Consider the following 55710-nt stretch of genomic DNA (forward strand, 5'->3'; position numbering starts at 1 on the left):
GGCGATGACGGTCCCGCGGCGCGGCGCGCCGTCACGGCGGCGGCCGCGCCACACGAAGCGGGTTTCGCGCGGCGGTGTGCGCATGCTCAGGCCACCGGTGTCGCGGCGACGGCTTCCGCGATGCTCGTCGTGCCGTCGCGGACGCGCGCGAAGGCCGCGTCGCGCAGATTGCGCACGCCTTCGGCCGCCGCGCATTGAGCGAGTTCGCCGACGCTCGCCCGCGCGACGATGCGTTCCGCCAGCGCGGGCGATACCGGCATCGTCTGATGCAGGCCGATGCGGCCTCGATAGCCGATACCGTGACACGCGGAACAGCCGCGCGCGACGAACGGCCGCCATCCGGCAGCCAGGGCCGCCGGGTCGCAGCCGGCTTCACGCAGCACGCGCGCAGGTGCGTCCGAGTGCATGCGGCACGCGACGCACAAGCGCCGGACGAGGCGCTGCGCGGTGACGAGGTGCAGCGCGGCCGCGAGGTTGTACGGCGCGACGCCGATGTCGAGCAGCCTCGCGACGGCGGCCGGCGCGTCGTTCGTGTGCAGCGTCGACAGCACGAGATGGCCGGTCTGCGCGGCCTTGATCGCGACGTCGGCCGTCTCCGCATCGCGAATCTCGCCGACCATGATGATGTCCGGATCCTGTCGCAGCAGCGCGCGCAGCGCCGTCGCGAACGTGAGCCCCGCCTTTTCGGCGACACCGACCTGGCTGATCCCGTCGAGCTGGATCTCGGCGGGATCCTCGACCGTGCAGACGTTGTGCGCGTCGCGATCGAGCATCTGCAGCGCGCAGTAGAGCGACAGCGTCTTGCCGCTGCCGGTCGGGCCCGTGACGAGCACGAGGCCGTGCGGTGCGCGTATCGCGGCTTCCATCGCTGCTGCCTGCTGCGCGTCGAAGCCGAGGCGGGCGAGCGTCAGATCGGGCGGCAGCGTTTCGAGGCGACGCAGCACGAGCTTTTCGCCGAACAGCGTGGGCAGCGAACTGACGCGGTAGTCGCCGCGCGTGCAACCGTCGATCGCGATGCGCAGCCTGCCGTCCTGCGGCAGCCGCCGCTCGGCGATGTCCATGCGCGCGAGGACCTTGATCCGCGTGACGAGCGCGTCGCGCAGGTGTAACGGCGGCCGCGCATGTTCGTGCAGCACGCCGTCGATGCGCAGGCGGATGCGCCAGCCGGCTTCGAACGGTTCGACGTGGATGTCGGATGCGTCGCGCACGCGTGCCGCGTGAAGCGTGTCGGTCAGCAGCCGTACGGCCGGTGCGTCGTCGAGCTGGGCCGCGTCGAGCGCGTGTGGTGCGGCGGCGGGCGACGCATCGGAGTGGGCGGGCGGCGGCTGCGTGCGCAGCGGCGCCCCGGGAGGAGGGAAATGCATGTGAGCCGGCGCGTCGGCCGCCTGTTGAACGTGACCTGCAGATGGTCGCGCATTGCGGGCGGTGCCGGCAGTCGGCCGTTCGGCTAGCGTAATGCGGTGCGTGCGGTGCGCGTGCCGCGCGGCTTGAAGAGCTTGACGGTGCGCACGGCCTGGTCGTCGCTGCGCATCACCTCGAGCATCACGTCGCCGATTTTCAGGCACACGTCGTCTTCCGGAATTTCCTCGAGGGTTTCGAGAATCAGCCCGTTCAGCGTCTTTGGCCCGTCGGTCGGCAGCTTCAGGTGCAGCCAGCGGTTCAGTTCGCGCAGCGGCATGCCGGCCGTGACGATGCATTCGCCGTTCTCGTCCCAGCCGCCCGCGCGTTCGCTGCGCGGCATCGACGTCGTGAATTCGCCGATCAGCTCCTCGATGATGTCTTCGGGCGTGACGAGCCCTTCGAGCTCGCCGTATTCGTTGACGACGAGCGCGGTACGCTGCCGGGTCTCCTGGAAATACTGGAGTTGCTGAACCACCGGCGTGCCCGACGGCACGTAGTACGGCTCGGCGAGCAGCGAGCGCAGCGTTTCGCGGTCGAACTCCTGGTTGTGCAGCGCGGTCAGCGTCTTGCGCACGTGCAGCACGCCGAGCACCTTGTCGATGTCGCCTTCGTAGACGACAAGCCGGTTGTGATAGCAGGTTTCGAGCTGGTGCAGGACGTCGTCGAGCGGCGCATAGAAGTTGAGCGATTCGATCTGGCGGCGCGGCACCATCACGTCGTCGACCGTGATGTTCTCGAGGTCGAACAGGTTGAGCAGGATGCTGCGGTGCTTGGTCGGCATGAAGCTGCTCGACTCGAGCACGATGGCCCGCAGTTCGTCGGCCGACATCCGCTGGTCGCGACCTTTCTTCGTGTTGATGCGCAGCACCCACAGCACGCCGTTCGCGAGAGCGTTGACGAACCAGACGACCGGCTTGAACACGCGCATCAGCGGCGCGATCACGAGGCTCGCGGGCAGGGCGATGCGTTCGGGGAAGGTCGCGCCGACGATCTTCGGCGCGATCTCCGCGAACACGATGATCAGGAACGCGACGATGCCGGTCGCGATCGACAGCGCGAGATTGTTGCGGCCGAACGTATGGAGCGCGAGCGACGTCGTCAGGACCGGGATGATCGTGTTGAACAGGTTGTTGCCGATCAGGATCACGCTGAGCAGCAGGTCAGTACGCGTGAGAAGCCCCTGGGTGGTCTTCGCGCCGAGTGCGCCCTGGCCGGCGAGATGCTTCAGCCGATGGCGATTGAGCGCCATCATCGCGGTCTCGGAAATGGAGAAGAAGCTGGAACAGAGGAGAAGCAGGAAGACGGCGCCGATTTGCGCCCATAAGGGAATTTGGTCCACGCGTCGGAAAGGGCAGTGAAGGACAGGAATGGAGGGAATATAGCAGAGGCCGGCGACCGCGATGTGTCGTGCGCGACACGATGGGCCCGCAACGGCCGGACGAAAAAAAACCGTGCACGCAGTGCACGGTTTTTTTACAAATCTGGTCGGGGTGAGAGGATTCGAACCTCCGGCCTCTACGTCCCGAACGCCCTTTCGCTTCAGATATCCGTACCCCGGGTTGAGGGTGATTTATTTTAAATCAATGACTTATGCGAATCAACCCTTATTTGACGGGGCGGGGCTTGGTGGCAATCAGGCGAAATTTGCCACTTATTTGCCACCAGTTTTTTCGAGCACGGCAATGAATCAGAATTGCCACCGATTTGCCCCGAAAGGGCGAGCGTTTGGCTCCGGAGGCAGCTAGCCTCGAAACCACAACAGGGCGCGCGACCATACGAGATGCCAAAAACACTTTTCCATGGCTAACCTGTAAAGTACAGTGTAAAGTGTCAACCCGCCTGTCAAGTCAAACGTTGAGGATGTCATGGGAAAGAAACTGAACAATGCGCCGGTCTACTACACCGTGGCTCAGGTCCAGTTCAACCCCGTCTTGGATTTGGACGCGTATATTCCCGGGATTCAAGCCAAGATGCGCGAGCGACACTACCCGGACTACAAGCCGGAGGTCGTCCAGCGTCTGGTGCTGCCCTTCGGCGGCGGGGAGTCCGGTCAAGTTGCGGCGCCGACCGTCACGCCTCAGTCGAGGTACCAGTTCGGTGATATCTCGGGCAACACGCGGTTCGTGTTAGAGACGAACGCCTTGTCGTTTCAGACCACGGCTTATGAAACATTCGAGGGTTTCTCAGAAGCGCTATTGGCGGGTTTGGGCGTTGTGCATGACGCCCTCCGCCTCGACTTTATCGAGCGAATCGGGCTGCGCTACCTGGATGCTGTACGGCCGTCAGGAGAAAAGGAGTCGCTCCGAGACTTCCTCGTGCCGGAGGTTCTTGGTTTGTCCCTGCGAGGGGATGTCCAGCACCAGCACTCGGTCAGTGAAACTGTCGTCGCGACACCTGCAGGCCAGCTTGTCTCGCGCGTACTCATTCGGCATGGGCAAGTCGGTCTGCCGCTTGAACTAACCGCACTCGCCCCCAAAATCGACCCGCGATTCACGCAGTGGGCCGGTTTGCACGCCATAATCGACACCGATGCTTCTACGACTCGCCGAGAAGCATTCGACTTGGGCAATGTTGAGACGCAGCTGAAAGCCCTTCACGACGAAATCGATAAGTGCTTCAAAGCCATCGTGACCGAGCACGCGTTGGCCGCTTGGGCCTGAGGGAGGAATCATGAGCAGCGCAACGACTTACGGAGGATGGGTAACGGACCATCCGACAGCAACCGGCGACACTTCGAACGTTGTTCGGCTGGTGGGATGGTTCGTAGCGGCGGGCGCAGCGCTGTCGGTAATTGGCACGGGCGGTCACTTGTCACCCGAACACCTACAGCGAGGCGGACAGCACGCCCTGTATGCGACTCCCGCCGTCGAAGTAGCGATGGTCGACGATGTCCGGACGCCAGCCGAAGACCTAGCACGGATTCGTGAAGTTTTGCATCCGGCAGTGTCGGACCTTGCCGCGACTCTCGGTGTGTCCCGTCAGTCGGTCTACAACTGGCTCAATGGCGAGCATGTCGCGGAGGAAAACGCTGCCAGGCTTCAGGACCTCGCTCAGGCGGCCGATGTACTGGACCACGAGGGCATCGCCGTCAATGCCGCGTTGCTAAAGCGGAAGTTCGCGAACGGCCGGACGCTGATGCAAGTCGCTCAGGCAGGCGAGTCAGCGCGCGACGCGGCGTTGGTGCTGGTGCAGATTCACAAACGCGAGGCTGCTCAACGCGAGCGTATGAGCGCTCGGTTTTCCAACCGAGCGAAGACGTCAGCTACTGCCGACTTCGACCTCCCTCCGTCTAACGACCAGGCGTAAAGGTGCGAAGTGGTGGAGTGGAATCGTGATACACCATGGCGCCAAGGATTTCTGCTCGGCAACGACGCCATAGATGCGCTGGGGCTTCGCCATGCGGTAAGTCCCGACGAGACGATTGTCGTCGTTGCAACCCACGACTGTGACCTCGCACAGGACCCGCAATTCGAGCCGGTCGTCGAGGTCGTCGTGGGATGTTTGGCCGCGAAGGACGGCAACTGCACCCACGCCAAAAACGCGCGCAAGCTTCACATTGAATTCGTAGGCGATGCTGCCTTCTGGGCGGAGTTCGAGGCGACGGCCAAGGTTCGTATCGACAAGCTCAAGCTAAATGAATACTCGCCCCGGTCCGACGTCCGACTCCGTTCCGAGGACCACGCAGTCTTGCAGATGTGGCTGGCCAGTCGATACCGGCGCTCCGCCTTTGCGGATGAATTCGAGCGCCGATTGACCAAGGAAACCAAGCTGGCGGAGAAAATCGCAAAGGCGGTCAAGCCGCATGGGGAATTGATTATCGGCGTCTTCTTCGATGTGGATGAAGGCGCGGAAGTCACTCGGAACGGTCCGGACGATACTTATAAGCTCGACATCACTATCCTGCATCAGGCGGACCCCGATTTCGTCGCCGCGGAAACCGCTGCAAGAGCTGCTGCTGATGCCATCGAGAAGGCGTTCAAGGAAAAGCTCTTCGCTCCATCAAAGAAATGGCAGCAAATCGAGCTCCGCTTTTGCGAGCCGATGTCCGAGTCGGTGCTGAACTATCAGATGTTCAAACAGCTGAAGCGTTGGAGGCTAGAACACATGAGCCTTGCCGCCGACCCTCAACAGCCCGTGTTGGCCGAATAGCAAGAAGTGACACCGAAAGCCATGTTGCGAACAGCGCCGGCCACCGACTGGCCGCGAGTCGCGCGCGCACTCTCAAGAATTGCAATGCGAATGCCGTTATTTGAGGCCTGCCTCGGAGCAGGCTATAAAGCCCTGGAAACGCGAGGCGACGACGCGATTTGAACCCTCGGGGACGTGCCATTCTGGATACCTCAGACGCGGTCGAGTGCATCGTCTATGGCAATAACTTGCACGACCTGTTACCGCGGCGCGCACTACCGAGCTGCAACAGGACAGGACCAGCACGTTAGAAACTAATTGAAGTACGGAATCGTGGCGGAATATGGTTCATCTTAAACTGGTTGCAGGTACAGCCGTATCCCCTTCGCCAGAGGCAGCAACGGCAAAATCGGCCACTGAAAGAACATACTTGGGGGAGGTCCTCGACGCTGAGTTAGAAGCCAAGGCGCGAGAAATCATCTACGGCCTCAAGCCCGGTTTAGATGACATGTCCGTGTCGGAACTACTGGCCGAGCTGAACCGGCCTCTCCCTGGCAACGACTTCATCCCGGAGATACAGAGGCGCGGTGTTGTCCGCACGGCTCTGCTCCGCGTTGGCATCCATGCTCATTCCGCTCTGCCTGAAATGGAACTTGACGTCGACGTGTTCGGATTGGTCGTTAACATAAGGCGCTTGATGAAGGGCAGTCCAGAACTCAAACCGTTAAAAAACGTGCTTGACGGCTTGACCTTATGAGGCTGGAGTTCGAGGCTTCATGTCGGCGTGGACGCTTGGCCAGAAGGCCAACCTGCGGACGCGCGAAAACGACATGGTAATACTCCTCGCGTCGACTGTGGGCGACCGCTAACATGGCGCCGCTGGGATGCAAGGCTCTCCGCCAAGACAGACGTCGGACGTATGCGCGGGAGAGACTGGCGCCGTCACGCGGGGGATTTCAGCTATCGACCTTATTTCACCGAAATCTGCGCGCCCAATAACTCGGATTTAGCCGAAGTAAGGCGGCTTGGTATTCACACAAACGTCCAGGTAGCTCGAAGGTATACTGAACGCAGTCATGTGACTGCTTACAGGAGCGTGACACTTGGACCAACTCCTTTCTGCCAAACCCTTGGCCGCTGTGCTCGGCGACGAGATGCAGACAACCTATAACCGCTCCTCCGGCGACGGCAACCTGCCTCGCTATATGAAGCGGGGCATTCTGCTGCGGTTCCGCTCATCCGACGTCGAGGCTTGGCTCACCAGCCAGCAGCCCTCTCCTGGTCAGCAGACCGTAGTGACTGTCACCCCGGCCCCTAGGCGCCGCGGCAGGCGGACCAAGGCCGAGCAGGTCGCCACACGTCGTTCACACTGAGTCGAAAGTTCAAAATCCCACCCGGGCTGCAACCAGGGTGGGATGCCAAATCGCGTCTATGCCTACTGAACGCTCGAGTATAGGCGCGGGACACGTTTCAACCCGCCGCATTCAGCACGCGGAGGACATATTTTTTCGACCGAGGACAGCTATCTGGCTGAAGCGGCACACACACGAGGTGTGCCATGTGTTCTGTTTCGCCGACGGCAGCGAGCCGTCATTCTCGTTCTGCGGCATCCGCGACCCGCTTCGCTGAGCTTGTCAAAAGAAAGACCGAAACAAGTGCGACGCGGTCTGCAAAGAAGCGGAAAACTGACGCCCGAAGGAAGCTGCGCGTAGTTCACCGTGAACATCGCCGCCAGGCAAGAGTTGCGGGCCTGCGTTCGGTGGCGGTGGCGCTGACGTTCGCGGACAACGGCAAGTTCTGCGCGAAGCTTATCAGCAGATTTATCGCGTGCGTACGCCAGGCCCTGAAACGCCGCGGGCACCGGCTGCCATACACGTGGGTGCTCGAAAGCGAAGGCCGCCTCCACTACCACCTAATGTTGTGGCTACCCAGAAGCTTTGTCATCGACAAGCAGCAACTGGCGCGGTGGTGGCCATGGGGCACGACGTCGGTCGCCTCATGCAGGGTGGTCGAAGGATATGCTCGCTACATGGCCAAGTTCGACTGCATGGACCGCATCCCGAAAGCCGGCAAGCTCTTTGGGTCCGGAGGGCTGGACGAAAGCGGGAAGGCTGCGGTACTGCGCGCTGGCCTGCCTCGATGGCTTCAGGCGATTCTGCCGCGCGGCGGCAGCGCCCGCCGTTTTCCGGGCTACGGGTGGACGAACACCGAAACGGGCGAAATCTACGTCTCCCCTTATCGCTGGACACCTCGGGGCTGGGCAATTCGAAATTCGGCGCCTAGCTGATTGCGCCGAATCAACCAAGTGCCCTCGAAGGCCGAAGTCTCGATGACCAGCTCATCGTCGGCCTATCCACGCCAGTCATCATGGCCCGTTCCTTCGTCAACTTCTCGAAGCGCGACCGATGTTGAGAGAAAAGTCGGCCGAAAAGATTGCGGTAGAGCCTAGCGGTTCACTCCTCGCCGAGCGTATCGCCGTGACTCTCTTGGATTGATGGAGTAGGCGCCTGAGGGTCGCGCATTGACTTGCCGCTTGGCCAGTACCGGAATTTCTCAGGAAAGGGATTGGGTAGGAGCGAGCGGAGCGTTTCGCGGTGTTCCTTGCCGATGCGGGACTCGTCGGCGTACCGGCGAAGGGACACGCGGTCGCGATAATCGTTGTAAAGCTGAAGCAGCATCTCCCTGTGACCATTGTCATATAGCCAGTACGCTTCGCAGTTCGTATGGAAGTTCATGCATTCCCGCGCATAACCGGCTGCCTTTTCGCGATTTTCGTTTTCTTCTGCCCAGGCAAAAAATTCTTCTTTCTCGCAATCAAGGTAACTCTGCCCAGAGTGGCGGTCGTGCCACTCGAGCACGTTTGCGATGAAGCCGTCGCCCTTTGGGTTCCGGGTGACCACCTGCCCGGGGTGAGCCTTTGCCCATCGCCGGGCTTCTTCGCCGGTCGAGAAGTACAGGGTTTTCATCCGCTTAACCCAGTCGTTGGGCATCTCGTAAAACGAATCAATAAAACCGTCGGACATGCCGGCTTCCCCGAACATGCGCTCCCAATCACCCATGTTGTCACTGTCCGTAATGAGATATAGGGGATTGTAAGTGGCTTGCAGTGAAGCGGGAAGCCAACTGAACGGGCGCGATGGCTGCCGGCTGCATACGACGAAGTACCTATCTGCCGTCGTCGCGACATCTTGCTCCATCACGTTCTCGACGCGCGACTAATGCAGGGAAAGTCGCAGTCGAGCGGATTGGAGTAGGCCATTCAATCCTCATCGAGCTATACGTCCGTGCAGGAGGCGTCGCTCCGCAGCGCCAGCTTGCGCGAGCGCCCGTTCTTCGTTTCCGGCAGGAAGGCAGTCTGCGACTCGAGGTCGATGTTGGACCACGTGAGCGTCAGCGTTTCACTGCGCCGTGCGCCCGTCATGAGCTGGAACTGCACGAAGGTTTCGAGCAGGGCAACGTGCTGGTAGGTCGCTTCCGCCTCCAGCATGTAGAGCTGGCGGGCGTTCTTGATAACCTGCTTGCGACGGTACACCGTGCGGGCATCGTTCGCTTCCTGACGCTCGGCTGCCATCAGTTGCTCCAGACGCCGGTCAATGGACTGTTGGCGGTCTTCTTCCTGGGCCGCGGCAAGCAGGCGGCTTTCTTCATCCCCCTTCAGACGCCGGTCGCGTTCGTTGTAGTAGGTGGGACGACGGACACCATCCATCGGGCTCTTGGCGACATGGATGCGCCAGGTGTCGATGGCAATACGGCACACTGCCGAAAAGATGTCGATTTCCCGGTCCGCCGTAGGTGACGCGACCACCTGGCAGCGCTCGTCGATATAGTCCTTGAAGTCATCCGGCACGATGGTGGCAAAAGGCTTGCGGATGAACTTGCAGGTTTCCGACGACTGTCTCATCCGCGCGCCGGTCGGCTTGCGCAACTTCGCCTTGGCGACCGTAGGGTGCAGATTCGGGTGGCTGGCCACAATTTTGGCCAGGTCCTGCCGCTCGAGCCCGGCGTCCTCCAGCCATCCATTAATCTTGTACGCCTCAACCTCGAAGCTCTTGTGCCGGGGCACTTCTTCTCGCAGGTAGCGAATCAGGAGGTCGGCAAGCGTCGTCTTCTGCGCTTGGGCGTAATTGATGAACAGGCCCTGTCGTTGCTCACTTTCGAGGCGTTGCTTGATGTCGTTGGCCTCGGCTTCGCTGCAGGCCACCAGAGTCTGGTTCCTGTTGGACACGCTGCGCGTGCGAACGACGAAGTAGTTATCGAGGCGGGACAGCTTCGGCTTGAGCCCCTGGATTTTCAGGGATTCACAGTAGGCGTCGGCCTTTTTCCTGGCGCTGTGGGCGAAGGTCTGCGTGAGGTCGTCGCGATGCTTGACCGTAATCTTATAGTTCGAGCGGTTCTCGATGGACGCCATGGTCCGTACTCCAGTGGTTGCGGAGCACGGTATACCTTGGGCGAGGGACCATGATTGGCGGCCGGAGTATGTTAAGAGCGAAAAGTCCCCGCAAGCGCAGGCACTTCTCGTTCGCAACTTTCTTTCCGGTGGCAAACGGGTGGTGATTGCCACTGATTTGCCACTAGCGGCCAGCACAAACAAAAACAGCGGGCATCTAGCCCGCTGTTTCTTAAGGAAAATCTGGTCGGGGTGAGAGGATTCGAACCTCCGGCCTCTACGTCCCGAACGTAGCGCTCTACCAGGCTAAGCTACACCCCGATTTTTGCTCTTCGGACTTCGCCGTCTTCGTGAAGATCGTTGCGTCGTCACAAGCAAGAACGTAACTATAACGATGTTTTTTCTAAAAGGGAATACTTTGCTGAAGAAAATTTTCGAGACAACGCATCGCCGCGGTTCGCGACGTGTTTACGACTGCCGCGACGTCGAGTACGAGCACAGCGCGAGCAGGCTCTCCTTATAGATCGAATCGGGGAATGCGGCGATCGCTGCCGCTGCCGCCTGCGCTTCCTGGCGTGCGCATTCGAGCGTGTGATCCAGCGCGCCCGAACGCGTGATCGCTTCGAAAATCGTGTCGAAGCGATCGGTGCCGCCCTGTTCGATCGCCTCGCGTGCAAGCGCCGACTGTTCCGGCGTGCCGCGTTCGATCAAGTAGATGAGCGGCAGCGTCGGTTTGCCTTCGCGCAGGTCGTCGCCGGCATTCTTGCCCATTGCCTCGACGGTGCCCGCGTAGTCGAGCCAGTCGTCCATGATCTGGAACGCGGTGCCGATCCGGCGGCCGTATTCGGCGGCGGCGGCTTCGGTCGGCGCATCGGCGCCGGCGAGCACCGCGCCCAGGCGCGCCGACGCCTCGAACAGCTTGGCCGTCTTGTAGCGGATCACCTGCATGTAGCGCGTTTCGTCGACGTCCGCGTCGTGCATGTTGAGGAGCTGCAGCACCTCGCCTTCGGAAATGATCGTCGTCGCTTCGGACAGGATCTCCATCACGCGCATCTTGCCGACGCCGACCATCATTTCGAACGAGCGCGAATAGAGGTAATCGCCTACCAGCACGCTCGCCGCGTTGCCGAACAGCGCGTTGGCGGTCTGGCGGCCGCGGCGCAGCTCGGATTCGTCGACGACGTCGTCATGCAGCAGGGTGGCCGTATGAATGAACTCGACGACGGCGGCCAGCACGTGCCGCTGGTGCGACGTCTCGCCGAGCGCGCCGGCGACGAGCAGCAGCAACGCCGGACGCAGCCGCTTGCCGCCCGCGCCGATGATGTACTCGGCGATCTGGTTGATCAGCAGCACGTCGGACGCGAGGCTTTGCCGGATAACGCGATTCACCTGCTCCATGTCGCTGGTGATCGGAGCGAGCAGGTGGGCGGCGCTGAGGGTGGGGGAGGCGGTGGACGACGACATGATGATGGAATTGGGTGATGCCGCGGATTATAAGTCGAATCCGAGATCTCCCGGTCTGTCGGACGCGCCGCAGCAGCGATTTTGGCCGTCCGTCCGAGGCTGGCGTACGGCAATCGTCGATCAGTTTTGACTTGGGTGCTAACCCCATGTATAATCACGTGTTTTCCGCGCGTGGTGTGCGGAAAAATTGGATCCAGAGTGAGGTTCTCAATGTACGCGGTCATAAAAACCGGCGGCAAGCAGTACAAGGTTGCCGTTGGCGAAAAACTCAAAGTAGAACAGATACCGGCTGACATTGACGCTGAAATCACGCTCGACCAGGTTCTCGCAGTGGGCGAAGGCGAATCGATTAAGTTCGGTACGCCGCTGGTCAGTGGGGCTTCCGTCAAGGCCACCGTTGTGTCGCACGGTCGTCACGCCAAGGTCACCATCTTCAAGATGCGTCGCCGGAAGCACTACCAAAAGCACGGCGGCCACCGCCAGAACTACACTGAGCTGCGCATCGACGCGATCAACGCGTAAGCGCCTCGGTTAAGGAGCAATCAGATGGCACACAAAAAGGCAGGCGGCTCTTCCCGGAACGGCCGCGACTCCGAGTCGAAACGTCTCGGCGTGAAGGTGTACGGCGGCCAGGCAATCAATGCCGGCGGCATCATCGTGCGTCAGCGCGGCACGCGCATGCACGCAGGCGAGAACGTCGGCATGGGCAAGGATCACACCCTGTTCGCGCTGGTCGACGGTCACGTGAAGTTCGCGACGAAGGGCGCGGACAAGAAGCATCTGGTCATCGTTGTCCCGGCGGCTGCCTAAGTTCAGGCACCCACGGGCTTCGAGCCGAAAGGCCCCGCAGTCTTCGCGGGGCCTTTTTTATTTGGCCGCCGGGCGCATGTGCGTTCCGGCGACCGTCGTGCAACCGGCGTACGATCGGCCGAAAGGCAGATTGTTCAAGCGCGCCGGCGCGCGGCACAATAGCGGAAATACTGGGCGGAGTGACGAATGAAGTTCATTGACGAAGCACGAATCGAAGTCATCGCCGGCGACGGAGGCGATGGCAGCGCGTCGATGCGCCGCGAGAAATTCGTCCCGTTCGGCGGGCCGGACGGCGGCGACGGCGGCCGGGGCGGTAGCGTCTACGCGATCGCCGACCGCAACATCAACACGCTGATCGACTACCGTTACGCGAAGAAGCACCTGGCGCGCAACGGCGAAAACGGTCGCGGCTCGGATTGCTACGGCAAGGGCGGCGACGACGTCACGCTGCGCATGCCGGTCGGCACGATCATCAGCGACATGGATACCGGCGAGCTGATCGCCGACCTGACCGAGCATGACCAGCAGGTGATGCTCGCCCAGGGTGGCGCCGGCGGCCTCGGCAACCTGCATTTCAAGTCGAGCACGAACCGCGCGCCGCGTCAGAAGACGGACGGCAAGCCCGGCGAGCGGCGCATGCTGAAGCTCGAGCTGAAGGTGCTCGCCGATGTCGGCCTGCTCGGCATGCCGAACGCGGGCAAGTCGACGTTCATCTCGTCGGTGTCGAACGCGAGGCCGAAGATCGCCGACTACCCGTTCACGACGCTCGCGCCGAATCTCGGCGTGGTGCGCGTCGGCCCGAGCAAGAGCTTCGTGATCGCCGACATCCCGGGGCTGATCGAGGGTGCAGCCGAAGGCGCGGGCCTCGGGCATCAGTTCCTGCGTCACCTGCAGCGCACCGGCGTGCTGCTGCATCTTGTCGATCTCGCTCCGTTCGACGAAAGCGTCGATCCGGTCGCGGAAGCGACCGCGATCGTCGGCGAGTTGCGCAAGTACGATGAGGCGCTCTACGAGAAGCCGCGCTGGCTCGTGCTCAACAAGCTCGACATGGTGCCGGAAGACGAGCGCGAGGCGCGCGTCGCGGATTTCCTCGACCGCTTCGGTTGGGACGGCCCCGTGTTCGAGATTTCGGCGCTGACGGGGCAGGGCTGCGAAGCGCTGTGCTACGCAATCTACGATTACCTGTCCGAGAATTCGGATGCGCATCGCGCGGCGGAGGCGGAAGATCTCGCGGCGGACGTGCGTTTCCGCGACGCGCCGCCCGCGAACGGCGGTGCAACGCCGGGCGACGACGCCTGAGCGGTTCCGGAACGCGCCGGGCGTGCCGCCCGGCGTCGGCGTTCAATCGCGCCCGGCCGGGCAGGCATCAGATACAGGAGACAGTGCAGGATGCGTTCGATCATCGCGGATTCGAAGCGATTGGTGGTGAAGGTGGGCTCCAGCCTCGTGACCAACGACGGCAAGGGGCTCGATCATGATGCAATCGGCCGCTGGGCCGCCCAGATCGCCGCGCTGCGCGCTCAGGGCAAGGAAGTCGTGCTCGTCAGTTCGGGCGCGATTGCCGAAGGGATGCAGCGGCTCGGCTGGAGCAAGCGGCCGCGCGAAATCGACGAGCTGCAGGCCGCCGCCGCAGTCGGCCAGATGGGGCTCGCGCAGGTCTATGAGAGCCGTTTCACCGAACACGACATCCGCACCGCGCAGATCCTGCTCACGCACGCCGACCTGGCGGATCGCGAGCGTTACCTGAATGCGCGTTCGACGCTGCTCACGCTGCTGCGGCTCGGCGTCGTACCGATCATCAACGAGAACGACACGGTCGTTACCGACGAAATCAAGTTCGGCGACAACGACACGCTCGGCGCGCTCGTCGCGAACCTGATCGAAGGCGATGCGCTGATCATCCTGACCGACCAGTCGGGGCTGTTCACCGCCGATCCGCGCAAGGATCCGAACGCGACGCTCGTCGCCGAGGCTAATGCCGGTGCGCCGGAACTCGAGGCGATGGCGGGCGGTGCGGGCTCGAGCCTCGGCCGCGGCGGGATGCTGACGAAGATTCTCGCGGCGAAGCGTGCGGCGCACAGCGGCGCGAACACCGTGATCGCGAGCGGTCGGGAGTCCGACGTGCTCGTGCGTCTGGCGGCCGGCGAGGCGATCGGCACGCAACTGATCGCACGTACCGCGCGGATGGCGGCGCGCAAGCAATGGATGGCCGATCACCTGCAGGTGCGCGGCCATGTCGTGATCGATGCCGGCGCGGTCGAGAAACTGACGGCCGGCGGCAAGAGCCTGCTGCCGATCGGCGTGACCGGCGTGCAGGGGGCGTTCGCGCGCGGCGAGGTGATCGCGTGTGTCGGCCCCGACGGGCGCGAAGTGGCGCGTGGGCTCACGAACTACAGCAGCGCGGAAACGAAGCTGATTCAGCGCAAGCCGAGCGGCGAGATAGAGACCGTGCTCGGCTACATGCTGGAGCCTGAACTGATCCATCGCGACAACCTCGTGCTGGTGTGACTGTCCGCTCCGAATCCGGTAGCCAAATAAAAAGCCCGCGTGATGCGGGCTTTTTGCATGGTGCGGGACGGAGCAGGCGGCTCGTGCCGCGTACCGTCAGCGCAGTTGGCTCATCGCGGTGCGGTGAAACCGGATGTTCTCCAGAATCTGTTTGGTCGAGCCTTGCGGCATCTTGTTCGCGCAGAAGTAGTCCTGATAGAGCGACGAGTGGTACGCGTTCAGTTCGCCGTTCTCGATGCGCCGCCAGTCGTTCTCGACCGTGCGGTCCCAGCCGTCGTGTTCCGCATTCAGGCCGGCGTACTGCCGCCATTCGTAGGTGTCGCAGCGGATGCCTTCGTAGTTCACATTGCGCGCGCCGGCCGGGCTCGTGATGACGACGGCGTAGCGCACGACGCCATCGGTGCCGACCGCGAGCGACTTCGCATCGACGAAGAACTTGAGCGGCGTGTTCTGCGATACGTTGAACGGCAGCAGGTCGCCTGTCTGCGGCAGCGGCGGCAGCGTGTCGACCGCGTTTTCCTTCCAGGTGCCCTGGCGGTCCAGCAGATACACGAACTCGCTGTCATCCTTGTTGGTCGGCGTCTTCGAATTCGCGCAACCGGCCAGCATGGCCGCTGCGGCAATCGATGCGAGCGCGAGAGCAATCGCTTTCAATATGCATTCCTCGTAAAAAAAGGGCGCGACACCAAGGTCGCGCCCGGTCATGCAGTCCGACTCGTCATTTGCCGACGATCACGTGGGGCGGCATCTCGTCGAGCGTGCCCGCTTCCACTTCGATCTCCGAACAGACTACCGATGTGTCGACAATCGTCAACGTCTGCTGGGCCTGTGCGCCGATGACGCGCGGATAGCGCGACAGACGCGGCCCGCGCGGCTTTTCGGCTCGCTGCGCCGGGCGGCGCAGGAAGCGCGACAGTTCCGTCAGCGCCAACTGATAGACATCCCGCTTGAACTCGATCACCGCATCGAGCGGCACCCAGTACTCGTTCCAGCGCCACGCATCGAACTCCGGGTGATCGGTCGCGCGCAAGCAAATGTCGCAATCGCGTCCAACCATCCGCAGCAGGAACCAGATCTGCTTCTGGCCGCGGTAATGACCGCGTACTTCGCGTTTGATGAACTTGTCAGGCACCTCGTAACGCAACCAGTCGCGAGTGCGGCCGATTATCTTGACGTGTTCCGGATGCAGGCCCGTTTCCTCGTGCAGTTCCCGGTACATCGCCTGCATGGGGGTCTCGCCGTACTTGATCCCACCTTGAGGAAACTGCCAGGAGTGCTCGCGGAGCCGCTTGCCCCAAAACACCTCGTTGCGCGCGTTCAAGAGGATGATGCCGACGTTCGGGCGAAAGCCTTCACGATCCAGCATACAACCACCTTCGAATCCTTTAAAATTGCTTTGATTATAAACAGATAACGGGCGCTGCGCACCGTGACGGAGCGAATCCGCGCGGGGCACACCGGCTGAATTGTCCCTGATTAGTCTGCTACGTCATCTGCGCCATCGTCGTTCGTCGCGCGCAGCTTTTTCACCTTGAAACTTTTTCGGGCGCCCCGCCTGGGGGCGCCGTTTTTGGAACCGTCCGCATGAAAGCTTCCCGTTTCTTTATCGGCACCCTGAAAGAAGCACCCGCCGACGCAGAGATCGTCAGCCACAAGCTGATGGTACGCGCCGGCATGATCCGTCGCGTCGCCGGCGGCATCTATAACTACCTGCCGGTCGGCCTGCGTTCGATTCGCAAGGTCGAGGCGATCGTGCGCGAGGAAATGAACCGGGCGGGCGCCATCGAGCTGCTGATGCCGGCCGTGCAGCCGGCCGAGCTGTGGCAGGAATCGGGCCGCTGGGAACAGTACGGCCCCGAGCTGCTGCGCTTCAAGGACCGCAAGGACAACGATTTCGTGATCGGGCCGACGCACGAGGAAGTCGTCACCGACATCGCGCGCAACCAGATCAAGAGCTACCGGCAGATGCCGGTGAACTTCTACCAGATCCAGACGAAGTTCCGCGACGAGATCCGTCCGCGCTTCGGCGTGATGCGTGGCCGCGAATTCATCATGAAGGACGCGTATTCGTTCGACAAGGATGCGGCGGGCCTGAACGAGTCGTATCGCAAGATGTACGACGCGTACGTGCGCATCTTCACGCGCCTCGGCCTCGAGTTCCGTGCGGTCGCGGCGGACAGCGGCTCGATCGGCGGCAACTTCTCGCACGAGTTCCACGTGATCGCCGACACCGGCGAGGACGCGATCGCCTACTGCCCGACGTCCGAGTTCGCGGCGAACATCGAGGCGGCCGAAGCGCTGCCGCTGATTGCCGAGCGCGCGGCGCCGGCCGAAGCGATGGAAAAGGTCGCGACGCCGGGCAAGGCGAAGTGCGAAGCCGTCGCCGAACTGCTGGCCATCCCGCTCGAGCGCACGATCAAGTCGATCGTGCTCGCGACCGACAACGAAGGCGCCGAGCCGACCATCTGGCTCGTGATGCTGCGCGGCGACCACGACCTGAACGAGATCAAGGTGTCGAAGCTGCCGGGCCTGAAGAACCACCGCTTCGCGACCGAGCAGGAAATCGTCGAGTGGTTCGGCACGCCGCCGGGCTACCTCGGCCCGGTCGGCACGAAGAAGCCCGTGAAGGTGATCGCGGACCGCACGGTCGCGAACATGAGCGATTTCGTCGTCGGCGCGAACGAGGTCGACTATCACATCGCGGGCGTGAACTGGGGCCGCGACTTGCCGGAGCCGGACGTCGCCGACGTGCGCAACGTGCAGAAGGGCGACCCGTCGCCGGACGGCAACGGCGTGATCGACATCTGCCGCGGCATCGAGGTCGGCCACGTGTTCCAGCTCGGCACGAAGTACTCGGAAGCGCTGGGCGCGACGTTCCTCGACGAGTCGGGCAAGCCGCAGCCGATGCTGATGGGCTGCTACGGCGTCGGCGTCACGCGCATTCTCGGCGCGGCGATCGAACAGAACTTCGACGACCGCGGCATCATCTGGCCGGAGTCGATCGCGCCGTTCGAGGTCGTGCTGTGCCCGATGGGCTATGACCGCAGCGAAATGGTGCGCGAGACCGCCGACAAGCTGTACGCGGAACTCGTCGCGGCCGGCATCGACGTGATCCTCGACGACCGCGGCGAGCGCCCGGGCGTGATGTTCGCCGACTGGGAGCTGATCGGCGTGCCGCATCGCCTCGTGATCGGCGAGCGCGGCCTGAAGGAGGGCAAGATCGAGTACCAGGGCCGCCGCGACGCCGAAGCGACGCTGCTGCCGGCCGACGCGGCCGCGGCGACGGTCGTGGAGAAGATCCGCGCCGCGCTCGCGCACTAAGCACGGCGACCGGGGGACACGATGGAATACACGTTCCTGTCGGCCACCGTGCTCCTGGTGCTGATCACCGATCCGCTCGGCAATATCCCGCTGTTCATTACGGCGATGCGGGACGTGCCGCGCGAGCGGCGCGTGAAGCTGATCCTGCGTGAAGTGGGGATCGCGTTCGTGATCCTGCTGTTCTTCATGGTGGTCGGCGACCGCTTCCTGCGGATGATGAGCCTCACCGACCTGTCGCTGCGGCTCGGCGGCGGGATCGTGCTGTTCCTGATCGCACTGCGGATGATCTTCCCGCATCCGGACGGCGCGCTCGGCAGCGATCCGCGCGCGGGCGGCGAACCGTTCATCGTGCCGCTCGCGATTCCGGCACTCGCCGGGCCGTCGGCGCTCGCGACGGTGATGCTGCTGACGTCGCAGGCGCCGGGCAAGATGTTCGAGTGGGTCGGCGCGCTGACGGTCACGATGCTCGTCTGTGCGATCACGCTGGTATTGGCCGAACGGATCCAGCAGTGGCTCGGCGAGCGGACGGTCGCGGCGTTCGAGCGGCTGATGGGCCTCGTGCTTGTCGCGATTTCGGTCGAGATGCTGCTGGCCGGCATCCGCGCGTTCGTGCACCAGCTGTAGGGCGGCGCGCGCACGAAAAAAAGCGGCGCTCCGGGGAACCGGAGCGCCGCTTTCTATTTATATGGCGGGCGGGGCGGCGATCAGACGTTCGTGGTCAGCGCGCGGATCGTCGGCAGGTTGCGCCAGTAGCCCTTCGCATCCATCCCGCAGCCGAACACGTAGCGGTCCGGCACCGAGAAGCCGCAGAAGTCGGGGTGCAGCGGTTTGGCCTTCGCGAGCGTCTTCTCGCACAGCACGGCCGACATGAAACGCTGAGCGCCCATGTCGAGGATGCGGTCGCGGATCGCGGCCATCGTTTCGCCTTCGTCGAGGATGTCGTCGAGCACGAGCACGATCCGGTCCTTCACCGACTCGCGCGGCGCGACGCGCCAGTGCATCTCCGGGCTGCCCTGCGTCGTGTTGCGGTAGCGGGTCAGGTGGATGTAGTCGAATTCGAGCGGGAAATCGAGATGCGGCAGCAGCATCCCGGTAAACACCGCGGCGCCGCCCATCACCGAGAGAACGAGCGGGAACGCATCGCCGATCTCGGCGCGGATCGCGTCGGCCATCCGGGCGATCGACGCATTGACGGCGTCGGCCGAGACGATCTCTTCGGAGTGGTCGAAAATGTGGAGGGCTTCTTCGCGGTTCATGTGTTGTGGCGGGCAGTCGGTATACAAATAAGGATGAAGCAGAACGGACGGCGCGCGCTACAGCAAAAACCCGCGCGCCGGCCGACGGGCGGAATCAGCGCATGCCGGGCATCATGCCCTTCAGGCCGCGCATCATCTTCTGCATGTTGCCGCCCTTCAGCTTCTTCATCATCGTACGCATCTGGTCGTACTGGTTCAGCATCCGGTTGACTTCCTGCACCGGCACGCCCGCGCCGGCCGCAATGCGGCGCTTGCGCGTCGCCTTGATGATTTCGGGTTTCGCGCGCTCGGCGGGCGTCATCGAGCTGATGATCCCTTCCATCCGGCGGATCTGCTTTTCGGCCTGGCCCATGTCGGCGCCGGCCGCCGCCTGCTGGAATTGCGCGGGCAGCTTGTCCATCAGCGACGACAGGCCGCCCATGTTCTTCATCTGCGAGATCTGCGCGCGGAAATCGTTCAGGTCGAAGTCGCCGCCTTTCTTGACCTTGTCGGCGAGCTTCTGCGCGGCCTGCACGTCGACGCCGCGCTGCGCTTCCTCGACGAGCGCGAGGATGTCGCCCATGCCGAGGATCCGGTTCGCCATCCGGTCGGGGTGGAACACCTCGAGGCCGTCGAGTTTTTCGGCGACACCGACGAACTTGATCGGCTTGCCCGTGATGTGGCGCACCGACAGCGCGGCGCCGCCGCGCGAATCGCCGTCGAGCTTGGTCAGCACGACGCCGGTGAGCGGCAGCGTGTCGTTGAACGCCTTCGCGGTGTTGACCGCGTCCTGGCCGAGCATCGCGTCGACGACGAACAGCGTTTCAGCCGGCTTCAGCGTGCCGTGCAGCGCGGCGATTTCCTGCATCATCGCCTCGTCGATGCCGAGGCGGCCGGCCGTGTCGACGATCAGCACATCATGGTAGTGGCGCTTCGCCCAGTCGACGGCCGCAAGCGCGATGTCGACGGGCTTCTGGTCCGGCGTCGACGGGAAGAAGTCGGCGCCGACCTGTTCGCTCACCGTTTTCAACTGCATGATGGCGGCCGGGCGATACACGTCGCACGACACGGTCAGCACCTTCTTCTTGTACTTCTCGCGCAACAGCTTCGCGAGCTTGCCGACGGTCGTGGTCTTGCCTGCGCCCTGCAGGCCGGCCATCAGGATCACGGCGGGCGGCGTGACCGCGAGATTCAGCTCGGCGGCCTTGCCTTCATAGTCGCCGCCGATCACGGCGGTCAGTTCCTTCTGGACCACGCCGACGAGCGCTTGACCCGGCGACAGGCTGCTGATCACTTCTTCGCCGAGCGCCTTTTCCTTGACCTTGGCGATGAATTCGCGGACGACCGGCAGCGACACGTCGGCTTCCAGCAGCGCGAGACGCACCTCGCGGAGCATCTCCTGCGTGTTCGCCTCGGTGAGTCGGGCCTCGCCGCGCAGCGTCTTGACGACGCGCGCCATCCGTTGAGTGAGATTGTCGAGCATGGGGAGCGATGGACAGTGGGGCCCGAAGGCGCGGCGGAACCGAACAAAGGGAGCCGTCGCGGGAAGGGGGCCTAGTGTAAACTTCGAACATGGATATTGTACTGTATGCCCTCACCGCATTCCTGTACGGCGGCCTCGCCGTCGCAGGCTGGCGCACGCACCGCCAGGGCGCGACGCCGCTCGTCGCGAGCGTGCCGGCCGTGCCGGTTCCCGCGTCCGCCGCGTCCGGGATGAGCGGGGCCGGCCGCGCGCTGCTGTTCGCCGCGCTCGTCGCGCACGGCGTGCTGCTCCACATGACGATTTTTCCGAACGACGCGATGGTGTTCGGCTTCGCGTTCGCGCTGTCCGCGATGTTCTGGCTCGGCGCCGGCATCTACTGGATCGAGAGCTTTTTCTTCCCGCTCGACAGCCTGCGCCTGCTGGTGCTGCCGCTCGCGTGCGGCGCGTCGCTGCTACCGCTGGTGTTCGGCGGCGTGCGGGTGCTTCCTTATGCCGCAGCGCCGCTGTTCAAGCTGCACTTCCTGATCGCGAACATCGCGTACGGCCTGTTCGCGATCGCGGCGCTGCACGCAATCCTGATGCTGATGGTCGAGCGGCGCCTGCAGTCGCTGCGCAACGGCGGGCGCGACGGCTCGACGGGCTGGATCGCGAGCTGGCTCGAAACGCTGCCGCCGCTGCTCACGCTCGAGAAGCTGCTGTTCCGCCTGATCGGCGCCGGCTTCGTGCTGCTCACACTGACGCTCGCGTCGGGCATCCTGTTCAGCGAGCAGGTCGACGCGCGCGCGCTGCGGCTCGACCACAAGACCGTGTTCGCGATCCTGTCGTGGCTGATGTTCGGCGGCCTGCTGGTCGCCCGCAAGACGTCGGGCTGGCGCGGGCGCGGCGCCGCGCGCTGGGTGCTCGTGTCGTTCGCCGCGCTGCTGCTCGCGTATGTCGGCAGCCGGTTCGTTTTCGAGGTGCTGCTGCACCGTTCCGTGGTTTGACCGCAGGCTTACGATGCGACAGATTCTTCTCCTGATTCTTCTCTTCTTCGCCGGTTCGTGGCTCGCGCGCAAGCTGCGCCAGGCCCAGGAGCACGCGCAGGCACGCACCGGCCGCGGCGCGGGTGACGGCGGCGCGCCGGGGGCCGGCGCTGCGCGCCCGAACGGCGACACGCGGTCGCTGCCCGAGCCGATGGTGCGCTGCGCCGAATGCGGCGTGCATGCGCCGAAGGGCGACGCCGTCGCCGCGGGCGGCGAATACTTCTGCAGCGCCGAGCACGCACAGCGCCACGCCGCGCGCGCGAGCGGTCACGACGCACGATGAGCGGCGCGCCGCCGTTGTCGGTCGACGCGAACGGCTGGGTGCGCGAAGCGCGCCATGCGCCGTCGCCGAACTTCGAGGCGCGGCCCACGGGTGCGGTGCCGACGCTCGTGGTCGTCCACAACATCAGCCTGCCGCCCGGCGAATTCGGCGGCGACGCGATCGAGGCGCTGTTCCTGAATCGCCTCGACTGCGATGCGCACCCCTATTACCAGAGCCACCTGCGCGGCGTGCGCGTGTCCGCGCACTTCCTGATCCGCCGCGGCGGCGAGCTCGTGCAGTTCGTGTCGTGCGACGAGCGCGCGTGGCACGCGGGCTCGTCCGAGTTCTTCGGCCGGGCGCGCTGCAACGATTTCTCGATCGGCATCGAGCTCGAAGGCGCGGACGACGTGCCGTTCGACGACGCGCAGTACGCGATGCTCGCCGCGCTCTCGCGCGCGCTCGCCGCACGTTATCCGGTCGACGCATTCGCGGGGCACTCGGACGTCGCGCCGGGCCGCAAGACCGACCCGGGCCCGCATTTCGATTGGCAACGCTTCGCGAGCGATGCCGGTTTTTCCGCCGAATACTTTCCTTTCCGTCAGCACTGATCACGGGGTTTTTTGACCGGAGAAAGTTTTTTCTCCGACCAATGCCTTGTCGTGTCGGCGCGCGAGCGATGTCAAGACCTCTATCGCAAATTATCCGTTTGGACGTCGTCCGAATGTCCACTATACTTGGTGCCAGTTGAGCAGTTCTGTACTAGATATAGTGTGTGTCGCAGGGGAAACCCGAGCGGCACCGGCCGGCGGGCAACGCCGGCGGACAGGGTTCTCAGGGCGGCGCGTCAGGCCGGGCGGTCAGAGCGTCGCGATCAGCGCAGCGAATTTCGACGGGGCGGGGTACACATGACGAAGCACACGACCGGCTCGGTTGTCGCGCATCGACCGAACCGGCTTCCCCGACGCATCGCTCGCCTCTTACCGCTCGCGCACCGCATTGCGCAGCGTTCGTTTTAATCCGCGGTTCTCTCCGCACCATCCAACACCAGGAGCTTTGCACATGCAAACCACCGACAACGCGACGTCCCAGTACGAGAGCGCCTCGAGCCGTCCGCTCGGCGGGACCGAACAGGGCGCGCAAGCGCTCGCGCCGCAAGCCACGTTCGCCGACTACAAGGTGATCCGTCGCAACGGCAGCGTGGTGTCGTTCGAGCCTTCGAAGATCGCGATCGCGGTGACCAAGGCTTTCCTGGCCGTCAACGGCGGGCAGGGCGCGGCATCGGCGCGCGTGCGCGAGCAGGTCGAACAGCTGACGCACAACGTCGTGCGCGCGCTCGTGCGCAGCCGCCCGAACGGCGGTACGTTCCATATCGAAGACATCCAGGACCAGGTCGAACTCGCGCTGATGCGCGGCGGCGAGCACAACGTCGCGCGTGCGTACGTGCTGTATCGCGAGAAGCGTCACCTCGAGCGCCAGCATGCCGGCGAGGAAGCAGCGGCGGCAGGCGGCGAGTCGAGCACCGGCATCAACGTCGTCGACAACGGCGTCTCGCGTCCGCTCGACATGAACGCGCTGCGCGCGCTGATCGTGTCGTCGTGCGATGGCCTCGGCGCTGCGGTTAACCCTGAGCCGATCGTCGCGGAGACGGTGAAGAACCTGTACGACGGCGTGCCGATGAGCCAGGTCTACGACTCGGCGATCCTCGCTGCGCGCACGATGATCGAGAAGGACCCGGCATACAGCCAGGTCACGGCCCGCATCCTGCTGCACACGATCCGCCGCGAGATCCTCGGCGAGGAAGTCCTGCAGGCGGAGATGTCGACCCGTTACGCGGAGTACTTCCCGCAGTTCCTGAAGCGCGGCGTCGACGCCGGCCTGCTCGACGACAAGCTGCTGCAGTTCGACCTGAAGCGCCTCGGTGAAGCGCTCGACGCGAACCGCGACCTGCAGTTCGGCTACCTCGGCCTGCAGACGCTGTACGACCGCTACTTCCTGCACGTCGACGGCACCCGCATCGAAATGCCGCAGGCATTCTTCATGCGCGTCGCGATGGGCCTGTCGCTGAACGAGATCGACCGCGAAACGCGCGCGATCGAGTTCTACAACGTGCTGTCGAGCTTCGACTTCATGAGCTCGACGCCGACGCTGTTCAACTCGGGCACGCACCGCTCGCAACTGTCGTCGTGCTACCTGACGACGGTCGCGGACGATCTCGACGGCATCTATGAAGCGCTGAAGGAAAACGCGCTGCTGTCGAAGTTCGCCGGCGGTCTCGGCAACGACTGGACGCGCGTGCGTGCACTCGGCTCGCATATCAAGGGCACGAACGGCAAGTCGCAAGGCGTGGTCCCGTTCCTGAAGGTCGTGAACGACACGGCCGTCGCGGTCAACCAGGGCGGCAAGCGCAAGGGCGCGGTCTGCGCGTACCTCGAATCCTGGCACCTCGACATCGAGGAATTCCTCGAGCTGCGCAAGAACACGGGCGACGATCGCCGCCGTACGCACGACATGAACACGGCGAACTGGATTCCCGACCTGTTCATGAAGCGCGTGATGGAAGGCGCCGACTGGACGCTGTTCTCGCCGTCGACCTGCCCGGACCTGCACGACAAGTTCGGCGCCGATTTCGAGAAGGCTTACACGGCTTACGAAGAGAAGGTCGCGCGCGGCGAGATCAAGCTGTTCAAGAAGATCCCGGCGCAGCAGCTCTGGCGCAAGATGCTCGGCATGCTGTTCGAGACGGGTCACCCGTGGATCACGTTCAAGGATCCGTGCAACATCCGCTCGCCGCAGCAGCACGTCGGCGTCGTCCACTCGTCGAACCTGTGCACGGAAATCACGCTGAACACGAGCGACACCGAAATCGCGGTGTGCAACCTCGGCTCCGTGAACCTGCTCGCGCACCTGGTGAAGCAGGCCGACGGCAGCTACGCGCTCGACCACGACAAGCTCAAGCGCACGATCAGCGTCGCGATGCGCATGCTCGACAACGTGATCGACATCAACTACTACGCGGTGCCGAAGGCGCGTAACTCGAACCTGAAGCACCGCCCGGTCGGCATGGGCATCATGGGCTTCCAGGACTGCCTGCACCTGCTGCGCACGCCGTACGCGTCGGAAGCGGCGGTCGAGTTCGCCGATCGCTCGATGGAAGCGGTCTGCTACTACGCGTACTACGCGTCGACCGAGCTGGCCGAAGAGCGCGGCCGCTACTCGAGCTACCGCGGCTCGCTGTGGGATCGCGGCATCCTCCCGCAGGACACGCTGAAGCTGCTGACGGAAGCGCGCGGCGGCTACGTCGAGGTCGACACGTCCGAGTCGCTCGACTGGACGACGCTGCGTTCGCGGATCGCCGCGCACGGCATGCGCAACTCGAACTGCGTCGCGATCGCGCCGACGGCGACGATCTCGAACATCATCGGCGTGTCGGCGTGCATCGAGCCGACCTTCCAGAACCTGTACGTGAAGTCGAACCTGTCGGGCGAGTTCACGGTGGTGAACGAGTTCCTCGTTCGCGACTTGAAGGAACGCGGCCTGTGGGACGAAGTGATGGTCGCCGACCTGAAGTACTTCGACGGCATGCTGTCGCGCATCGACCGCATCCCGGCCGACCTGCGCGCGATCTACGCGACCGCGTTCGAAGTCGATCCGACGTGGCTGGTCGAAGCCGCATCGCGTCGCCAGAAGTGGATCGACCAGGCGCAGTCGCTGAACATCTACATGGGCGGCGCGTCGGGCAAGAAGCTCGACGAGGTCTACAAGCTCGCCTGGCTGCGCGGCTTGAAGACGACCTACTACCTCCGCACGATGGCGGCGACGCACGTCGAGAAGTCGACGGTCGCACACGGCGCGCTGAACGCGGTGCCGACGGGTGGTGCGAGCGGCGGTGGTTCGAGCAGCGGCGGCGCGCAAGGCGCGGCAGGCGGCTTCGGTGCGGCAGGCGGCGATGCGTCGTCGGGCGCGATCGGCGCAGCGGCGGCACTCGCGCCGGTCGAGGCCGACGGTCCGGTGTGCACGATGCGTCCGGGCGATCCGGGCTTCGACGAATGCGAAGCGTGCCAGTAACGCAGCGCGCCTGACCTGAAGATGTGCCGTGCGGCGCGCACGACGACCGATCGAGGTTGAAGTGTGCGCCGCTCTCAACTAAAAAAATGATAAGGAATCTGTAACGCGGCACCGGCGTTGCAGGCAGCGACAAGCGATCGAAACATCCCCGACGACGTCGCGTTTCGATCAGCGTTCGATGCGTCGAGCGCACCTCGCGATACGCGCGCGACACACGTCGCGCTCTGCATGAACGACGATGCGTTGCTCAAAGTGTTGTATCGAGGTCGCAACGCGAATCGAAAAAAGGATTTTTCGTGAGCGAACCCTTTTATCGCTCAGGAAAAGATGGTACAAACCGTTCTAAATTGATGGTGAGAATTTATGCTCAACTGGGATGACGAGAAGACTGCCGTAACTCCCGCGAGCGGAGCGCAGCACAATGCGACGCGCGCCCCCGCAGGAGTGGCTGTCGGAATGCAGGCTGCGTCGCCTGCCGCCCATCAGGTCCGTGACATTTTCGAAGGCGATCTTGCGGTGCCGCCGCAAGCATCGGCTGTTCCCGCCGGCGGTTCGGAAGCGCGGGTCAATGTCGCCGACAAGCGCATCATCAACGGCCAGACTGACGTCAATCAGCTGGTGCCGTTCAAGTACAAGTGGGCGTGGGAAAAGTATCTGGCCGGTTGTGCGAACCACTGGATGCCGCAGGAAATCAACATGTCCCGCGACATCGCTCTGTGGAAGGACCCGAACGGTCTGACCGAGGACGAGCGCCGCATCGTAAAGCGCAACCTCGGCTTCTTCGTGACGGCCGATTCGCTCGCGGCGAACAACATCGTGCTCGGCACGTACCGCCACATCACGGCGCCCGAGTGCCGGCAGTTCCTGCTGCGCCAGGCGTTCGAAGAGGCGATCCACACGCACGCGTACCAATACATTGTCGAATCGCTCGGTCTCGACGAAGGCGAGATCTTCAACGCGTACCACGAGGTCGCGTCGATCCGCGCGAAGGACGAATTCCTGATCCCGTTCATCCACACGCTGACGGACCCGGCCTTCAAGACCGGGACGCTCGAAGCGGATCAGAAGCTGCTGAAGTCGCTGATCGTGTTCGCCTGCATCATGGAAGGCCTGTTCTTCTATGTCGGGTTCACGCAGATCCTCGCACTCGGCCGCCAGAACAAGATGACGGGTGCTGCAGAGCAATATCAGTACATCCTGCGCGACGAGTCGATGCACTGCAACTTCGGCATCGACCTGATCAACCAGATCAAGCTCGAGAACCCGCATCTCTGGACCGCGGAATTCCGCGCGGAGATTCGCGAGTTGTTCAAGCAGGCTGTCGAACTCGAATACCGCTACGCCGAGGACACGATGCCGCGCGGCGTGCTGGGTTTGAACGCGTCGATGTTCAAGAGCTATCTGCGCTTCATCAGCAACCGCCGTTGCCAGCAGATCGGCCTCGATCCGCTGTACCCGAACGAGGAAAACCCGTTCCCGTGGATGAGCGAGATGATCGACCTGAAGAAGGAGCGCAACTTCTTCGAGACGCGTGTGATCGAGTATCAGACGGGGGGCGCGCTGTCCTGGGAATGACCCGCAGCAGCGAACCCGTTACATGATGGAGCAGCCGGCGGCCTCTCGGCCCCGGCCCAAGGTTTAGGAGCAAGAACGCCTGATGCAAAGCATGCCCGGTGCCTTAGCGGCCCAACGACACGACAGGCACTTTGCGAACCCTTCAGTGGGATGGGCAAACTTCCCTCCGGATAAAGCGGACGGCCGTGTGGCGGTCCGCTTGATCAAGCGATTAGGGGTAGCGGCGCGAGGTGCGCCGGCTACCGACTTGATTTGGCGCGCGAGGCCGGGTGGTCACGCGCGCCATACCGTATTCATTAGCGTAAGCGCGCGGTATCCGCGTACGCCGATGAATAGCCCGCTTCGAAGCGCACGTCCTGAACAGCGTCCGCGGGAAGCGGGTTTTGACGAAGGGTGTAGTTTGAACTGACTCTCATCTGAACCTGAAGGAGAACAACATGGCTACCGCCAAGAAAAAACCGGCTGCTAAGAAAGTTGCTGCCAAGAAGACCGTCGCGAAGAAGGCCGCTGCTCCGGCGAAGAAGGCCGCCGCAGTGAAGAAGGTTGCTGCGAAGAAGGTCGCGGTGAAGAAGGTTGCCGCGAAGAAGGCAGCACCGGCGAAGAAGGCCGCTGCGAAGAAGGTCGCGGCAAAGAAGGTCGCAACGAAGAAGGTTGCAGCCAAGAAGGTCGCAGCGAAGAAAGTCGCAGTGAAGAAGGTTGCTGCGAAGAAGGCAGCGCCGGCCAAGAAGGCCGCTGCGAAGAAGGTTGCAGCCAAGAAAGTCGCAGTGAAGAAGGTTGCTGCGAAGAAGGCCGCACCGGCCAAGAAGGCTGCTGCCAAGAAGGCTGCGCCTGCGAAGAAGGCTGCTGCCAAGAAGGCTGCGCCTGCGAAGAAGGCCGCTGCGAAGAAGGCTGCGCCCGCCAAGAAGGCTGCCCCTGCGAAGAAGGCTGCCGCTCCGGCGAAGAAGGCTGCTGCTCCGAAGAAGGCCGTCGTGAAGAAGGCTGCACCGGCAACGACCGCGTCGACCGCATCGGTCGCGCCGGCATCGGGCGTGAAGACCGCGCTCAACCCGGCAGCGGCATGGCCGTTCCCGACCGGCAGCCGTCCGTAATCGCGGCTGACCAGCATCACCCGGGCACTCACGTGGTGTCCGTGGGTTGAGTAGCGCTACTCAATCAGTCCCGCCATCTGGCTCAGGTGGCGGGATTTTTTTCGTCCGTATTCGCCCATGTACCGGCCGCGGCGAGGACGGACGAAAAAAAAACGCATGTGCAGCTTCGCACATGCGTTCGACTGCGGCTTGCGCCGCATGCTGAGGTACCCGGTTAGTGCGTGACGCGCGTGACGCCGCCGCTCGACAGCAGCCGCACACGCTCGCCGGCGCGGAACGCTTCGCCGCTTGCTGCCTGCGTGATCGAGCGCAGGTCGCCGTTGTCGAGGCGCACGGTGATTTCGACACCGTTCGCCGTGCTGAGGTTTTCGCCGACCGCGTTGCCCGCGACCGCACCGACGAGACCGCCGGCGATTGCCGTCAGGATCGATCCCTTGCCGCCGCCGATCGCGCTGCCTGCGACCGCGCCGAGTGCGCCGCCGCCGAGCGTGCCGATCGCGCTGCCGCCGCCGTCGGACTGGATGCGCACCGCACGGACGCTTTCGACCGTGCCCATGCGGACCGTCTGTTCGCGCTGCGCCTGGCCGACGCTATAGACATCTGCCGAACCGGGTGCCGTGAAGCAGCCGGCGAGGGTCAGCGTGGCAGTCAGCATGGCCGCGAGCGTGAGGTTTTTTTTCGTCAACATTTTGGCTCTCCCACAATATTCATTTGAGACTGTAACCGAATGCAGCCTCGAAGCGCGCGTCGATTTCGGCGCGCGTCAGTACGTAAGTCTGGGGCCCCTGGTGAGCGATCTTGATCGAACCCATCAGGCTCGCGAGGCGGCCCGTGGTTGCCCAGTCGAGGCCGTTCTCGATACCGAACAGCAGGCCGCCCCGGAAGGCATCGCCGCAGCCGGTCGGATCGACGACACGCTCGGCCGGCACAACCGGAATCTGCTCCGTGCCCTGCTTGTGGCGGATGGTCGCGCCGTGCTCGCCACGCGTAATGACGAGGGCGTCGACCCGGCTGGCGATTTCGTCTTCGGACCATCCCGTTTTGTCGCTCACCAGCTTGGCCTCGTAGTCGTTGACCGCGACATAGGTCGCAAGTTCAATGCTGCGGCGCAGCGTCACGCCGTCGAACAGCGGCAGGCCCTGGCCCGGATCGAACACGAACGGCACACCGGCCTTGGCGAGCTCTTCCACGTGCTGCACCATCCCGTCGAAGCCGTCGGGGCCGACGATCGCGAGCTTGATGTCCGGCGCGTCGCCCGCATGGTTCAGGTGCGACTGCATCATCGCGCCGGGGTGGAACGCAGTGATCTGGTTGTTGTCGAGATCGGTCGTGATCATCGCTTGCGCCGTGTACGTGTCGGGCAACACGCGAACGTGATCGCAGCGCAGGCCGAGCTGATCGAACCGGTCGAGATACGGCTGCGCGTCGAGCGCGCCCATCGTCCCCATCATGCGCGCATCGCCGCCGAGCAGGTGCAGCGCGTACGCGATGTTGCCCGCGCAGCCGCCGAATTCGCGGCGCATCGTCGGCACGAGGAAGCTCAGGTTGATGAGATGCACCTGGTCGGGCAGGATGTGCTCGCGGAACCGCCCTTCGAAGGTCATGATGGAGTCGTAGGCGATCGAGCCGCAAATCAGCGTAGCCAAGGTGTGCGTTCCTGTAGAAATGAAAGGCCCTGCGCGACAGCGCCGCGCGAAGGGCGCGGCGCGGCAGGGGACAGCGGGGGAAAGCTTACTTCAGTGCGGCGAGCGCGGCGTCGTAGTTCGGCTCGTCCTTGATCTCGCCGACGAGTTCCGCGTGGATCACCTTGTCCTGCGCGTCGAGCACGACGACGGCACGTGCGGTCAGGCCGTTCAGCGGGCCGCTCGTCACGTCGACGCCGTATGCGTTCGCGAACGCGCGGCCGGTGCGGAACGTCGAAGCCGTCACGACGTTCGCGAGGCCTTCGGTCGTGCAGAAGCGCGTGGCTGCGAACGGCAGGTCGGCGGACACGACGACCACGACCGTGTTGTCGAGCGACGACGCGGCTTCATTGAACTTGCGGGTCGACGTCGCGCAGGTCGGCGTGTCGAGGCTCGGCACGATGTTCAGCACCTTGCGCTTGCCGGCGAAGCTGGCGAGCGACAGGTCGGCGAGGTCCTTGCCGACCAGCTTGAAATCGGCGGCTTGGGCGCCGACGGCCGGGAACGTGCCGGCGAGATCGATCGGGTTGCCACCCAGCGTAACTTTGCTCATGTTCGTGCTCCGAAATAGCGCGCCGCTCGGGCGCGCGGGTTGAGACGGGCGCGCAGGCGCGCGCCGCGGCGCGTCACGGATAGAAGATCTGGACGCGGAAATTCGAGGCGGGCGTGCCGTTCGTTTCGACGCGGACGATCATCGTCTGCGTCTTGCCGGGCGGCAGCCCGGCGTCGATCGGCGTACCCGGGCGCACGTAGTCGCGCGGCGCGAGCACGCGGCGCACGGTCACGTGATTGGTGTCGTCGAGCAGCGCCAGTTCGAGCGACGGGTACGCGAGCGCGACGCGGTAGCGGTTCGTCAGCGGCACTTTCAGCTCGAGCACGCGCGGGCCGTCGAGCTGGCGCAGGTCGGTCGCGTCGAGCCGCAGGCCGTCGATCGCGCGCGGCGGCGCGACCGTGCAGCCGAGCGGCGCGCAGGCCTGACGGAACCAGCCCTGCGTGACGGGCCAGTAGATCATCAGCGTCTCGCGCTGCCACCATGCGAGTTGCGCGACGAGCAGGAAGGCCAGTACCGCAGCGACGAGGCCGCCGAAAAAGCCGCCGAGCAACCCGCGCCGCTGCGGCGCGCGCGTCTCGCGCGTGACGGCGAAGGGCGGGCGATCGTCGTCGGTCGGCGCGGCGGGGAACGGCGCGGCGGGCGCGTCGGTGACCGCGGCCGGTGTTTTGTCGTGCCGGGTGAAGGCGTCAGGTTCGGATCCGGTTTCGGGTGCGGTGACGGCCGGCGCCGGAGCGAACGCAAAACGCGGTTCGCGCGGCGCGCGCTCGTCGTCCGGTACGGCGAAGTGCGCGTTGCCCACGGGTTCGGTCTCGTCGGTAGCGGTTTCTGCTTCCGACGGAATGTGGGCGACGAAGCGGGGCTCATGTGGGTCGCGTTCGACGGGGGGCACGACGGGCGTCGGCGATGCTTCGATTTCCTGTTCCGTCTGCGTCGAATGCGGTTCGGCCGGTTGCGCGGCGTCGGTGGATGCATCGAGCTCGGTCGGGGACGGGAACGGCGCGGGCGTACCCGACAGGTGAACGATGCCGGCTTCGGTGGACGGGAGCGCGAGCGGCACCAGCGGCGCGGTGCGCACGGTCTGCACGTTGTGCTGCAGCGACGGATCGACGCCGCCGTCGAGCCACGGCGCCCACATGTCCCAGCCTTCCGGCTTGTAATCGGTGCCGGACGGCGACCCGGCCGGCGCGTCGGCGGTGAACAGCCGTGCGGGCGCGGCCTGGTGGTGCGCGTCGTCGTTCTCCGGCGCGGCAGCCGTTTCGGTCAATACCGGTTCGGGCTGCTGCGCATGCTCGGGAACGAGCGATTCCGACGCGTTGAAGACTTCGTGGCAATGCCCGCAGCGCACGAGCCCTTCATGCAGCGAGAGCTGTTCCTGCTGCAGGCGGAAGACGGTTTCGCAATGGGGGCAGCGCGTCGCAAGAAGCATGTCGAGCCGGGCGGCCTGCTGGCCAGAGTAAAGGACAGCGCTATTCTAATGGCTTTCCCGCCGGGTTCCGGCAAGGCAGACCCAACCTTCGTGTTCGCGCCAGACCGAGATGTCGATGTAGCGCGCATAGACGGCCGCGACTTCGTCCGCCTGGCGCGCGAGCACGCCCGACAGCGCGATGCGCCCGCCCGGTTTGACCTTCGACGCGAGCATCGACGCCATCAGCTTCAGCGGGTTCGACAGGATGTTCGCGACGACGATGTCGAATTCGCCGTCCGGGCACGCATCGGGCAGCCCGTACGTGACTTCCGCGCGGTTGCGCTCGCTGTTCTGCCGTGCCGACTCCACCGCCTGCGGATCGATGTCGATGCCGATGACGGGGTTCGCCCCGCATTTCTTCGCGAGGATCGCGAGAATGCCGGAGCCGCAGCCGTAGTCGAGTACCGACTGGCCGGGCTTCACCGATTGTTCGAGCCACTCCATGCAAAGGCGCGTGGTCGGGTGGCTACCGGTACCGAACGCGAGGCCGGGGTCGAGTTCGAGTACGAGCGCGTCGGGATCGGGCGCGTCGTGCCACGACGGCACGACCCAGATCCGCTCGCCGATCGGGATCGGCTCGAACTGCGATTGCGTGAGCCGCACCCAGTCCTGTTCCTCGACTTCGCGGACGTCGAATTTCGGCGTCCCGGCGAGGCCGATCTCGTTTGCGGCCGCCGCGAGCAGCACGGCCGGATCGTGGTCGGGCGACAGCAGTGCGACCACGCGCGAGTGCTGCCACGCGGTGCGATCGGGCACGAGGCCGGGCTCGCCGAAGAGCGGCTGTTCGTCGGGCGTGTCGGCGTCGGCGTCCTCGACGGACACCGACAGCGCGCCGAGGTCGAGCAGCGCGTCGGACAATGCCTCCGCGTGCTCACGGGCCAGTTCGACGACGAGTTCGCGATAGCTCATGCTTACGCTTCTTCCGGTGCGACCTGCTGCTTCTGCGCGAGCCGGTTTTCGAGGTAGTGGATGCTGGTGCCGCCTTCGACGAACTTCGAGTCGATCATCAGCTCGCGGTGCAGCGGGATGTTGGTCTGGATGCCTTCGACGACCATTTCCGACAGCGCGATGCGCATCCGGCTGATTGCCTGCTCGCGGGTCGCGCCGTAGGTGATCAGCTTGCCGATCATCGAATCATAGTTCGGCGGCACGAAATAGCCATTGTAGGCATGCGAATCGACGCGCACGCCGGGGCCGCCCGGCGTATGCCACGACGTGATCCGGCCCGGCGACGGCGTGAACTTGAACGGATCTTCTGCGTTGATCCGGCATTCGATCGCATGTCCGCGGAACTGGATGTCGCGCTGGCGCAGCGCGAGCTTCTCGCCGGCCGCGATGCGGATCTGTTCCTGCACGATGTCGACGCCCGTGATCAGTTCCGACACCGGGTGCTCGACCTGCACGCGCGTGTTCATCTCGATGAAGTAGAACTCGCCGTTTTCGTACAGGAATTCGAACGTGCCCGCGCCGAGGTAGCCCATCTTCTTGCACGCGTCCGCGCAGCGGTCGCCGATGCGGTCGATCAGGCGGCGCGGAATGCCGGGTGCCGGCGCTTCCTCGATCACCTTCTGGTGGCGGCGCTGCATCGAGCAGTCGCGCTCGCCGAGCCAGATCGCGTTCTTGTACGCGTCGGACAGCACCTGGATCTCGATGTGGCGCGGGTTCTCGAGGAACTTCTCCATGTACACCTGCGGGTTGCCGAACGCGCGGCCGGCTTCCTCGCGGGTCATGTTGACCGCGTTGACGAGCGCGGCCTCGGTGTGCACGACGCGCATCCCGCGCCCGCCGCCGCCGCCCGCCGCCTTGATGATGACCGGGTAGCCGATCGTGCGCGCAATCTTGACGATCTCCTTCGGATCGTCCGGCAACGCGCCTTCCGAGCCCGGCACGCACGGCACGCCGGTCTTGATCATCGTCTGCTTCGCGGTGACCTTGTCACCCATCATGCGGATCGTTTCCGGGCGCGGGCCGATGAACGTGAAGCCCGACTGCTCGACGCGTTCCGCGAAATCGGCGTTCTCCGACAGGAAGCCGTAGCCGGGGTGGATCGCCTCGGCGTCGGTGACTTCCGCGGCGCTGATCAGCGCCGGCATGTTCAGGTAGCTCAGGTTCGACGGGGCCGGGCCGATACAGACGGCTTCGTCCGCGAGGCGTACGTACTTGGCTTCCTTGTCGGCTTCCGAGTAGACGACCACCGTCTTGACGCCGAGCTCGCGGCACGCGCGCTGGATGCGCAGCGCGATTTCACCGCGATTGGCAATGAGGATTTTTTCAAACATAGCGAGTATTCGTCTCTTCGAGGGGCGCGCGAACGGCGCCTGGCGAGCATCGGCGGCGCGCGGCTGGCTTAGCCGCGCGGCGGACTTAGCCGATCACGAAAAGCGGCTGGCCGTATTCGACGGCCTGGCCGTTCTCGACGAGGATTTCCTTGATCACGCCGGCTTTATCGGACTCGATTTCGTTGAGCAGCTTCATCGCTTCGATGATGCAGATCGTCTGGCCTTCCTTGACCGTGTCGCCGACCTGGACGAACGGGTCCGCGCCCGGCGACGGCGCGCGATAGAACGTGCCGACCATCGGCGACGTCACGACGTGGCCCTGCGGGACGGCCGGCGCGGCTGCGGCGCCGGCTGCCGGCGCAGCGGCACCGTCCGTCGGCAGCGCGGCCGACGGAGCGGGCGCGCTGAATTGCGGGGCATACCCAGCCGTCGGCTGTACGTAGACCGGCGGTGCGTTCTTGACGATGCGCACCTTGCCTTCGCCTTCCGTCACTTCCAGCTCGGAGATGCCGGATTCGGAAACGAGGTCGATCAGAGTTTTCAGCTTACGAAGATCCATCGGGAATTCCCCTTTCAATACGTGAAAGCGCCGGTTAGGGGCCGGCGCTGAATCTAGATCGCGAAATCAGCCGCGCGACGTGCCTTGCAGCTTGTCCAGCGCGTACTCGAGCGCGTACAGATAACCTTTCCAGCCGAGCCCGCAGATCACGCCTTCGGCCTGGTCGGAAAAATAGGAGTGGTGCCTGAACGCTTCGCGGCGATGCACGTTCGACAAGTGAACCTCGACGAACGGGATGCCAACGCCGGCGATCGCGTCCCGGATCGCGACGCTCGTGTGCGTATACGCGGCCGGATTGATCAGGATGAAATCGGTCTGTTCCTCCCGCGCGGCCTGGATGCGGTCGACCAGCGCGCCTTCATGGTTGCTCTGGAACGACGACAGTTCGGCGCCGGCTTCCCGGGCACGCGCGGCAAGCGCCTGATCGATCTGTGTCAGCGTGACGCGGCCGTACACCTCCGGTTCCCGGGTGCCGAGAAGGTTCAGGTTGGGGCCGTGCAGCACCAGCAATCGTGTCATGGTCGCTTCTATTTCTGCGGAATTGCGCGAACTTTAGCGCTATTTAGAGAAATTTGTCTAGTTTTGCCGAACGGCCGAGTTCGCCGGACCTGCAAGAATTACCGGTGCGGATGCAAAGTATCGGCGAATTCACGCGAAATTGCGGCGATCGACGGACAAATTGCTGCGAACGTGCGGGCCGGCGTTCGGGCAGCTTACAGCGCGTCGAGCGTCTTTTTCAGCTCGGACGGCTGGATTTGTCCCAATTTTGTCTCGCGAATCTTGCCGGTTTCGTCGATGACGACCGTAAACGGCAACGCGCCAGCGGTGTTTCCGAAATTACGGGCCAGATCGGCGCCCGCATAACCGCTGATGAAAACCGGATAGTCGACCTTCACTTTCTGCAGAAAGTTCTTCACGTTCTGCTCGGAATCGACGCCGATCCCGATGAAACGGATGCCTTTCTGTTTGTACTGATGCGACAGCGCGACGAGTTCGGGCATCTCTTCGACGCACGGGCCGCACCATGACGCCCAGAAATTGACGACGACCTTCTGGCCCTTGAAGGCAGCCAGCGTGGCCGGCTTGCCGTCGACACCCGTCAGCGCCGCTGCCCACAACTGGTCGACCGGGCTGCCCGCTGCGGCGGGCGAGGCGATGGCGACGCCGTCGTCGGCATTGCCGCGGAACCAATGGCCGGCGGTAATCCCGCCGGCGACGGCGGCGGCCGCGACCACCGCGAGCGCCAACATGCGTTTCATCATCATCGTTGAATCATTCAGGTTCGGAAGGGGCTTTGCCTGCTTCGACGAGCGTGCGCAGTGCGGCGGCATCCGCGCGGGCGACCCGGCCGCGCGAGTCGGCCTTGACCGCGCCGCGCAGGTCGTCGCTCGCATAGAGCGCGAGGTGGATGCCGATCGCGTCCACGTCGCGCCGCGGGCGCCACAGGAAGCTCAGCGTCTCGACGTCGCCGCGGCCCGCGAAGTGCCGCGTCTCGGACACGTCGTACTGGATGTTCTGGTTCAGCAGGTAGATCGCGACGTCCTTCGGGTTGTCGGTGAATGCCTGCAGATGGATATCCGAATGCGCGTTTGCGGTGCCGTTCAGCACGGCGCCCGTCACATACGGACGGAACTCGGCGAGCCGGCGCATCCAGTCGAGCGCGATCTCGCGCAGCAGGCGCAGTTCGTCTGGCTGCGTGTCGCTCTGGAACAGTGCGAGGTACTCGCGCAGTTCTTCCTCGATCTGATCGTTATCCGGCAGCCATTCGCCGGCAACGCGCGAATCGCCGAGCAACTGGCGCGCGGCTTTGCGTTTCGCGCCGGCATAGTCCAGCCCGTCCTCCGCGATCAGGCGGGCGGCGGACTGGGCGATTTCCTCGCGGACGCGCCGCGGGTCGACAAGAGGTTTGCGAGACATGATCCGGCAATCATACTAGATCGCCGCGGCGCCCGAACACGGGTGCGGCGGCCTGCCGCCCGGTGCGCCGGCGGCGTTCGCGCGCATCGTTCGGGCCGCCGGGCACGGCAGGCCGTCAGTTACAATACTGCTCTTTGTGTCGCGGCGACGAGCGCCGGTCGCACGGCCTGTCCGGCGCGCCGCAGACGCATCTTTTCCGAATCGACGGCGCCCGGCGGCGCGAAAGCATTCATCTATGCACATCCACATTCTTGGCATCTGCGGCACCTTCATGGGCGGTCTCGCCGTACTCGCGCGCGAGGCGGGCCACACGGTGACGGGTTGCGACGCGGGCGTCTATCCGCCGATGAGCACGCAGCTCGAGGCGCAGGGCATCACGCTGATCGAGGGCTACGGCGCCGAACAGATCGACCTGAAACCGGACCTGTTCGTGATCGGCAACGTCGTCACGCGCGGCAATCCGCTGATGGAGGCGATCCTCGATCGCGGCCTGCCTTACGTGTCGGGCCCGCAGTGGCTCGGCGAGCACGTGCTGGCCGGCAAATGGGTGCTCGCGGTCGCGGGCACGCACGGCAAGACGACCACGTCGTCGATGCTCGCGTGGCTGCTGGAAGACGCGGGCCTGAACCCGGGCTTCCTGATCGGCGGCGTGCCGCTGAACTTCGGCGTGTCGGCGCGGCTCACCGATTCGAGCTTCTTCGTGATCGAGGCCGACGAATACGATACGGCGTTCTTCGACAAGCGCTCGAAGTTCGTCCATTACCGGCCGCGCACCGCGGTGCTGAACAACCTTGAATTCGATCACGCCGACATCTTCCCGGATCTCGCCGCGATCGAAACGCAATTCCATCACCTCGTGCGCACCGTGCCCGGTGTCGGCCGGATCGTCACGAACGGCCGCTCGGACGCGCTCGAGCGCGTGCTCGCGCGCGGCTGCTGGAGCGAGGTCGAGCGGTTCGGCGTCGACGGCGGCTGGCAGGCGCTGCCGGCCGAGGACGGCGTGCCGGTCGACGAGCGTTTTGCCGTGTATTCGCACGCGGAGCGTGTCGGCGAAGTCGCGTGGCAGGTGCAGGGCGATCACAACCGGATGAACGCGCTCGCGGCGATCGCCGCCGCGCGCCACGTCGGCGTGCCGCCCGCGCAGGCCGCAGCCTCCCTCGCAGCGTTCCGCAACGTGAAGCGCCGCATGGAAGTGCGCGGCAGCGTGGACGGCGTGACCGTCTACGACGACTTCGCGCACCATCCGACCGCAATCGAAACCACGATCGCCGGCCTTCGTGCGCGCATCGGTAGCCGGAATGCCCGCATCCTCGCGGTACTCGAGCCGCGCTCGAACACGATGAAGCTGGGCGTGATGAAGGCGCAATTGCCCGCGAGCCTGGCCGATGCCGATCTCGTGTTCGGCTACGGCGCGCCGACCGGGCGCGATGCGCTCGGCTGGAATCTCGGCGAGGCGCTCGCGCCGCTCGGCGACAAGGCACGCGCGTTCGACGATCTGCATCTGCTGGTGAAGGCCGTCATCGAGGCCGCGCGCCCGGGCGACCACGTGCTCGTGATGAGCAACGGCGGCTTCGGCGGCGTGCACCAGAAGCTGCTCGACGCGCTCGGGAGCCGCACGTGATCCTGTATCTGCACGGCTTCCGGTCGTCGCCGGAATCGCAGAAGTCGCGGCTGCTCGCCGCGCGCATGGCCGAACTCGGCCGCACGGACGAGTGGCGGTGCCCGTCGCTGTCCGTGTCGCCGCTCGACGCGATCGCCATCGCGGAAGCCGAGGTTGCCGGTGCGCGCGACGTGACCGTCATCGGCAGCTCGCTTGGCGGCTATTACGCCACGTGGCTGGCCGAAAAGCACGGCTGGAAGGCCGTGCTGCTGAATCCGGCCATCGTGCCGCAGCGCGATCTCGAGCAGCATCTGGGCGAACAGCCGCTGTGGCACGGCGGCGGCACGATCGTCGTCGAGCGCCATCACCTGCACGAGCTCGATGCGCTGCGCGTGCCGGCGATCACGCGTGCCGAGCGCTACTATCTGTTCGCGGCGACCGGCGACGAAGTGCTCGACTACCGCGAGATGCTGGCCCATTACCCGGGCGCGAAAACGCGCGTGATCGAAGGCAGCGATCACGGCATCAGCGAATTTGCCGACTATGTCGACGACGTTCTCGCGTTTTGCGACGGAAAAGCGCGATAAACCGGCCGCGTGCCGATCGAATCCCCATCATCATGCGGCGCCGCCGATGCGGCGTCCGGCAGTCTGAACGAGAGTACTGAGTGAACGTTTTCTTCGAGGAATCGGGCAGTTTCAAGGCGGGCAGCGTGCTGTCGCGCCAGGGCGACGCATTTCAGGTCGAGTTGCCCGGCGGGCGGCGTGCGAAGGTGCGCGCGAAAGACGTGCTGATCGAATTCGACAAGCCGGCCGCGGGCGAACTGATGCAGGAGGCCGACACGGCCGCGCAGCAGATCGATCTGGATTTCCTGTGGGAATGCGCGCCGGCCGACGAGTTCGCGTATACGGCGCTGGCCGAGGAGTACTTCGGCGCGGCGTACGGCCCGGTCGAGCGCGCGGCGCTGGTGCTGCGGCTGCACGGCTCGCCCGTCTACTTCCGCCGCAAGGGGCGCGGCCAGTACCAGCGCGCGCCGGAAGAGCAACTCAAGATGGCGCTCGCGTCGCTCGAGCGCAAGCGCCAGCAGGCGCTCGTCCAGGCGCAGTATGAAGAGGAGCTGAAGGCCGGCAAGCTGCCGGAAGCGTTCGCGGGCAAGGTGCTCGGGCTGCTGACGCGGCCGGACAAGAACGCGATCGAATACAAGGCAATGGAAGCGGCGGCCGGCGCGCGCGGCGTGTCGCCGGCGCGGCTGATGCTCGACTGCGGCGGCATCGCGTCGCCGCGTGCGCTGCACGAGGCGCGCTTCCTCGCGGAATTCTTCCCGCACGGCACGGGCTTTCCGCCCGTCACCGTCGGCGCGCTGCCGGACGACCTGCCGCGCGCGAACGTCGAGGCGTTCTCGATCGACGACATCACGACGACCGAAATCGACGATGCGTTCTCGGTCGAACACCTGTCCGACGGCCGCGTGCGGATCGGCGTGCACATCGCGGCGCCGGCGCTCGGCATCGTGCGCGGCGACGCGATCGACGCGATCGCGCGCACGCGCCTGTCGACCGTCTACATGCCGGGCGACAAGATCACGATGCTGCCGGACGACGTCGTCGACGTGTTCACGCTGAAGGAGGGCGATTACCGCCCGGCGCTGTCGCTGTACATCATCGTCAACCGCGAAACGCAGGACATCGTCGCGAACGAGACGCGCGCCGAACTCGTGTTCGTGAAGAACAACCTGCGTCACAACACGCTCGACGAGCTCGTCAACGAAGAGACGCTCGCGGCCGGCACCGGCGACTACCCGCACAAGGACGACATCGCCGTGCTGTGGCCGCTCGCGCAGGCGCTGTTCGAGAAGCGCCAGCTCGCGCGCGCGGGCTACGGCCTGAAGCGCGAAGTGCAGCGCAACACCGACTACAACTTCTACGTCGAAGGCGAGCACGTGTCGATCACGCCGCGCCGCCGCGGTTCGCCGCTCGACCTGATCGTGTCCGAGCTCGCGATCCTCGCGAACTCGACCTGGGGCGCGTTCCTGCACGATCATACGGTGCCTGGCATCTACCGCTCGCAGCGCGGCTTCGGCGCGCCGGGCCCGAAGCGCACGCGGATGCAGACGACGGCCGCGCCGCACGAAGGCCTCGGCGTGCCGCAGTACGCATGGAGCACGTCGCCGCTGCGCCGCTACGTCGACCTCGTGAATCAGTGGCAACTGCTCGCATGCGTGCAGCATGGCGTCACCGCCAAGCTCGCCGCGCCGTTCAAGCCGAAGGACGCCGACCTGTACGCGGTCGTGCAGGGCTTCGACGACACCTACACCGCGTACGCCGACTATCAACGCCGGATGGAATATTTCTGGTGCCTGCGCTGGCTCGCGCAGGAGCAGAAGAAGCAGGTCGTCGCGAGCGTCGTGAAGGGCGATCTCGTGCGCCTCGAGGAAATTCCGCTGCTGCTGCACGTGCCGGGGCTCGGCGTGCATGCGCGCGGCACGCGCGTGTTGCTCGACGTGATGTCGCTCGACGAGCTGACGATCGAGGCGTCGGTGCGGTTGCTGAACGTGCTCGATGCGCCGACCGTGACCAGCGGCGATGCGGCCGAGGAAGAGGATGATGCCGAAGGCGGCGACGACACGCTGATCGACGCGGAAGATGCCACGGCGGAAACCGAGGCGGAAGCGCTGGCCGAAGCGGACGGTGCGGCGGCAGGTGCGGGCGGCGAAGCCGCGAGCGGCAACGACGGCGACGAGGGGCGCGCATCATGAACGCGGTTGCGTCGACGAGCGGCGCCGACCGCTACGTGGTGTTCGGCAACCCGGTGGCGCACAGCAAGTCGCCGTTCATCCACGCGCAGTTCGCCGCGCAGACCGGCGAGGCGATCGAGTACGCGCACCGGCTCGCGCCGGTCGACGGTTTCGAAGCGGCCGTGCGCGCGTTCGTTGCCGAAGGCGGTCGCGGCGCGAACGTGACGGTGCCGTTCAAGCTCGAAGCGCATGCGCTCGCCGACACGCTGTCGCCGCGCGCGGCGGCGGCGGGCGCGGTGAACACGCTGCGCATCGAAGCCGACGGACGCATCCACGGCGACAACACCGATGGCGTCGGTCTCGTGCGCGACATCGAAGCGAACCTCGGCGTGTCGCTCGCGGGCGCGCGCATCCTGCTGCTCGGCGCGGGCGGCGCCGCGCGCGGCGTCGTGCTGCCGCTGCTCGAGCGCGCGCCGCTGTCGATCACGATCGTGAACCGCACCGCAAGCAAGGCCGAGGCGCTCGTCGGCCAGTTCATGCAGGCAGCACACGATGCGGGCTGCACGCTCGCGGGCGGCGGCCCCGACGTGGTGCGCGCGGAGCCGTACGACGTGATCGTCAATGCGACGGCCGGCAGCCTCGATGCCGCGCTGCCGGCGTGCGACGCGGCCGCATTCGGCGCGGGCACGCTGGCGTACGACATGATGTACGGCGCGCAGCCGACCGTGTTCATGCAGCATGCGGCGTCGCTCGGCGCACGCACGGCCGACGGGCTCGGGATGCTCGTCGAGCAGGCGGCCGAATCGTTCTTTATCTGGCGCGGCGTGCGGCCGGACGGTGCACCGGTGCTTGCCGCGCTGCGCCAGGCGCTCGCGGCCAGCTGAACGGAGCGCGGCACGTGGTGGCGGTAAGCAGCACGCAGCGCACGCGGACGGTGAGCCCGGCCCGCTGGATCGTCTACGCGGGTGCGGTGTTCGCGGGCGCGTGGCTCGCGACCCAGCTGTTCTATCTCGCGCAGATCGCGCTGTGGTCGTTCGTGAACCCGGGTTCGACCGCATTCATGCGCACCGACGCGTGGTGGCTGTCGCGCGACAAGCCGCCCGCGCAGATCCAGCACCAGTGGGTGCCGTACGACCAGATCTCGCGCAACCTGAAGCGCGCGCTGATCGCATCCGAAGATTCCACCTTCGCGACCAACAACGGCTACGACGTCGATGCGATCCTGCAGGCGTGGGAGAAGAACAAGGCGCGCGGCCGGATCGTCGCGGGCGGTTCGACGATCACGCAGCAGCTCGCGCGCAACCTGTTCCTGTCGCGCGAGAAGAGCTATATCCGCAAGGGGCAGGAGCTCATCATCACGTGGATGCTCGAAACCGCGCTCGACAAGGAGCGGATCTTCGAGATCTACCTGAATTCCGTCGAATGGGGCCGCGGCGTGTACGGCGCCGAAGCGGCCGCGCGCTATTACTACAGGATTCCCGCGAGCCGGCTCGGCGCGTGGCAGTCGGCGCGTCTCGCGGTGATGCTGCCGAAGCCGCGCTGGTTCGACGCGCATCGCGGCTCGGCCTACCAGGCACAGCGCGCGGCAATCATCGCCCGCCGGATGGGCGCGGCCGCGCTTCCGCAATCGGAGTGAACGGCGCGCTCGCGCCGCCGCATTGTCCGTTCTGCCGCCAATGCGCGATTGGTGCGCCGCAGCGCATTCGCGTCGCGCGCATTTCGGGCCACATCCTTTAGACGAATTCGTCTATTTCGCTTTGCTGAGCAATGCCGGCGACCGCGCGATTTTGTTTGCCGATAGGGCGTGAAATCCGCACTTTTTTAGTATTCCAGGGTAAACGCGAAAGGCGTTGAAAGCGACGCGAAATGCAACGTTTCGCGAACCGAAGCATTCCTGAAAGGTGTGCGCCGCACCGGCCGCCGGCCAAATATTTCAAAATTTTTCAAAGCCGATGTGCTCGCGTATATTGGCCAGCGCCTCGGCTTATCGGCCGCAATCGAGGCGGGGGGCGGCTTATCCGGCTGCTCGACACAAAAAACATCCGAGAGAAGGAAAGCAACGATGCCAGCGAGCAAAGCGAAGCTGTTGTTGGGGGTGGTTTTTTCTTCGCTGATTCTGACGGCCTGCAACGACGACGTGACATCGTCCGCCGCTGCCAGCGCCGACAACTCAGCCGATCCCGCCAGTCAGGTGGACAGGGCGTACAACGATCCGAACAGTTATTCGTCGAGCGCGAACGCGTCGCTCGACGCATCCGCCGCGGTCGAAAAGGCCGCCGTCACGCATCACCAGATCACGCTGAACGGCAAGACGATCCGCTACACGGCCACGGCCGGCCACCTCGTCGCGCGCAATCCGCAGACGGGCGCGCCCGAGGCGTCGTTCTTCTACGTGGCCTACACGGCCGACAACCAGCCCGCGGCGAAGCGGCCCGTCACGTTCCTGTACAACGGCGGCCCCGGTTCGGCATCGGTGTGGCTGCACCTCGGCTCGTTCGGCCCGAGGCGGGTCCAGACGGGCGACCCGAACGCGAACGCGTCGACGTTCCCGTTCGTCGACAACCAGGAGAGTCTGCTCGACACGACCGACCTCGTGTTCGTCGACGCGATCGGCACCGGCTTTTCCGAAGCGATCGCGCCGAACACGAACCAGACGTTCTGGGGCGTCGACCAGGACGCCGGCGCGTTCCGCGATTTCGTGACGCGCTACCTGACCGTGAACCAGCGCAACGATTCGCCGAAATACCTGTTCGGCGAGTCGTACGGCACGCCGCGCACCGACGTGCTCGCGAACCTGCTCGAGACGGCCGGCGTGAAGCTTGCCGGCATCGTGCTGCAGTCGTCGATCCTGAACTACAACACGAACTGCGACATGGCGAGCGACTATGTCGGCAACTCCAACAACGGGTCGAGCCCGGTGAGCTGCGCGGGCTTCGCGCCGTCCTACGGCACCGTCGGTGCGTATTACCAGCTCGACAATCCGAACCCGTCGAACCTGCCGCAGTATGCGGATCAGATGCGCGTGCTGACGGCCGGCAGCTACGCGCCCGCCGTGAACGCGTACCTGGCGAGCCATACGCCGCCGCCGCCGAGTCTCGTCACGACGATGGCGAATTCGACCGGCGTGAAGCAGGCGCTGTGGAACGCGGACTTCAACGTGATCCCGACCTTCTTCGACAACAGCTTCCAGCTGTCGCTGATCCCGGGCACGCTGATCGGCCGCTACGACGCGCGCGTGAACGTGCCGGTGTCGAGCCCGCTGGCGGCGGACGGCGATCCATCGAGCACGTTCATCACGAAGCCGTTCACCGACACGATCGGCAGCTACCTGCCGAACGAGCTGAAGTACACCGCGCAGTCGGCCTACTCGTTGAGCAGCAATGCGATCAACACGTGGGACTGGACGCACGACGGCCTCGCGATGCCCGACACGATCCCCGATCTGGCCGTCGCGCTGACGTTGAATCCGTCGTTGAAGGTGCTGTCGCTGAACGGGTATCACGACATCGCGACGCCGTTCTACCAGACCGAGCTCGACCTCGCGCGGCTCGGGACGCAACCGAACCTGACGATCAAGGACTATCAGGGCGGACACATGGTCTATCTCGACGATACGTCGCGTCCGCAGGAGAAAGCCGACCTCGTGACTTTCTACAACGCGGCCGCGCACTGATGCTGCGCCGGGCCGGCGACAGGCGCCCCCGGCGGCGCCTCGCCTGCCGTCGACGACCTCATTCCAGACTGGAGCCTGATATGAAGAATCGTTTCATCGTCGTTGCCGCGGCGCTCGCATGCGCCGCCGCTGCAGCATCCGTATCCGCGTTCGCGCAGGCGAGCGACGCCGCCGCACCGGCGCGTGCGCGCCAGGCGCAGCTCGGCGATCCGTACGTGCCGCCGGCCGCGCGCAAGCCGACCGCCGGCACGCAGACGACGGGCGCCGCGCTGCATGCGCAGGTGGTGCGCAAGCTCGCGCGGCAGTTCGACTCGGCCGATACGCAGAGCACAGGTTCGATCACCGAGGCGCAGGCGCGCGCGGCCGGGCTCGGTTATGTCGCGAACCACTTCCGGCAGATCGATTCGGGCGGCAGCGGCCGCGTGTCGTTCGCCGACGTGCAGCGCTACATGCAGGCACGCAGCACGAGCCAGCAGTAAGCGCGGTACGTGGTGAACAAACGGGGGCGGAACCTGCTGCGCGGCGGGTTCCGCCCCCGTGCACATGGCGTTGCCGTCGCGTCATGCGCGCAGCGTACCTCGTCTGAATTCTCATTATCTGGACAACGCATTCAAATATTGGAGACGAGTGCGTGCGCTCCTACAATCCGAAGCACATCGACAGCTTCGGACCCACGCATCGCGCGGTGCCCGACGCACACGGAGACATATTCCATGAAGTTCGCCGGGCGCTTTACTCGGTGCATCGACCGCCGCCACGCCGCAGCACCGGACGCAGTTCCGGCGCCGCGCGAGCGGCTTCACCGATTCCGTTGAAGAAGCCCGCCCCATGACCAAGATGCCCGTATCCCTTGCCCTCGACGCCCGGCGTGCGACGCCGGACGATGGGTCGCTGACCGACAGCATCGGCGCGACCAGCACGCCGCTCGATCTCGCCGCGCAGCAGGCTGGCACGCAGACGCTGCTGCGCGGTCTCGCGATCCTCGAGGCGATCGCGAACGGCGCGCGCGACATGCGCGCGATCGGCGCCGCGCTCGGCACGACACGCAGCACGACGCACCGTCTCGTCAGCAGCCTCGTGCAGGCGCGCTACCTGCGCCAGGTGCAGGGCGGCTACCTGCTCGGCCCGAAGCTGATCGAGCTCGGCACGATCGCGCTCGAGCAGATGCCGCTCACCGCCGTGGCGCGGCCGCATCTCGAAGCGCTCGCGGAAGCGACGCTCGACACGATCCATCTCGGCGTGCGCGACGGCGACGACGTGCTGTACATCGACAAGATTCCCGGCACGCGCGGCCTCGAGATGCGCTCGCGCGTCGGCCACCGGATGCCGCTCGCATCGACGGGCATCGGCAAGGCGATGATGCTCGACCTCGATCCCGACCTGTGGCGCTCGCTGTTCGAGGCCGCGCGGCGCGCGCTGGCCGGCGTCACTTTCAAGCCCGACAACCGGCCGGAGACGAGTGCGTTCCTGCAGCGCATGGCCCATTACGCGGCCGGCGGCTATACGTTCGACCTCGAGGAGAACGAGGCGTCGATCCGCTGCGTGGCCGCGCCGATCCGCGACGCATCGGGTGCGATCGTCGCGGCCGTGTCGGTCGCGAGCACGATTCCGTACATGCCGCATGACCGGATGGACGAACTGATTCCTCTCGTGCAGCGCGAAGCGCGAGCCATTTCCGCGGAACTGGGCTGGAGCCCGCCGCAGAGTACCCGCAGGATCAAACGATGACGACTTCGATCCGGGCCGTTCCGGTTGCCAGCTCCGCCACCCCGTCGCTGATCGCGCTCGACTGGGGCACGACGTCGCTGCGCGCGTATCTGTACGACGCGCACGGCGCGCTCATTGACACGCGCAGCCGCGCGGCGGGTGTCATGCACGTGCCGGGCGGCGGCGCGCGCGCGTTCGATGCGGTGTTCGAGGACGCCTGCGGCGACTGGCTCGACCGCACACCCGGGCTGCCGGTACTCGCCGCCGGGATGGTCGGCAGCGCGCAGGGCTGGCGCGAGGCGCCGTACGTTGCGGTGCCGGCCGGCGCCGACGCGCTTGCCGCGGGTCTCATTACAGTGACGACGTCGCGCGGCGCGACGGTATCGATCGTGCCGGGCGTGATCGCGAAGGGCGAATTGCCCGACGTGATGCGCGGCGAAGAAACGCAGATATTCGGTGCGCTCGCGAGCGATCCCATGCTTGACGCCGATCGTTCAGGGCTACTGATCGGCTTGCCGGGCACCCATGCGAAATGGGCATGGGTGAAGGACGGGCTGATCGAACGCTTCCAGACCTTCATGACGGGCGAGCTGTTCGCGGCGCTGCGCGACCACACGATCCTCGGCCGCACGATGCGCGCGGGCGCGTCGCCCGATCGCGCGGCGTTCGCGCGCGGCGTGTCGGTCGCGCGCGGCGCGCAGCGCACGGGGCTGCTCGCGACGATTTTCAGCACGCGCACGCTCGGCCTGACCGACCGGCTCGCGCCCGACGCGCAGGGCGACTACCTGTCCGGCCTGCTGATCGGCCATGAACTCAATGCGCTCGACGCGATGCTCGCGGAGCGAGGCATCGCGCTCGCGGACCAGCCGCTGCTGCTGATCGGCGACGACGTCTTGTGCGCACGCTACGTCGATGCGCTCCGCGTATTCGGCCACACGCACGCGCGGGTCGTCGCACATGCGACCGAGCGCGGCCTGTGGCGGATCGCGGCGCGCGCCGGGCTCGTGCGCGCGGACGGCGAGCCTGTCCTGGCCGACCAATGAACCGATTGCAGAGGAACCCAGTCATGCCGTCCGACCTTACGTTGCCCGCACCGTACACGCCCCACGCCGCACTGATGCGCGCGTTCGACGCGTGCCCGCTGATCGCGATCCTGCGCGGGATCACGCCCGCCGACGCGGCCGACCACGGGCATGCGCTGTACGAAGCCGGTTTCCGGATCGTCGAGGTGCCGCTCAACTCGCCGGATCCGTTCGACAGCATCGCGAGGCTGCGGCGCGCGCTGCCCGACGATGCGATCGTCGGCGCGGGCACCGTGCTGCGCGCCGAGTACGTCGATCGCGTGCAGGACGCGGGCGGCGCGCTGATCGTGATGCCGCACAGCGACGCGGCCGTGATACACCGCGCACGCGAGCGCGGCCTCGCGAGCGCGCCGGGCGTCGCGACGCCGACCGAAGCGTTCGCCGCGCTCGCGAACGGCGCCGACGTGTTGAAGATGTTCCCGGCCGAGCAGCTCGGCGTGACGGTCGTGAAGGCATGGCGCGCGGTGATCGATCGCGCGGTGCCGCTGATCCCGGTCGGCGGAATTTCGCCGGACAACATGCAGCCGTTCCTCGCGGCCGGCGCGAACGGCTTCGGGCTCGGCTCGGCGCTGTACCGGCCCGGCCAGGCGGCCGACGCGACCGCGGCGAACGCGCGCGCGTTCCAGGCCGGATTGCGCGTCGCGCGCGGCGGAGCCGCATGATGGGCCGCCTCGCGGGCAAGGTCGCGATGGTGACGGGCGCGGGCCGCGGAATCGGCGCCGCGATCGCCCGTGCGTTCGTGCGCGAAGGCGCGGCCGTCGCGCTCGTCGATCTCGACTTCCCGCAGGCGCAGCACACGGCCGCCGCGATCGCGCACGACGTCGACGGCGCGCGCGTGCTGCCGCTGCAAGCCGACGTCGCGCGTCAGGATGCGGTGCGCGATGCGCTCGCGCAGGCCGAAGCGGCATTCGGCCCGCTCGACGTGCTGGTGAACAACGCGGGCATCAACGTGTTCGCCGATCCGCTGACGATGACCGACGACGACTGGCGCCGCTGCTTCGCGGTCGATCTCGACGGCGTGTGGCACGGCTGCCGCGCGGCGCTGGAAGGCATGGTCGAGCGCGGCCGCGGCAGCATCGTGAACATCGCGTCGACGCACGCGTTCCGGATCATTCCGGGCTGCTTTCCGTATCCGGTCGCGAAGCATGGCGTGCTGGGTCTCACGCGCGCGCTCGGCATCGAATACGCGGCGCGCAACGTGCGCGTGAACGCGATCGCGCCGGGCTACATCGAGACGCAGCTCACGCGCGACTGGTGGGACGCGCAGCCCGATCCGGCCGCCGCGCGCGCCCAGACGCTCGCGCTGCAGCCGATGAAGCGGATCGGCCGGCCCGACGAGGTCGCGATGACGGCCGTGTTCCTGGCGTCCGACGAGGCGCCGTTCATCAATGCCGCGTGCATCACCGTCGACGGCGGGCGCGCGGCGCTGTATCACGACTGACGCAACGATTCGAAAGACCGCACGTGCGACGGCCGCGCGCACGCTGCGTCGAAACCAACAAGCGGCTGCATCCTGTTCGATGAAAACAAGGAGACACTGGAGATGAAACGCAGAACGTTCGTAACGCTGGCCGCGGCAGCCGCGGTGGTGATGGGTAGCCCGGTTGCGCACGCGGCCGACCCGGTCAAGATCGGCTTTCTGGTGAAGCAGCCGGAAGAGCCGTGGTTCCAGGACGAGTGGAAGTTCGCCGAGATGGCGGCGAAGGAAAAGGGCTTCACGCTCGTGAAGATCGGCGCGCCGTCGGGCGAAAAGGTGATGAGCGCGATCGACAACCTGTCCGCGCAGAAGGCGCAGGGTTTCATCATCTGCACGCCCGACGTGAAGCTCGGGCCGGGCATCGTCGCGAAGGCGAAGTCGCACAACCTGAAGATGATGACGGTCGATGACCGCCTCGTCGACGGCGCGGGCAAGCCGATCGAAGCGGTGCCGCACATGGGGATCTCCGCGTACAACATCGGCAAGCAGGTCGGCGACGGCATCGCGGCCGAGATCAAGAAGCGCGGCTGGAACGTGAAGGAGGTCGGCGCGATCGACATCACCTACGAGCAGCTGCCGACCGCGCACGACCGTACGAGCGGCGCGACCGACGCGCTGGTGGCTGCCGGTTTTCCGAAGGCGAACGTGATCGCGGCGCCGCAGGCGAAGACCGACACCGAGAACGCGTTCAACGCGGCGAACATCGCGCTCACGAAGAACCCGCAGTTCAAGCACTGGGTCGCGTACGGCCTGAACGACGAGGCCGTGCTCGGCGCGGTGCGCGCGGCCGAAGGGCGCGGCTTCAAGTCGGACAACATGATCGGCATCGGCATCGGCGGTTCCGATTCGGCGCTGAACGAGTTCAAGAAGCCGCAGCCGACGGGCTTCTACGGCACCGTGATCATCAGCCCGAAGCGCCACGGCGAGGAAACCTCGGACCTGATGTACTCGTGGATCACGCAAGGCAAGGCACCGCCGGCGCTGACGCTGACGACGGGCATGCTCGCGACGCGCGACAACGTGTCGAAGGTGCGCGAGGAGATGGGGCTCGCGTCGAAGTAAGCGGCCCGCCGGCCGCCGCGGGCGATGCGGCGGCCGGCGGTCGATCGATCAGGAAGTAGGAGACGACGTGTCAGCGGCACTGCGTTTTGACAATATCGGCAAGGTATTTCCCGGCGTGCGCGCACTCGACGGCATCTCGTTCGACGTGCATGCGGGCGAGGTGCATGGCCTGATGGGCGAGAACGGCGCGGGCAAGTCGACGCTGCTGAAGATTCTCGGCGGCGAATACCAGCCCGATGCGGGCAGCGTGCTGGTCGACGGCCAGCCCGTGCAGTTCGCGAGTGCGGCCGCGTCGATCGCGGCCGGCATCGCGGTGATCCACCAGGAGCTGCAGTACGTGCCCGACCTGACGGTCGCGGAAAACCTGCTGCTCGGCCGCCTGCCGAACGCGTTCGGCTGGGTGAAAAAGCGCGAGGCGAAGCGCTACGTGCGCGAGCGGCTCGCCGCGATGGGCGTCGATCTCGATCCCGACGCGAAGCTCGGGCGGCTGTCGATCGCGCAGCGGCAGATGGTCGAGATCTGCAAGGCGCTGATGCGCAATGCGCGCGTGATCGCGCTCGACGAACCGACGAGTTCGCTGTCGCATCGCGAGACCGAGGTGCTGTTCAAGCTCGTCGACGACCTGCGCGCGCAGGGCCGCGCGCTGATCTACATCTCGCACCGGATGGACGAGATCTACCGGCTGTGCGATGCGTGCACGATCTTCCGCGACGGGCGCAAGATCGCGTCGCACGATGCGCTTGCCGACGTGCCGCGCGAGCGGCTCGTCGCCGAGATGGTCGGCCGCGAGATTTCGGACATCTACCATTACGCGCCGCGCGCGCTCGGCGACGTGCGGTTCTCCGCCGAAGGCGTCGACGGCCCGGCGCTGCGCGAACCCGCGAGCTTCTCGGTGCGCGCGGGCGAGATCGTCGGTTTCTTCGGGCTGGTCGGCGCGGGCCGCAGCGAACTGATGCGGCTCGTGTACGGCGCGGACCGCCGGCGCGCGGGCGTGCTGACGCTCGACGGCACGCGCATCGACGTGAAGCGCACCGGCGACGCGATCCGCCACGGCATCGTGCTGTGCCCCGAGGACCGCAAGGAAGAAGGGATCATCGCGATCGCGTCGGTCGCGGAGAACATCAACATCAGCTGCCGCCGCCATTCGCTGCGCGCGGGGCTGTTCATCGACCGCAAGACCGAAAGCGAAACGGCCGACCGCTTCATCCAGCGGCTGAAGATCAAGACGCCGAACCGGCGGCAGAAGATCCGCTTCCTGTCCGGCGGCAACCAGCAGAAGGCGATCCTGTCGCGCTGGCTCGCGGAGCCCGACCTGAAGGTCGTGATCCTCGACGAGCCGACGCGCGGGATCGACGTCGGCGCGAAGCACGAGATCTACGACGTGATCTACCGGCTCGCGGAGCGCGGCTGCGCGATCGTGATGGTGTCGTCGGAGCTGCCGGAAGTGCTCGGCGTGTCCGATCGCATCGTCGTGATGCGCGAAGGCCGGATCGCGGGCGAGCTGCCGCGCGAACAGGCGAACGAGCACGCGGTGCTGAACCTCGCGCTGCCGCAGACGAGCGCCGCCCAGGCGGCCTGACGCGGCGCACGACATTCGAATCGACCAGGCGCGGCGCGGGCCGCGCGATGCAGGAGCAGGAGACACAATCATGCAAGTCAGGGAAAACCTCGCCGGCGCAGCCGTGAAGCAGTCGGCCGACGCGCTGGTTCCACAGCAAAGCGACCGGCAGAAGTGGTGGCAGCACCTCACCGAGTACAGCCTCATCGCGATCTTCGCGGTGATGTTCATCACGATGTCGCTGACGGTCGATCATTTCTTCTCGATCGACAACATGCTCGGCCTCGCGCTGTCGATCTCGCAGATCGGCATGGTCGCGTGCACGATGATGTTCTGTCTCGCGTCGCGCGACTTCGACCTGTCGATCGGCTCGACCGTCGCGTTCTCGGGCGTGCTGTGCGCGATGGTGCTGAACGCGACCGACAACACGTTCGTCGCGATCATTGCGGCGGTCGCGGCCGGCGCCGCGATCGGCTTCGTGAACGGCGCGGTGATCGCGTACCTGCGCATCAACGCGTTGATCACCACGCTCGCGACGATGGAGATCGTGCGTGGGCTCGGCTTCATCGTATCGAAGGGGCAGGCGGTCGGCGTGTCGTCGGACACGTTCATCGCGCTCGGCGGGTTGTCGCTGTTCGGCGTATCGCTGCCGATCTGGGTCACGCTGCTGTGCTTCATCGCGTTCGGCGTGCTGCTGAACCAGACCGTGTACGGCCGCAACACGCTCGCGATCGGCGGCAACCCCGAGGCGTCGCGGCTCGCGGGGATCAACGTCGAACGCACGCGCGTATACATCTTCCTGATCCAGGGCGCGGTGACCGCGCTCGCGGGCGTGATCCTCGCGTCGCGCATCACGTCGGGCCAGCCGAACGCCGCGCAGGGCTTCGAGCTGAACGTGATCTCCGCGTGCGTGCTCGGCGGCGTGTCGCTGATGGGCGGCCGCGCGACGATCTCGGGCGTCGTGATCGGCGTGCTGATCATGGGCACCGTCGAGAACGTGATGAACCTGCTGAACATCGATGCGTTCTACCAGTACCTCGTGCGCGGCGCGATCCTGCTCGCGGCCGTGCTGCTCGACCAGCTGAAGAACCGCGGCGTACGCGACTGACCTGATTTCACGGAGACGAACCGCATGACCATCGACACTTCCGCGCACGACCCGCACGCCGCGAGCCATGCGCGCTTTGCGCGATACCCGAGCCTCGAGGATCGCGCGGTGCTGATCACGGGCGGCGCGACCGGCATCGGCGCGTCGTTCGTCGAGCACTTCGTGCGGCAGGGCGCGCGCGTCGCGTTCGTCGACCTCGATGCGGCCGCGGGCACCGCGCTGGCGGAAAGCCTCGCGCATGCGCCGCACGTACGCCACGCGCCGCTGTTCATCCAGTGCGATCTGACCGACATCGGCGCGCTGCGTCATGCAATCGACGCGATCCGCGCGCGCATCGGCGCGATCGCGGTGCTCGTGAACAACGCGGCGAACGACGTGCGCCACGCGATCGGCGACGTGACGCCCGAATCGTTCGACGCGGGTATCGCGGTGAACCTGCGCCACCAGTTCTTCGCCGCGCAGGCGGTGATCGACGACATGAAGCAGCAGGGCGGCGGCGCGATCGTCAATCTCGGCTCGATCAGCTGGATGCTGAAAAACGGCGGTTATCCCGTCTACGTGATGGCGAAGGCCGCGGTGCAGGGCCTGACGCGCGGCCTCGCGCGCGACCTCGGCCCGTTCGGCATCCGCGTGAACTCGCTGGTGCCCGGCTGGGTGATGACAGACAAGCAGCGCCGGCTGTGGCTCGACGACGCGGGCCGTGCGGCGCTCAAGGCCGGCCAGTGTCTCGACGCCGAACTGCTGCCCGCCGACCTCGCGCGGATGGCGCTGTTCCTCGCGGCCGACGACAGCCGGATGATCACCGCGCAGGACGTGATCGTCGACGGCGGCTGGGCCTGACCGTTCGCACCGACCCGCATCGTTTCTTCGACGAAGGAAAGGAACTCATCATGACCGCCACGTCCTCGCGCGCATCGTCGTCCACGAGCCAGTCGCGCCGTGCCCGCCTGGCCGCCGCCGCGCAGCCGGTCAGCCCCGGCCCGCAGACGGCCGCATTCGCGCAGGGCGTGGGCGCCGCGCATGCGGCGGCCGTCTCGCTGTCGAATGCGTCGCTGCGGCTCGACGTGCTGCCGCATCTGGGCGGCGGCATCGCGCGCTTCGACTGGCGCGGCGACAACGGTGCGCTGGTGCCGGTGTTTCGCCGCTGCGAGCATCCGGAGACGGCGACGGACCCGAACGAGCTCGCGTGTTATCCGCTGCTGCCTTACTCGAACCGGATCGGCGGCGCGCGCTTCGAATGCGACGGGCGCAAGGTCGCGGTGCCGCGCAACCGGCGCGACGAGCCGCTGCCGATCCACGGCGACGGCTGGCTCGCGCCGTGGCAGGTGGACGATGCGACCGACACGACGCTGCAACTGTCGCTCGATCGCGCGGGTGGCGCGCCGTATGCGTTCCGCGCGATCCAGTCGTTCGAACTCGACGACACGACGCTGTCGATCGCGCTGACGATCGAGAACGCGGGGCGCGCCCGGCTGCCGTTCGGGCTCGGCGTGCATCCGTTCCTCGTGCGCGACGCGGTGACCGAGCTGGCCGCGGCGGCCGGCGGGCTGTGGCTGTCGGGCGCCGATTTCCTGCCGGTGCGGCACGTGAGCGTGCCGCCGGCCTGGCAGTTCGGCGTCGCGTATCCGCTGCCGGGCGCGCTCGTCAATCACGCGTTCACCGGCTGGGGCGGCCACGCGACGGTGAGCTGGCCGCGCCGCCGGCTTTCGCTGACCGTCGCGGCCGACGCCGACGCGTACGTGCTCTATACGCCGCCCGGCGAGGATTTTTTCTGCTTCGAGCCGGTCGATCATCCGATCAATGCGGTGAACCTGCCGGGCGGCGCGGCCGCGCACGGAATGACGCTGCTCGCGCCGGGCGAGCGGCTCACGAGGCGTTTCGCGTTCACCGTCGGGCGCGCCGATGCGCGCGGCAACGCCGCGACTCGCGAGGGACGCCGGCGACGCGGGTAAAATACGCGGTCTACCAACGGTTTGCCGCGAGTACCCGCCATGTCTTCCCCGCTTACTTTCATCGAATCGATGCGCGCCGCGTGGCAGCGCACGAATTCGCTGCTGTGCGTCGGCCTCGATCCCGAGCCGTCGCGCTTTCCCGTGCAGTTCGACGGCCAGCCCGACGCGATCTTCGAATTCTGCCGGCAGATCGTCGACGCGACCGCGCAGTACGCGAGCGCGTTCAAGCCGCAGATCGCCTATTTCGCCGCGCATCGCGCGGAAGACCAGCTCGAACGGCTGATCGCGCACATCCACCTTCAGCATCCGGGCCTGCCCGTGATCCTCGACGCGAAGCGCGGCGACATCGGCAGCACGGCCGAGCAGTACGCGCGCGAAGCGTTCGAGCGCTATCGCGCGGACGCGGTCACGGTGAACCCGTACATGGGCTACGACTCGGTCGAGCCGTACTTCGAGCACGAAGGCAAGGGCGTGATCGTGCTGTGCCGCACGTCGAACCCGGGCGGCTCCGACCTTCAGTTCCTGGAAACGGGGGGGCGGCCGCTGTACCAGG

56 protein-coding genes and 1 tRNA gene (1 of these 57 only partly in view) are annotated in these 55710 nt (G+C 65.6%); 36 read left to right on the forward strand and 21 right to left on the reverse strand.

The window, feature by feature from the left end:
• Positions 1–86 precede the first annotated feature (86 nt).
• Both ACNQQL_RS24135 and ACNQQL_RS24140 read right to left on the reverse strand, forming a co-directional pair.
• Positions 87–1364, reverse strand: a complete 1278-nt coding sequence (locus tag ACNQQL_RS24135; RefSeq protein WP_347066202.1) for a GspE/PulE family protein — start codon at positions 1362–1364, stop codon at positions 87–89.
• A gap of 83 nt (positions 1365–1447) precedes the next feature.
• Positions 1448–2740, reverse strand: a complete 1293-nt coding sequence (locus ACNQQL_RS24140; protein WP_034182655.1) for an HlyC/CorC family transporter — start codon at positions 2738–2740, stop codon at positions 1448–1450.
• A gap of 526 nt (positions 2741–3266) precedes the next feature.
• On the opposite strand from ACNQQL_RS24140, the gene ACNQQL_RS24145 reads away from it, so the two are divergent.
• From ACNQQL_RS24145 to ACNQQL_RS24170, 6 genes are all read left to right on the forward strand, one after another.
• A complete protein-coding gene (locus tag ACNQQL_RS24145) occupies positions 3267–4061 on the forward strand; it encodes a TIGR04255 family protein (protein WP_347066205.1) in 795 nt (264 codons plus the stop codon).
• Positions 4062–4071: 10 nt separating this feature from the next.
• A complete protein-coding gene (locus ACNQQL_RS24150; protein ID WP_347066208.1) occupies positions 4072–4707 on the forward strand; it encodes a hypothetical protein in 636 nt (211 codons plus the stop codon).
• A gap of 12 nt (positions 4708–4719) precedes the next feature.
• The gene (locus ACNQQL_RS24155) at positions 4720–5550 is read left to right on the forward strand and encodes a hypothetical protein (RefSeq protein WP_347066210.1); all 831 of its coding nucleotides are present in this window, start codon (positions 4720–4722) and stop codon (positions 5548–5550) included.
• Between the two features lie 322 nt (positions 5551–5872).
• Complete coding sequence (locus ACNQQL_RS24160) at positions 5873–6286, forward strand: hypothetical protein (protein WP_347066212.1); 414 nt, start codon at positions 5873–5875, stop codon at positions 6284–6286.
• A gap of 346 nt (positions 6287–6632) precedes the next feature.
• A complete protein-coding gene (locus ACNQQL_RS24165) occupies positions 6633–6902 on the forward strand; it encodes a DNA-binding protein (protein ID WP_347066214.1) in 270 nt (89 codons plus the stop codon).
• Between the two features lie 185 nt (positions 6903–7087).
• Positions 7088–7816, forward strand: coding sequence for a hypothetical protein (locus tag ACNQQL_RS24170; RefSeq protein WP_347066216.1), 729 nt, complete (start codon positions 7088–7090; stop codon positions 7814–7816).
• Between the two features lie 166 nt (positions 7817–7982).
• Here the strand turns inward: ACNQQL_RS24170 and ACNQQL_RS24175 are convergent, their stop codons facing one another.
• The 4 genes from ACNQQL_RS24175 to ACNQQL_RS24190 form a co-directional block, all read right to left on the reverse strand.
• The gene (locus ACNQQL_RS24175) at positions 7983–8726 is read right to left on the reverse strand and encodes a hypothetical protein (protein ID WP_347066218.1); all 744 of its coding nucleotides are present in this window, start codon (positions 8724–8726) and stop codon (positions 7983–7985) included.
• A gap of 77 nt (positions 8727–8803) precedes the next feature.
• Complete coding sequence (locus tag ACNQQL_RS24180) at positions 8804–9937, reverse strand: tyrosine-type recombinase/integrase (RefSeq protein ID WP_347066220.1); 1134 nt, start codon at positions 9935–9937, stop codon at positions 8804–8806.
• A 223-nt stretch (positions 9938–10160) separates the two neighbouring features.
• Positions 10161–10237, reverse strand: a tRNA-Pro gene (locus ACNQQL_RS24185).
• Between the two features lie 147 nt (positions 10238–10384).
• A complete protein-coding gene (locus ACNQQL_RS24190) occupies positions 10385–11380 on the reverse strand; it encodes a polyprenyl synthetase family protein (protein ID WP_034182656.1) in 996 nt (331 codons plus the stop codon).
• Positions 11381–11590: 210 nt separating this feature from the next.
• Between ACNQQL_RS24190 and rplU the strand changes: the two genes are divergently transcribed.
• The 4 genes from rplU (at position 11591) to proB (ending at position 14698) form a co-directional block, all read left to right on the forward strand.
• Positions 11591–11902 carry a 50S ribosomal protein L21 gene (gene rplU / locus ACNQQL_RS24195; protein WP_006025184.1) on the forward strand — a complete coding sequence of 104 codons (312 nt, stop codon included), beginning with the start codon at positions 11591–11593 and terminating at the stop codon, positions 11900–11902.
• A 24-nt stretch (positions 11903–11926) separates the two neighbouring features.
• Positions 11927–12190, forward strand: coding sequence for a 50S ribosomal protein L27 (rpmA, locus tag ACNQQL_RS24200; RefSeq protein ID WP_006476999.1), 264 nt, complete (start codon positions 11927–11929; stop codon positions 12188–12190).
• 186 nt (positions 12191–12376) lie between these two features.
• Positions 12377–13489, forward strand: a complete 1113-nt coding sequence (gene obgE / locus ACNQQL_RS24205) for a GTPase ObgE (RefSeq protein WP_347066223.1) — start codon at positions 12377–12379, stop codon at positions 13487–13489.
• A 90-nt stretch (positions 13490–13579) separates the two neighbouring features.
• Positions 13580–14698, forward strand: coding sequence for a glutamate 5-kinase (proB, locus tag ACNQQL_RS24210; protein ID WP_204425711.1), 1119 nt, complete (start codon positions 13580–13582; stop codon positions 14696–14698).
• Positions 14699–14794: 96 nt separating this feature from the next.
• On the opposite strand, the gene ACNQQL_RS24215 is transcribed toward proB, so the two are convergent.
• Both ACNQQL_RS24215 and ACNQQL_RS24220 read right to left on the reverse strand, forming a co-directional pair.
• On the reverse strand, positions 14795–15403 hold the full coding sequence (locus ACNQQL_RS24215) for a CNP1-like family protein (RefSeq protein ID WP_347066225.1): 609 nt from the start codon (positions 15401–15403) through the stop codon (positions 14795–14797).
• A 13-nt stretch (positions 15404–15416) separates the two neighbouring features.
• Entirely contained in the window at positions 15417–16064 is a 648-nt protein-coding gene (locus tag ACNQQL_RS24220; RefSeq protein WP_034182660.1) for an RNA pyrophosphohydrolase, read from the reverse strand.
• A gap of 218 nt (positions 16065–16282) precedes the next feature.
• Between ACNQQL_RS24220 and ACNQQL_RS24225 the strand changes: the two genes are divergently transcribed.
• Positions 16283–18019: a proline--tRNA ligase gene (locus ACNQQL_RS24225; RefSeq protein WP_347066228.1), complete on the forward strand. Its 1737-nt coding sequence runs from the start codon at positions 16283–16285 to the stop codon at positions 18017–18019.
• A 21-nt stretch (positions 18020–18040) separates the two neighbouring features.
• Positions 18041–18643, forward strand: a complete 603-nt coding sequence (locus ACNQQL_RS24230; protein WP_174420911.1) for a MarC family protein — start codon at positions 18041–18043, stop codon at positions 18641–18643.
• A gap of 80 nt (positions 18644–18723) precedes the next feature.
• On the opposite strand, the gene ACNQQL_RS24235 is transcribed toward ACNQQL_RS24230, so the two are convergent.
• Both ACNQQL_RS24235 and ffh read right to left on the reverse strand, forming a co-directional pair.
• Positions 18724–19275, reverse strand: a complete 552-nt coding sequence (locus tag ACNQQL_RS24235) for a hypoxanthine-guanine phosphoribosyltransferase (protein WP_047899742.1) — start codon at positions 19273–19275, stop codon at positions 18724–18726.
• Between the two features lie 94 nt (positions 19276–19369).
• Positions 19370–20737 (reverse strand): signal recognition particle protein, encoded by a 1368-nt coding sequence (ffh, locus tag ACNQQL_RS24240; RefSeq protein WP_111015360.1) that lies wholly within the window; start codon positions 20735–20737, stop codon positions 19370–19372.
• Between the two features lie 89 nt (positions 20738–20826).
• Here ffh and ACNQQL_RS24245 point away from each other — a divergent pair, with 89 nt between their 5' ends.
• From ACNQQL_RS24245 to ACNQQL_RS24275, 7 genes are all read left to right on the forward strand, one after another.
• Positions 20827–21720 (forward strand): cytochrome C assembly family protein, encoded by an 894-nt coding sequence (locus tag ACNQQL_RS24245; protein ID WP_034182665.1) that lies wholly within the window; start codon positions 20827–20829, stop codon positions 21718–21720.
• A 13-nt stretch (positions 21721–21733) separates the two neighbouring features.
• Positions 21734–22042, forward strand: a complete 309-nt coding sequence (locus ACNQQL_RS24250; protein WP_034182666.1) for a PP0621 family protein — start codon at positions 21734–21736, stop codon at positions 22040–22042.
• Positions 22039–22629: a 1,6-anhydro-N-acetylmuramyl-L-alanine amidase AmpD gene (ampD, locus tag ACNQQL_RS24255; RefSeq protein WP_347066232.1), complete on the forward strand. Its 591-nt coding sequence runs from the start codon at positions 22039–22041 to the stop codon at positions 22627–22629. The genes ACNQQL_RS24250 and ampD overlap by 4 nt, the downstream gene beginning before the upstream one ends.
• Before the next feature lie 451 nt (positions 22630–23080).
• Positions 23081–26086, forward strand: coding sequence for a ribonucleoside-diphosphate reductase subunit alpha (locus ACNQQL_RS24260; protein WP_072436372.1), 3006 nt, complete (start codon positions 23081–23083; stop codon positions 26084–26086).
• A 363-nt stretch (positions 26087–26449) separates the two neighbouring features.
• Positions 26450–27661 (forward strand): ribonucleotide-diphosphate reductase subunit beta, encoded by a 1212-nt coding sequence (locus ACNQQL_RS24265; protein ID WP_072436370.1) that lies wholly within the window; start codon positions 26450–26452, stop codon positions 27659–27661.
• A gap of 82 nt (positions 27662–27743) precedes the next feature.
• Positions 27744–28070 (forward strand): hypothetical protein, encoded by a 327-nt coding sequence (locus ACNQQL_RS24270; protein WP_072436369.1) that lies wholly within the window; start codon positions 27744–27746, stop codon positions 28068–28070.
• 28 nt (positions 28071–28098) lie between these two features.
• Positions 28099–28749, forward strand: a complete 651-nt coding sequence (locus tag ACNQQL_RS24275; RefSeq protein WP_069746258.1) for a histone H1-like DNA-binding protein — start codon at positions 28099–28101, stop codon at positions 28747–28749.
• A gap of 214 nt (positions 28750–28963) precedes the next feature.
• On the opposite strand, the gene ACNQQL_RS24280 is transcribed toward ACNQQL_RS24275, so the two are convergent.
• From ACNQQL_RS24280 to ACNQQL_RS24325, 10 genes are all read right to left on the reverse strand, one after another.
• A complete protein-coding gene (locus ACNQQL_RS24280; protein WP_034182671.1) occupies positions 28964–29437 on the reverse strand; it encodes a glycine zipper 2TM domain-containing protein in 474 nt (157 codons plus the stop codon).
• 19 nt (positions 29438–29456) lie between these two features.
• Positions 29457–30395, reverse strand: coding sequence for a carbohydrate kinase family protein (locus ACNQQL_RS24285; protein ID WP_347066236.1), 939 nt, complete (start codon positions 30393–30395; stop codon positions 29457–29459).
• 85 nt (positions 30396–30480) lie between these two features.
• A complete protein-coding gene (gene tpx, locus ACNQQL_RS24290) occupies positions 30481–30984 on the reverse strand; it encodes a thiol peroxidase (protein WP_034182673.1) in 504 nt (167 codons plus the stop codon).
• Positions 30985–31057: 73 nt separating this feature from the next.
• Positions 31058–32410, reverse strand: a complete 1353-nt coding sequence (locus ACNQQL_RS24295) for a zinc-ribbon and DUF3426 domain-containing protein (RefSeq protein ID WP_347066239.1) — start codon at positions 32408–32410, stop codon at positions 31058–31060.
• A 45-nt stretch (positions 32411–32455) separates the two neighbouring features.
• The gene (gene prmA, locus ACNQQL_RS24300; RefSeq protein WP_175963114.1) at positions 32456–33358 is read right to left on the reverse strand and encodes a 50S ribosomal protein L11 methyltransferase; all 903 of its coding nucleotides are present in this window, start codon (positions 33356–33358) and stop codon (positions 32456–32458) included.
• 2 nt (positions 33359–33360) lie between these two features.
• Entirely contained in the window at positions 33361–34728 is a 1368-nt protein-coding gene (gene accC, locus ACNQQL_RS24305) for an acetyl-CoA carboxylase biotin carboxylase subunit (protein WP_072436365.1), read from the reverse strand.
• A gap of 85 nt (positions 34729–34813) precedes the next feature.
• Positions 34814–35287 (reverse strand): acetyl-CoA carboxylase biotin carboxyl carrier protein, encoded by a 474-nt coding sequence (accB, locus tag ACNQQL_RS24310; RefSeq protein WP_072436364.1) that lies wholly within the window; start codon positions 35285–35287, stop codon positions 34814–34816.
• Positions 35288–35353: 66 nt separating this feature from the next.
• Positions 35354–35806, reverse strand: a complete 453-nt coding sequence (gene aroQ, locus ACNQQL_RS24315) for a type II 3-dehydroquinate dehydratase (RefSeq protein WP_072436363.1) — start codon at positions 35804–35806, stop codon at positions 35354–35356.
• 194 nt (positions 35807–36000) lie between these two features.
• On the reverse strand, positions 36001–36552 hold the full coding sequence (locus tag ACNQQL_RS24320) for a TlpA disulfide reductase family protein (protein WP_347066242.1): 552 nt from the start codon (positions 36550–36552) through the stop codon (positions 36001–36003).
• 7 nt (positions 36553–36559) lie between these two features.
• Positions 36560–37204: a hypothetical protein gene (locus ACNQQL_RS24325; protein WP_034182679.1), complete on the reverse strand. Its 645-nt coding sequence runs from the start codon at positions 37202–37204 to the stop codon at positions 36560–36562.
• A 235-nt stretch (positions 37205–37439) separates the two neighbouring features.
• Here ACNQQL_RS24325 and mpl point away from each other — a divergent pair, with 235 nt between their 5' ends.
• The 5 genes from mpl (at position 37440) to mtgA (ending at position 43174) form a co-directional block, all read left to right on the forward strand.
• Positions 37440–38825 (forward strand): UDP-N-acetylmuramate:L-alanyl-gamma-D-glutamyl-meso-diaminopimelate ligase, encoded by a 1386-nt coding sequence (gene mpl, locus ACNQQL_RS24330; protein ID WP_347066244.1) that lies wholly within the window; start codon positions 37440–37442, stop codon positions 38823–38825.
• The gene (locus tag ACNQQL_RS24335; protein WP_175963112.1) at positions 38822–39391 is read left to right on the forward strand and encodes a YqiA/YcfP family alpha/beta fold hydrolase; all 570 of its coding nucleotides are present in this window, start codon (positions 38822–38824) and stop codon (positions 39389–39391) included. The genes mpl and ACNQQL_RS24335 overlap by 4 nt, the downstream gene beginning before the upstream one ends.
• 80 nt (positions 39392–39471) lie before the next feature.
• Positions 39472–41559, forward strand: a complete 2088-nt coding sequence (locus tag ACNQQL_RS24340; RefSeq protein WP_347066246.1) for an RNB domain-containing ribonuclease — start codon at positions 39472–39474, stop codon at positions 41557–41559.
• Positions 41556–42422 carry a shikimate dehydrogenase gene (gene aroE / locus ACNQQL_RS24345; protein ID WP_204425731.1) on the forward strand — a complete coding sequence of 289 codons (867 nt, stop codon included), beginning with the start codon at positions 41556–41558 and terminating at the stop codon, positions 42420–42422. The genes ACNQQL_RS24340 and aroE overlap by 4 nt, the downstream gene beginning before the upstream one ends.
• Before the next feature lie 14 nt (positions 42423–42436).
• Positions 42437–43174, forward strand: a complete 738-nt coding sequence (gene mtgA, locus ACNQQL_RS24350) for a monofunctional biosynthetic peptidoglycan transglycosylase (RefSeq protein ID WP_175963109.1) — start codon at positions 42437–42439, stop codon at positions 43172–43174.
• Between the two features lie 185 nt (positions 43175–43359).
• Here mtgA and ACNQQL_RS24355 read toward each other — a convergent pair whose 3' ends face one another.
• A complete protein-coding gene (locus ACNQQL_RS24355) occupies positions 43360–43707 on the reverse strand; it encodes a hypothetical protein (RefSeq protein ID WP_347066308.1) in 348 nt (115 codons plus the stop codon).
• Here ACNQQL_RS24355 and ACNQQL_RS24360 point away from each other — a divergent pair.
• The 12 genes from ACNQQL_RS24360 to pyrF all read left to right on the forward strand — a co-directional run.
• Positions 43601–45211, forward strand: a complete 1611-nt coding sequence (locus tag ACNQQL_RS24360; protein ID WP_347066249.1) for a S10 family peptidase — start codon at positions 43601–43603, stop codon at positions 45209–45211. The genes ACNQQL_RS24355 and ACNQQL_RS24360 overlap by 107 nt on opposite strands.
• Positions 45212–45291: 80 nt before the next feature.
• Positions 45292–45690, forward strand: a complete 399-nt coding sequence (locus tag ACNQQL_RS24365) for an EF-hand domain-containing protein (RefSeq protein WP_072436355.1) — start codon at positions 45292–45294, stop codon at positions 45688–45690.
• Positions 45691–46039: 349 nt separating this feature from the next.
• Complete coding sequence (locus ACNQQL_RS24370; RefSeq protein ID WP_072436354.1) at positions 46040–46939, forward strand: IclR family transcriptional regulator; 900 nt, start codon at positions 46040–46042, stop codon at positions 46937–46939.
• Entirely contained in the window at positions 46936–47961 is a 1026-nt protein-coding gene (locus ACNQQL_RS24375) for a 2-dehydro-3-deoxygalactonokinase (RefSeq protein ID WP_347066252.1), read from the forward strand. The genes ACNQQL_RS24370 and ACNQQL_RS24375 overlap by 4 nt, the downstream gene beginning before the upstream one ends.
• A 23-nt stretch (positions 47962–47984) precedes the next feature.
• Positions 47985–48662 carry a 2-dehydro-3-deoxy-6-phosphogalactonate aldolase gene (locus ACNQQL_RS24380; RefSeq protein ID WP_347066254.1) on the forward strand — a complete coding sequence of 226 codons (678 nt, stop codon included), beginning with the start codon at positions 47985–47987 and terminating at the stop codon, positions 48660–48662.
• Complete coding sequence (locus tag ACNQQL_RS24385; RefSeq protein ID WP_347066306.1) at positions 48662–49441, forward strand: SDR family oxidoreductase; 780 nt, start codon at positions 48662–48664, stop codon at positions 49439–49441. The genes ACNQQL_RS24380 and ACNQQL_RS24385 overlap by 1 nt, the downstream gene beginning before the upstream one ends.
• A 102-nt stretch (positions 49442–49543) precedes the next feature.
• Positions 49544–50539, forward strand: coding sequence for an arabinose ABC transporter substrate-binding protein (locus ACNQQL_RS24390; protein ID WP_034182691.1), 996 nt, complete (start codon positions 49544–49546; stop codon positions 50537–50539).
• A gap of 67 nt (positions 50540–50606) precedes the next feature.
• Positions 50607–52118 carry an L-arabinose ABC transporter ATP-binding protein AraG gene (gene araG, locus ACNQQL_RS24395; protein WP_034182692.1) on the forward strand — a complete coding sequence of 504 codons (1512 nt, stop codon included), beginning with the start codon at positions 50607–50609 and terminating at the stop codon, positions 52116–52118.
• A 70-nt stretch (positions 52119–52188) separates the two neighbouring features.
• A complete protein-coding gene (gene araH, locus ACNQQL_RS24400) occupies positions 52189–53205 on the forward strand; it encodes an L-arabinose ABC transporter permease AraH (protein ID WP_034182693.1) in 1017 nt (338 codons plus the stop codon).
• A 24-nt stretch (positions 53206–53229) separates the two neighbouring features.
• Positions 53230–54045 (forward strand): SDR family oxidoreductase, encoded by an 816-nt coding sequence (locus ACNQQL_RS24405; RefSeq protein WP_347066257.1) that lies wholly within the window; start codon positions 53230–53232, stop codon positions 54043–54045.
• A gap of 50 nt (positions 54046–54095) precedes the next feature.
• Entirely contained in the window at positions 54096–55157 is a 1062-nt protein-coding gene (locus ACNQQL_RS24410; RefSeq protein WP_347066259.1) for an aldose 1-epimerase, read from the forward strand.
• A gap of 39 nt (positions 55158–55196) precedes the next feature.
• Positions 55197–55710, forward strand: the 5' portion of a protein-coding gene (pyrF, locus tag ACNQQL_RS24415) for an orotidine-5'-phosphate decarboxylase (protein WP_347066261.1). Its footprint extends 314 nt past the window's final position; only the first 514 of its 828 coding nucleotides appear in the window; its start codon is at positions 55197–55199; its stop codon lies off the right edge, out of view.

Origin of the sequence: Burkholderia sp. LFS061 (genome assembly GCF_047978125.1) — a bacterium.
GTDB classification, from domain to species: Bacteria; Pseudomonadota; Gammaproteobacteria; order Burkholderiales; family Burkholderiaceae; genus Burkholderia; species Burkholderia pyrrocinia_C.

Bases quoted from the DNA above. Each gene is read 5' to 3' on its own strand.
- ACNQQL_RS24295 (WP_347066239.1), bottom strand. From the start codon at position 32,410: ATGCTTCTTGCGACGCGCTGCCCCCATTGCGAAACCGTCTTCCGCCTG.
- accC (WP_072436365.1), bottom strand. From the start codon at position 34,728: ATGTTTGAAAAAATCCTCATTGCCAATCGCGGTGAAATCGCGCTGCGC.
- ACNQQL_RS24245 (WP_034182665.1), top strand. From the start codon at position 20,827: ATGGATATTGTACTGTATGCCCTCACCGCATTCCTGTACGGCGGCCTC.
- ACNQQL_RS24170 (WP_347066216.1), top strand. From the start codon at position 7,088: ATGTGTTCTGTTTCGCCGACGGCAGCGAGCCGTCATTCTCGTTCTGCG.
- aroE (WP_204425731.1), top strand. From the start codon at position 41,556: ATGAACGCGGTTGCGTCGACGAGCGGCGCCGACCGCTACGTGGTGTTC.
- rplU (WP_006025184.1), top strand. From the start codon at position 11,591: ATGTACGCGGTCATAAAAACCGGCGGCAAGCAGTACAAGGTTGCCGTT.
- ACNQQL_RS24365 (WP_072436355.1), top strand. From the start codon at position 45,292: ATGAAGAATCGTTTCATCGTCGTTGCCGCGGCGCTCGCATGCGCCGCC.
- ACNQQL_RS24390 (WP_034182691.1), top strand. From the start codon at position 49,544: ATGAAACGCAGAACGTTCGTAACGCTGGCCGCGGCAGCCGCGGTGGTG.
- ACNQQL_RS24320 (WP_347066242.1), bottom strand. From the start codon at position 36,552: ATGATGATGAAACGCATGTTGGCGCTCGCGGTGGTCGCGGCCGCCGCC.
- ACNQQL_RS24380 (WP_347066254.1), top strand. From the start codon at position 47,985: ATGCCGTCCGACCTTACGTTGCCCGCACCGTACACGCCCCACGCCGCA.
- ACNQQL_RS24375 (WP_347066252.1), top strand. From the start codon at position 46,936: ATGACGACTTCGATCCGGGCCGTTCCGGTTGCCAGCTCCGCCACCCCG.
- ACNQQL_RS24135 (WP_347066202.1), bottom strand. From the start codon at position 1,364: ATGCATTTCCCTCCTCCCGGGGCGCCGCTGCGCACGCAGCCGCCGCCC.
- ACNQQL_RS24150 (WP_347066208.1), top strand. From the start codon at position 4,072: ATGAGCAGCGCAACGACTTACGGAGGATGGGTAACGGACCATCCGACA.
- tpx (WP_034182673.1), bottom strand. From the start codon at position 30,984: ATGAGCAAAGTTACGCTGGGTGGCAACCCGATCGATCTCGCCGGCACG.
- prmA (WP_175963114.1), bottom strand. From the start codon at position 33,358: ATGAGCTATCGCGAACTCGTCGTCGAACTGGCCCGTGAGCACGCGGAG.
- obgE (WP_347066223.1), top strand. From the start codon at position 12,377: ATGAAGTTCATTGACGAAGCACGAATCGAAGTCATCGCCGGCGACGGA.
- ACNQQL_RS24325 (WP_034182679.1), bottom strand. From the start codon at position 37,204: ATGTCTCGCAAACCTCTTGTCGACCCGCGGCGCGTCCGCGAGGAAATC.
- accB (WP_072436364.1), bottom strand. From the start codon at position 35,287: ATGGATCTTCGTAAGCTGAAAACTCTGATCGACCTCGTTTCCGAATCC.
- aroQ (WP_072436363.1), bottom strand. From the start codon at position 35,806: ATGACACGATTGCTGGTGCTGCACGGCCCCAACCTGAACCTTCTCGGC.
- ACNQQL_RS24410 (WP_347066259.1), top strand. From the start codon at position 54,096: ATGACCGCCACGTCCTCGCGCGCATCGTCGTCCACGAGCCAGTCGCGC.
- ACNQQL_RS24275 (WP_069746258.1), top strand. From the start codon at position 28,099: ATGGCTACCGCCAAGAAAAAACCGGCTGCTAAGAAAGTTGCTGCCAAG.
- ampD (WP_347066232.1), top strand. From the start codon at position 22,039: ATGAGCGGCGCGCCGCCGTTGTCGGTCGACGCGAACGGCTGGGTGCGC.
- ACNQQL_RS24270 (WP_072436369.1), top strand. From the start codon at position 27,744: ATGCAAAGCATGCCCGGTGCCTTAGCGGCCCAACGACACGACAGGCAC.
- ACNQQL_RS24145 (WP_347066205.1), top strand. From the start codon at position 3,267: ATGGGAAAGAAACTGAACAATGCGCCGGTCTACTACACCGTGGCTCAG.
- proB (WP_204425711.1), top strand. From the start codon at position 13,580: ATGCGTTCGATCATCGCGGATTCGAAGCGATTGGTGGTGAAGGTGGGC.
- ACNQQL_RS24260 (WP_072436372.1), top strand. From the start codon at position 23,081: ATGCAAACCACCGACAACGCGACGTCCCAGTACGAGAGCGCCTCGAGC.
- ACNQQL_RS24360 (WP_347066249.1), top strand. From the start codon at position 43,601: ATGCCAGCGAGCAAAGCGAAGCTGTTGTTGGGGGTGGTTTTTTCTTCG.
- ACNQQL_RS24230 (WP_174420911.1), top strand. From the start codon at position 18,041: ATGGAATACACGTTCCTGTCGGCCACCGTGCTCCTGGTGCTGATCACC.
- ACNQQL_RS24175 (WP_347066218.1), bottom strand. From the start codon at position 8,726: ATGGAGCAAGATGTCGCGACGACGGCAGATAGGTACTTCGTCGTATGC.
- ACNQQL_RS24385 (WP_347066306.1), top strand. From the start codon at position 48,662: ATGGGCCGCCTCGCGGGCAAGGTCGCGATGGTGACGGGCGCGGGCCGC.
- ACNQQL_RS24265 (WP_072436370.1), top strand. From the start codon at position 26,450: ATGCTCAACTGGGATGACGAGAAGACTGCCGTAACTCCCGCGAGCGGA.
- ACNQQL_RS24225 (WP_347066228.1), top strand. From the start codon at position 16,283: ATGAAAGCTTCCCGTTTCTTTATCGGCACCCTGAAAGAAGCACCCGCC.
- ACNQQL_RS24405 (WP_347066257.1), top strand. From the start codon at position 53,230: ATGACCATCGACACTTCCGCGCACGACCCGCACGCCGCGAGCCATGCG.
- ACNQQL_RS24235 (WP_047899742.1), bottom strand. From the start codon at position 19,275: ATGAACCGCGAAGAAGCCCTCCACATTTTCGACCACTCCGAAGAGATC.
- rpmA (WP_006476999.1), top strand. From the start codon at position 11,927: ATGGCACACAAAAAGGCAGGCGGCTCTTCCCGGAACGGCCGCGACTCC.
- mpl (WP_347066244.1), top strand. From the start codon at position 37,440: ATGCACATCCACATTCTTGGCATCTGCGGCACCTTCATGGGCGGTCTC.
- ACNQQL_RS24370 (WP_072436354.1), top strand. From the start codon at position 46,040: ATGACCAAGATGCCCGTATCCCTTGCCCTCGACGCCCGGCGTGCGACG.
- ACNQQL_RS24190 (WP_034182656.1), bottom strand. From the start codon at position 11,380: ATGTCGTCGTCCACCGCCTCCCCCACCCTCAGCGCCGCCCACCTGCTC.
- ACNQQL_RS24215 (WP_347066225.1), bottom strand. From the start codon at position 15,403: ATGACCGGGCGCGACCTTGGTGTCGCGCCCTTTTTTTACGAGGAATGC.
- ACNQQL_RS24220 (WP_034182660.1), bottom strand. From the start codon at position 16,064: ATGCTGGATCGTGAAGGCTTTCGCCCGAACGTCGGCATCATCCTCTTG.
- ffh (WP_111015360.1), bottom strand. From the start codon at position 20,737: ATGCTCGACAATCTCACTCAACGGATGGCGCGCGTCGTCAAGACGCTG.
- ACNQQL_RS24180 (WP_347066220.1), bottom strand. From the start codon at position 9,937: ATGGCGTCCATCGAGAACCGCTCGAACTATAAGATTACGGTCAAGCAT.
- ACNQQL_RS24250 (WP_034182666.1), top strand. From the start codon at position 21,734: ATGCGACAGATTCTTCTCCTGATTCTTCTCTTCTTCGCCGGTTCGTGG.
- ACNQQL_RS24160 (WP_347066212.1), top strand. From the start codon at position 5,873: ATGGTTCATCTTAAACTGGTTGCAGGTACAGCCGTATCCCCTTCGCCA.
- ACNQQL_RS24280 (WP_034182671.1), bottom strand. From the start codon at position 29,437: ATGTTGACGAAAAAAAACCTCACGCTCGCGGCCATGCTGACTGCCACG.
- araH (WP_034182693.1), top strand. From the start codon at position 52,189: ATGCAAGTCAGGGAAAACCTCGCCGGCGCAGCCGTGAAGCAGTCGGCC.